At 36.7% G+C, this 57,671-nt stretch carries 46 protein-coding genes (2 of these 46 running past the window's edge); 18 read left to right on the top strand and 28 right to left on the bottom strand.

Annotated elements, in window-relative coordinates; translation table 11 throughout:
- The 9 genes from DRF59_RS12180 to DRF59_RS12140 form a co-directional block, all read right to left on the bottom strand.
- A protein-coding gene (locus DRF59_RS12180; protein ID WP_115960240.1) for a hypothetical protein crosses the window boundary here: on the bottom strand, positions 1 to 350 show its 5' portion. The gene continues 184 nt to the left of window position 1, outside the view; the window shows 350 of its 534 coding nt (coding positions 1–350); it begins with the start codon at positions 348 to 350; the stop codon falls past the left edge of the window.
- Entirely contained in the window at positions 347 to 2,998 is a 2,652-nt protein-coding gene (locus tag DRF59_RS12175; RefSeq protein ID WP_241505579.1) for a COG1470 family protein, read from the bottom strand. Before DRF59_RS12175 ends, DRF59_RS12180 begins: the two co-directional genes overlap by 4 nt.
- A 94-nt stretch (positions 2,999 to 3,092) precedes the next feature.
- Entirely contained in the window at positions 3,093 to 3,893 is an 801-nt protein-coding gene (locus DRF59_RS12170) for a WxL protein host-binding domain-containing protein (protein WP_115960234.1), read from the bottom strand.
- 97 nt (positions 3,894 to 3,990) lie between these two features.
- Complete coding sequence (locus tag DRF59_RS12165) at positions 3,991 to 4,569, bottom strand: hypothetical protein (RefSeq protein ID WP_115960231.1); 579 nt, start codon at positions 4,567 to 4,569, stop codon at positions 3,991 to 3,993.
- A gap of 188 nt (positions 4,570 to 4,757) precedes the next feature.
- Entirely contained in the window at positions 4,758 to 7,103 is a 2,346-nt protein-coding gene (locus DRF59_RS12160; RefSeq protein WP_115960228.1) for a phosphocholine-specific phospholipase C, read from the bottom strand.
- Between the two features lie 81 nt (positions 7,104 to 7,184).
- Positions 7,185 to 8,705, bottom strand: a complete 1,521-nt coding sequence (locus tag DRF59_RS12155) for a SusD/RagB family nutrient-binding outer membrane lipoprotein (RefSeq protein WP_115960225.1) — start codon at positions 8,703 to 8,705, stop codon at positions 7,185 to 7,187.
- A 19-nt stretch (positions 8,706 to 8,724) separates the two neighbouring features.
- Positions 8,725 to 11,883, bottom strand: coding sequence for a SusC/RagA family TonB-linked outer membrane protein (locus DRF59_RS12150; RefSeq protein ID WP_115960222.1), 3,159 nt, complete (start codon positions 11,881 to 11,883; stop codon positions 8,725 to 8,727).
- Between the two features lie 178 nt (positions 11,884 to 12,061).
- Positions 12,062 to 13,639, bottom strand: a complete 1,578-nt coding sequence (locus DRF59_RS12145; protein WP_241505577.1) for a BamA/TamA family outer membrane protein — start codon at positions 13,637 to 13,639, stop codon at positions 12,062 to 12,064.
- Positions 13,640 to 13,733: 94 nt separating this feature from the next.
- A complete protein-coding gene (locus tag DRF59_RS12140; protein ID WP_115960216.1) occupies positions 13,734 to 14,522 on the bottom strand; it encodes an SDR family oxidoreductase in 789 nt (262 codons plus the stop codon).
- A 383-nt stretch (positions 14,523 to 14,905) separates the two neighbouring features.
- On the opposite strand from DRF59_RS12140, the gene DRF59_RS12135 reads away from it, so the two are divergent.
- The 3 genes from DRF59_RS12135 (at position 14,906) to DRF59_RS12125 (ending at position 21,226) form a co-directional block, all read left to right on the top strand.
- Complete coding sequence (locus DRF59_RS12135; RefSeq protein WP_115960213.1) at positions 14,906 to 17,794, top strand: SusC/RagA family TonB-linked outer membrane protein; 2,889 nt, start codon at positions 14,906 to 14,908, stop codon at positions 17,792 to 17,794.
- Between the two features lie 28 nt (positions 17,795 to 17,822).
- Positions 17,823 to 19,331 carry a RagB/SusD family nutrient uptake outer membrane protein gene (locus DRF59_RS12130; RefSeq protein WP_115960210.1) on the top strand — a complete coding sequence of 503 codons (1,509 nt, stop codon included), beginning with the start codon at positions 17,823 to 17,825 and terminating at the stop codon, positions 19,329 to 19,331.
- A gap of 71 nt (positions 19,332 to 19,402) precedes the next feature.
- On the top strand, positions 19,403 to 21,226 hold the full coding sequence (locus DRF59_RS12125) for an alkaline phosphatase (protein WP_115960207.1): 1,824 nt from the start codon (positions 19,403 to 19,405) through the stop codon (positions 21,224 to 21,226).
- 111 nt (positions 21,227 to 21,337) lie between these two features.
- Here the strand turns inward: DRF59_RS12125 and DRF59_RS12120 are convergent, their stop codons facing one another.
- The 5 genes from DRF59_RS12120 to DRF59_RS12100 all read right to left on the bottom strand — a co-directional run bounded on the left by DRF59_RS12120 (position 21,338) and on the right by DRF59_RS12100 (position 26,278).
- Positions 21,338 to 22,318, bottom strand: a complete 981-nt coding sequence (locus DRF59_RS12120; RefSeq protein WP_115960204.1) for a phosphatidylinositol-specific phospholipase C — start codon at positions 22,316 to 22,318, stop codon at positions 21,338 to 21,340.
- 140 nt (positions 22,319 to 22,458) lie between these two features.
- Positions 22,459 to 23,139: a hypothetical protein gene (locus DRF59_RS12115; RefSeq protein WP_115960201.1), complete on the bottom strand. Its 681-nt coding sequence runs from the start codon at positions 23,137 to 23,139 to the stop codon at positions 22,459 to 22,461.
- 108 nt (positions 23,140 to 23,247) lie between these two features.
- The gene (locus tag DRF59_RS12110; protein WP_115960257.1) at positions 23,248 to 24,471 is read right to left on the bottom strand and encodes a 3-phosphoshikimate 1-carboxyvinyltransferase; all 1,224 of its coding nucleotides are present in this window, start codon (positions 24,469 to 24,471) and stop codon (positions 23,248 to 23,250) included.
- Between the two features lie 68 nt (positions 24,472 to 24,539).
- A complete protein-coding gene (locus DRF59_RS12105; RefSeq protein ID WP_115960198.1) occupies positions 24,540 to 24,866 on the bottom strand; it encodes a nucleotide pyrophosphohydrolase in 327 nt (108 codons plus the stop codon).
- 2 nt (positions 24,867 to 24,868) lie between these two features.
- The gene (locus DRF59_RS12100; RefSeq protein WP_115960195.1) at positions 24,869 to 26,278 is read right to left on the bottom strand and encodes a hypothetical protein; all 1,410 of its coding nucleotides are present in this window, start codon (positions 26,276 to 26,278) and stop codon (positions 24,869 to 24,871) included.
- A 183-nt stretch (positions 26,279 to 26,461) separates the two neighbouring features.
- On the opposite strand from DRF59_RS12100, the gene DRF59_RS12095 reads away from it, so the two are divergent.
- The 8 genes from DRF59_RS12095 to guaB all read left to right on the top strand — a co-directional run bounded on the left by DRF59_RS12095 (position 26,462) and on the right by guaB (position 33,563).
- Entirely contained in the window at positions 26,462 to 26,713 is a 252-nt protein-coding gene (locus DRF59_RS12095) for a type B 50S ribosomal protein L31 (RefSeq protein ID WP_002976190.1), read from the top strand.
- Between the two features lie 244 nt (positions 26,714 to 26,957).
- Positions 26,958 to 28,118: a GlmU family protein gene (locus DRF59_RS12090; protein WP_115960192.1), complete on the top strand. Its 1,161-nt coding sequence runs from the start codon at positions 26,958 to 26,960 to the stop codon at positions 28,116 to 28,118.
- A gap of 100 nt (positions 28,119 to 28,218) precedes the next feature.
- Positions 28,219 to 28,728, top strand: a complete 510-nt coding sequence (locus DRF59_RS12085; protein WP_115960189.1) for an RNA polymerase sigma factor — start codon at positions 28,219 to 28,221, stop codon at positions 28,726 to 28,728.
- Positions 28,703 to 29,371: a hypothetical protein gene (locus DRF59_RS12080; RefSeq protein WP_115960186.1), complete on the top strand. Its 669-nt coding sequence runs from the start codon at positions 28,703 to 28,705 to the stop codon at positions 29,369 to 29,371. Before DRF59_RS12085 ends, DRF59_RS12080 begins: the two co-directional genes overlap by 26 nt.
- A 43-nt stretch (positions 29,372 to 29,414) precedes the next feature.
- Positions 29,415 to 30,695 carry a DUF4252 domain-containing protein gene (locus DRF59_RS12075; protein ID WP_115960183.1) on the top strand — a complete coding sequence of 427 codons (1,281 nt, stop codon included), beginning with the start codon at positions 29,415 to 29,417 and terminating at the stop codon, positions 30,693 to 30,695.
- Between the two features lie 12 nt (positions 30,696 to 30,707).
- Positions 30,708 to 31,208 carry a DUF4252 domain-containing protein gene (locus DRF59_RS12070; protein ID WP_115960180.1) on the top strand — a complete coding sequence of 167 codons (501 nt, stop codon included), beginning with the start codon at positions 30,708 to 30,710 and terminating at the stop codon, positions 31,206 to 31,208.
- Between the two features lie 17 nt (positions 31,209 to 31,225).
- A complete protein-coding gene (locus DRF59_RS12065; protein ID WP_115960177.1) occupies positions 31,226 to 31,930 on the top strand; it encodes a hypothetical protein in 705 nt (234 codons plus the stop codon).
- A gap of 172 nt (positions 31,931 to 32,102) precedes the next feature.
- Positions 32,103 to 33,563, top strand: a complete 1,461-nt coding sequence (gene guaB / locus DRF59_RS12060; protein ID WP_115960174.1) for an IMP dehydrogenase — start codon at positions 32,103 to 32,105, stop codon at positions 33,561 to 33,563.
- Positions 33,564 to 33,625: 62 nt separating this feature from the next.
- On the opposite strand, the gene DRF59_RS12055 is transcribed toward guaB, so the two are convergent.
- From DRF59_RS12055 to ruvC, 3 genes are all read right to left on the bottom strand, one after another.
- A complete protein-coding gene (locus DRF59_RS12055; protein WP_241505575.1) occupies positions 33,626 to 33,835 on the bottom strand; it encodes a KTSC domain-containing protein in 210 nt (69 codons plus the stop codon).
- A 296-nt stretch (positions 33,836 to 34,131) separates the two neighbouring features.
- Complete coding sequence (locus DRF59_RS12050) at positions 34,132 to 35,202, bottom strand: DUF4407 domain-containing protein (protein ID WP_115960168.1); 1,071 nt, start codon at positions 35,200 to 35,202, stop codon at positions 34,132 to 34,134.
- Positions 35,203 to 35,423: 221 nt separating this feature from the next.
- Entirely contained in the window at positions 35,424 to 35,978 is a 555-nt protein-coding gene (gene ruvC / locus DRF59_RS12045) for a crossover junction endodeoxyribonuclease RuvC (RefSeq protein ID WP_115960165.1), read from the bottom strand.
- 104 nt (positions 35,979 to 36,082) lie between these two features.
- Between ruvC and DRF59_RS12040 the strand changes: the two genes are divergently transcribed.
- Together DRF59_RS12040 and DRF59_RS12035 are read left to right on the top strand one after the other, a co-directional pair.
- Positions 36,083 to 36,574 carry a hypothetical protein gene (locus DRF59_RS12040; protein WP_115960162.1) on the top strand — a complete coding sequence of 164 codons (492 nt, stop codon included), beginning with the start codon at positions 36,083 to 36,085 and terminating at the stop codon, positions 36,572 to 36,574.
- 2 nt (positions 36,575 to 36,576) lie between these two features.
- Positions 36,577 to 37,938, top strand: coding sequence for a M64 family metallopeptidase (locus DRF59_RS12035; RefSeq protein WP_115960159.1), 1,362 nt, complete (start codon positions 36,577 to 36,579; stop codon positions 37,936 to 37,938).
- A gap of 18 nt (positions 37,939 to 37,956) precedes the next feature.
- Here the strand turns inward: DRF59_RS12035 and DRF59_RS12030 are convergent, their stop codons facing one another.
- The 3 genes from DRF59_RS12030 to DRF59_RS12015 form a co-directional block, all read right to left on the bottom strand.
- On the bottom strand, positions 37,957 to 38,496 hold the full coding sequence (locus DRF59_RS12030) for a 2'-5' RNA ligase family protein (protein ID WP_115960156.1): 540 nt from the start codon (positions 38,494 to 38,496) through the stop codon (positions 37,957 to 37,959).
- 26 nt (positions 38,497 to 38,522) lie between these two features.
- Complete coding sequence (locus DRF59_RS12025; protein WP_115960153.1) at positions 38,523 to 39,632, bottom strand: serine hydrolase domain-containing protein; 1,110 nt, start codon at positions 39,630 to 39,632, stop codon at positions 38,523 to 38,525.
- Between the two features lie 202 nt (positions 39,633 to 39,834).
- A complete protein-coding gene (locus DRF59_RS12015; RefSeq protein WP_115960150.1) occupies positions 39,835 to 40,545 on the bottom strand; it encodes a Dph6-related ATP pyrophosphatase in 711 nt (236 codons plus the stop codon).
- A gap of 111 nt (positions 40,546 to 40,656) precedes the next feature.
- Between DRF59_RS12015 and DRF59_RS12010 the strand changes: the two genes are divergently transcribed.
- Complete coding sequence (locus tag DRF59_RS12010) at positions 40,657 to 43,389, top strand: M16 family metallopeptidase (RefSeq protein ID WP_115960147.1); 2,733 nt, start codon at positions 40,657 to 40,659, stop codon at positions 43,387 to 43,389.
- Between the two features lie 76 nt (positions 43,390 to 43,465).
- Here the strand turns inward: DRF59_RS12010 and DRF59_RS12005 are convergent, their stop codons facing one another.
- The gene (locus DRF59_RS12005) at positions 43,466 to 46,813 is read right to left on the bottom strand and encodes a methylmalonyl-CoA mutase family protein (RefSeq protein WP_115960144.1); all 3,348 of its coding nucleotides are present in this window, start codon (positions 46,811 to 46,813) and stop codon (positions 43,466 to 43,468) included.
- 255 nt (positions 46,814 to 47,068) lie between these two features.
- On the opposite strand from DRF59_RS12005, the gene DRF59_RS12000 reads away from it, so the two are divergent.
- Positions 47,069 to 47,401, top strand: coding sequence for a hypothetical protein (locus DRF59_RS12000; RefSeq protein ID WP_115960255.1), 333 nt, complete (start codon positions 47,069 to 47,071; stop codon positions 47,399 to 47,401).
- A gap of 30 nt (positions 47,402 to 47,431) precedes the next feature.
- On the opposite strand, the gene DRF59_RS11995 is transcribed toward DRF59_RS12000, so the two are convergent.
- The gene (locus DRF59_RS11995) at positions 47,432 to 48,538 is read right to left on the bottom strand and encodes a DUF3667 domain-containing protein (RefSeq protein WP_115960141.1); all 1,107 of its coding nucleotides are present in this window, start codon (positions 48,536 to 48,538) and stop codon (positions 47,432 to 47,434) included.
- Between the two features lie 337 nt (positions 48,539 to 48,875).
- Between DRF59_RS11995 and rplM the strand changes: the two genes are divergently transcribed.
- From rplM to rpsB, 3 genes are all read left to right on the top strand, one after another.
- Positions 48,876 to 49,331, top strand: a complete 456-nt coding sequence (gene rplM, locus DRF59_RS11990) for a 50S ribosomal protein L13 (protein WP_027375420.1) — start codon at positions 48,876 to 48,878, stop codon at positions 49,329 to 49,331.
- 5 nt (positions 49,332 to 49,336) lie between these two features.
- Positions 49,337 to 49,723, top strand: a complete 387-nt coding sequence (gene rpsI / locus DRF59_RS11985; protein WP_007843277.1) for a 30S ribosomal protein S9 — start codon at positions 49,337 to 49,339, stop codon at positions 49,721 to 49,723.
- Between the two features lie 207 nt (positions 49,724 to 49,930).
- Positions 49,931 to 50,692, top strand: coding sequence for a 30S ribosomal protein S2 (gene rpsB / locus DRF59_RS11980; RefSeq protein ID WP_115960138.1), 762 nt, complete (start codon positions 49,931 to 49,933; stop codon positions 50,690 to 50,692).
- A 154-nt stretch (positions 50,693 to 50,846) separates the two neighbouring features.
- Here the strand turns inward: rpsB and DRF59_RS11975 are convergent, their stop codons facing one another.
- From DRF59_RS11975 to DRF59_RS11950, 6 genes are all read right to left on the bottom strand, one after another.
- Entirely contained in the window at positions 50,847 to 51,284 is a 438-nt protein-coding gene (locus DRF59_RS11975; RefSeq protein WP_115960135.1) for a DUF6759 domain-containing protein, read from the bottom strand.
- Positions 51,285 to 51,289: 5 nt separating this feature from the next.
- Positions 51,290 to 51,988: a DUF6759 domain-containing protein gene (locus DRF59_RS11970; protein WP_115960132.1), complete on the bottom strand. Its 699-nt coding sequence runs from the start codon at positions 51,986 to 51,988 to the stop codon at positions 51,290 to 51,292.
- A gap of 17 nt (positions 51,989 to 52,005) precedes the next feature.
- Entirely contained in the window at positions 52,006 to 52,683 is a 678-nt protein-coding gene (gene trmB / locus DRF59_RS11965; RefSeq protein ID WP_115960129.1) for a tRNA (guanosine(46)-N7)-methyltransferase TrmB, read from the bottom strand.
- 98 nt (positions 52,684 to 52,781) lie between these two features.
- Positions 52,782 to 53,555, bottom strand: coding sequence for a DUF6759 domain-containing protein (locus DRF59_RS11960; protein WP_115960126.1), 774 nt, complete (start codon positions 53,553 to 53,555; stop codon positions 52,782 to 52,784).
- Between the two features lie 237 nt (positions 53,556 to 53,792).
- Complete coding sequence (locus DRF59_RS11955) at positions 53,793 to 54,584, bottom strand: hypothetical protein (protein ID WP_115960123.1); 792 nt, start codon at positions 54,582 to 54,584, stop codon at positions 53,793 to 53,795.
- A gap of 155 nt (positions 54,585 to 54,739) precedes the next feature.
- On the bottom strand, positions 54,740 to 57,671 hold the 3' portion of the coding sequence (locus DRF59_RS11950; protein WP_115960120.1) for a T9SS type B sorting domain-containing protein. Its footprint extends 467 nt past the window's final position; the window shows 2,932 of its 3,399 coding nt (coding positions 468–3,399); the start codon falls outside the window, past its right edge — the gene reads right to left on this strand; the stop codon is at positions 54,740 to 54,742.

The raw sequence follows: 57,671 nt of genomic DNA, 5'->3' as shown, positions 1-57,671 counted from the left end.
GTCCCTAATGTTCCTCCTCCTGAACCTGAAGCAGCAGCAGCTTGTAATCTTATATCTACTCCTGCAATAACTTGATTTATAGATGCCGTAATTCTTCTTGTAAGTCCTCCGGGGGCAATTGCCGAAGTATAATTGATCCATTTCGTTGTATTGGCAGCAGGAGCTGTTATGGAAAAGCCGGCTTCGGCAGGAGCTGTAAAATTCATCGTAATAGCTCCCGTAGGTTCTATATCCAGTAATGTGACCACCGGTAATGTAACGGCTACGGATCTGTTTCCTGTAGTCTGTGAAAATAACAGCTGAGAGATGGCACAAAGCATCAAACATTGTATAGGTAGTATTATTTTCATTTTCTGCTTCTTATTTTATTATAACCTACTTTAATGGCTTCCTGTTGGTATTTAATCTCATTTTGCTGTTTCACAATATGAATGGTCATATGATGTGTTTCGCCGGGCTTGAGCATAAACTGAAAATTATTTACAGCGATTTTATATCGTTTGTCCAGCCCGTTTCTATAAAGTTTTACGGTCCATTCTCCCGGGCGTAAATAAGTAAAATCAAAAGGTTCACCTATAAAAGCTATTTTTCTGTATGTCTGATCGGCTCCCTTAGCTTCAATAACGATGCTTTGTTTTCTTTTTTTCTCTTTTGAGGGCTGGTATAGAATAAAATTATTAAGTTCTTCGCCTTCCTTTTCGGAAAGTTCTATTGCTCCCTTAATGGCAGAAGCCTTGGTTACTCCGAAATTAAAATTATTCTCTTTATTTGTAAGCTGTAAGGATACAGGAAATGCAATACTGGTAATATCATCAATTTCAAGAGTCGAACGGTCTACTTCAAGAAAATAATTACCAGGAATAATGTTTTTAAATATAAAGTTTCCTTCCTTATCGGTTACTGATAAAGAGTTGCCAAGTACTAACCGTATTCCTTCCGTTTTCTTTATTCCAAGGTTCCTGATATTTCCATACAATGAAGTGTAGTCAGCAATTTTTCTTACAGGAATATTCGGGCGCCAGGTATACCGTAACGAGAATATAAAATCTTTATTTCCTAACTCACCACGTTGCAATGAGTATCTTCCTGATAAATCAATTTCATTTCCCGGAAACAGCTGCTGATGAAATAACACCTCAAAAAGATTTCTGTCTCTGAAATATTCTTCAGGCATATAATTGTTCTGATAAAAAATATTTAGGCTGGTCTTCTCAGAGAATTTACTGATTAGTCTTGCTCCATAATAAATTTGTTTCTGATCCTGAAGCTGATATCGCGAAGTAATGGCATAGCTTCCAAAGATATTAAATGAAGTTCTGAATTTCTCAAAGGCCAGATTTGCTGAATAGAATTTTGAATTACCACTGAACCCCGTAAGATAATTATCTGTTTTTCCAAACTGCCCTTCAAGGTTAAACTGGAATATTCCCAGCTGCTGATCAATACTTATCTTAAAATAACGTTCGGAATAATCAAACTGTTTTGGCTGAAGGCGGTCCTGATATTTCTGATATCCGTTGGTAAACATAACAGATCCGGTAGACAGATATTTGTATTGTATACCATATTGATAATAGTTCCTGTAGGGAGCTGCTAAAAATAAAGTATCTCTCTGAAAATTCCTGGCGTCATGGGTATAGTTGGCAAAAATATGTATTCTTTTGGAGAGCCTGTACTGAACATTTCCGTTAAATGTACTTGTGTTAGTAAAATATCCAGCAAAGTCAGGATCTGATTTCATATACATTAGATTTCCACTCAGTTTTTCAAAATTGGCCTGGGTCTGTATCATATATGCTGCACCTTCTGTCTTTCCGGATCGGCTGTACGCAAGTTCTCCCGTAAAGCTGATGTTCCTCGAAATCTTAAATTTTCCTGCAGCATACGGAAGATGAGCTTCAGAATCCAGCCGGATATCCTTGTATTCCAGGTCTTTTTTCTGTGGTATCTTATAAAGATATCCGGCAGTAATTTCAGATTCTTTACGAAGTTTAAAAGTTGCATATACATTGATTTCGTCTTTAATATCCCGGAAAAATCGCGGATGATTATAGAACCCTCCCAGGCTGAATTTTTTGAAATCGTAGCGGATCTCTGCTCCGCGACCATATCTGGCAAATTCAGTTAAATACGATGCTGAATAGGTTTTATCACCTAGATGAACAAAAAAATTATCTCTTTTGTAATTCACGAAATATTCTTCATATTGGGTGAATGAATTGAATTCAACAGGATTTTTGGTTACAGCATGAAATTCAATATTATTTTTATTTTCTTTATCTATGGTTCCCTTACCATATATTTCCCCTTGAAAGCCGTCCTGATATTTTCCCATATTACGCATTCCTATGAATGATAATGAAGCGGCAACAGGAAGTCTGTGGTAGATATCGTTATCCACAGGTTTCACAGCTATAATCTGGACACTCACATAGGCAGCCTGGTTTTCTTTCGGATTATCAATGGAATAAACTGAAAGATTAAGGTTTTGAAACTCATTGTGTTCAAGTTGGGAACTGGTAATTTTATATATTCCGATAAGCTTTGCCTCATCAGGAGCTAAAATGATTGAGGCATTATGATCCACAACTGCATTTTTGCTTTCCAAAATAAGGTGTTCCGTCACATTTCCATTATTTTTTAAAAGAAAAGTTGCACGGATTGTTTCACCTGCCTTTACAAACTCAGGTGAATTCATAGCTGTTAGGGAAAGCTTCCGGTTTCCGAGTACTGTAACCTGGGTGGTCTTGATAACCTGTATGCCGGTAGATATATCAGTTCCGGTTAAAGTAACAGAATAAGAACCTTGTGGAGCTTCGGTGGAAACACGTAAGGGAACAATATACAGGGTACTTTCGTACGGCTTAATCCTGAATTCTTCTTTTGCCAGTATGGATATAATAAAGGGGTTTGAAACTGAAACCGAAATATTATATACTTTATTTTCAGCAGTATTGTTTTCTAATGCAAAAGAAATAGAAGTAGATGTCCCCGGCATTAAACTATCTTTTTTGCTAATCAGCTGATTGGTTTGCTGTTGAGAAAAAGTTATAATCGGAAATAAGAGGGTGATACAATATAATATCCAGGTTTTAATCATTCTTTATTTCTAATTCCACATTAAGAGCAAAAGCATTTTCATCTTCGTCGGTGGCAATAATAACTGCTTTGTATTGGTTCGGGGGAATCTTATTGAGATCGATATGGAATGATTTCGAAGTGTTTGGTAATAAGCCCATTGCCAGACTTGAATAGATTCCGATTTTTTCGCCGGTCTTACGGTTATAAATTTCAATAGATGCTATGGGCTTACAATAAAGATTTCCATTATTGGCTATTGCAATCTTTGCTGTCTGCCTGCCTGCCTCCTTTTCTATTTTGACGCTCTCAAATTTAAGATCCGGTTTAGCGGAGTCAGTTTCGTAATCAGTAATTACCTGTATGGCATACCGGACAACAGAGGTTATATTTACTCCTGTTTTTTGATCATTGGGCTGTATATCTTCTACAGGTTCTACAATAATAACACTCCAGTAGCTTCCCGGTTCTGCAATTTTATCAGGAACAGCCACTTCATAGAATACCTCGGTTTTTTCCTTCCCTTTTAAGGTGATCAGGTTGGTACTGAGCTTAATCCAGTCTCCATTTGTTCTGTTATGGGTGTGCAGAGAAGTATAATTAATGGTGCCATCAGAATGATAACTAAAATCCTGTAAGAATAATTTTACACTCTGAGGATTACTGCTTGTATTTTCAATAGCGATTTTTCCTTTATACACTTTTCCTGTCTCCACTTTGTAGGAGTGTGTAAGTCCATTAAGTACTACGATACCGGCTTGTAGTAAGTTGAACTGCAGGATCAGTAAGATTAGGAAAAAAATACGCCTTATCATAATTATGTAAGTTTGAAATTAAATGAGAGATAATAGAAAACCAGGAAGAAACTGACAGCCAGCTTCTTCTTGTGTATGTTTTAAAATAAAGAGTCGTTTAGTTATCTGAGATTGTATAGATAACAGTTGCTACAGTAGATGCTGTTGCCTCAAGATCAGCATAAGAAGCTACTCCCCCGGGGCCGCTTCCTGCAGCAAGAGCATAAGTAAGGTTATGTCCGTTATTTGCTCCATTTCCGGTATATGCACTACCAATACCGGAAATGATGGTCTGGTCAGCTGCACTTAGTGTTAGCTGGGCTGCCGGAGTTCCTAATGTTCCTCCCCCAGAGCCGGTGGCAGCAGCAGCAGTTACATTAATATCTATTCCCGGGATAAGGGCATTTAATTTTACAGAAACATTACGGGTGGGGTCTGAAGTAGATTTAATTGAAGAATAATTCAGCCACAGTGCTGTATTGGCTGCACTTGGAATAATAGGATTTCCGGCTTCTGTAGGAGCAGTAAACCCTAAAGTTATATTCTTTGTTGCGGCAGGTTCAATATCTACCAGAGCAACTTCAGGAATAGAAATAGTAATAGTGTGATTATCGGTATTGGTGTCTTGTGCACTCAGATTTCCGGATCCGGCTACTGCAAATAATAACATTGCAGTAGATAAGCTTAATTTTTTCATGATATGAGTAATTAGTTAAGTGAATATAATAAAATTCAATGTATTATGAAATAAAAATCTGGTATTTTTTTATATTGATGAATATCACGTTCTTATATTGGAATATGATTGAAAATAAAAAAATACCCTTACCTTTATAAAAAAAATCCTGTACATTTTTTGTACAGGATTTATATGAGATCGAATCTTTAAGCCCAGTGGGGGTCAGAAATTGAAATTTTTCCGGTTTCAATTCTTCCGGCAAAATGCCATACACATTCTTCAGATGATACCTTGATATCGTACCAGCCTTTGTTTTTGCTGAGATCAAAAATTATTTTTTCTTCCGCCTTATTTATGGAGATTCTTTTTTTGTTTTTTTCATAGAGATCCTCCAGGCCAAACACAAAACTTTTCTTTTTATTGTTTTTAAAAATCAGCTCTGCCTGATTCTTTGAAGTATTATTGATAAATATTACTTCGACCTCCGGGACAGAATTACCTTTGAACTTTCTGAAGAATCCGTTGGGACCAAAGATTTCCCAATCATATATCCCTGTTGTTACCGGATGAGATAATTCCTGCCTGGAGTACAGGGCATAAGAGAAATGATAGTCACTACCATTAAATTGGGTTCTGTCATAAAGAAGCAATGGAACACCATTATCCTTTAAATTGGTCATTCTGATTTTTCCTTCTGTCAGATTAACATGAAAATGATAAGGAAGTGGATTGGAAGGTTTGACTCCCCTCTCCTGAATATTAAGAAGATTGGGGCTAAGCTCATTTTCAGAATACCATTTCAGATCAGGAACAGGCTTGTTTTTGGCTGAATTAATGGTTTTGGTAAAATCTTTCTGGTCCAGGTAGTTTATGGCAGGAGTCTGAATATTTGCCGTATTAAATGCCGAAGTAAGATCTCCGCATACAGACCTTCTCCAGTCACTGATATGATCAACATGAACATCTTTATTGTATTTTTTCATGATGAATTTTTCCAGGAATTGTAATACAGAAGTATGATCCGAAACTTCTGAATTGACAAATCCTCCCTTTGTCCAGGGGGATGCAATAATCATAGGAACCCGATATCCCAATCCTACTGTTCCCTCAATTTTTTCATGGTCTTTCAAAGATGGGTCGGACATGTATTCCTGAGATTTATCCACATATTCCACACCTTCTTTTCCGTTCATGTCAACGGGCTGACCGGGATTCACAGGAGGAGCAAATGGAAGTACATGATCAAAGTATCCGTCATTTTCGTCATAATTGATAATGAAAATTGTTTTCTTCCATGTTTCAGGATTTTTAGTTAAAATATTCAACACTTCTGAAATATACCAGGCTCCATACCAGGGAGATCCCGGATGATCAGAAAAATGCTCAGGAGCTACCAGCCAGGATACCAAAGGAAGCTTCTTTTCTTCCACATCTTTCCGGAACTGAAATAATACATCACCTTTTGGAACTACCAGCCTTTCTCCATTTTCATCAGTACCGATTTCCAGATTCCAGTAATCAGGATCATTAACATTCGTGGTAAATGCTTTTTCATGAAGATTTCTTTCTTTCCCGGAAAGTTTTGAATAATTATCAGGATGGAACTTTACCTGGTCTTCCTTCAATTCAGTAATAATGGCTTCAATCCTTGATTTCTGAGCAGGATTTTTTTCAATCTCTTTTCTCAGACGGTCAATCATATTAGGAAGATTCTCATAATATCCTTTGGAAAACTTCACGTTAAAATTAGAAAACCATTCTATCGGGTTATCGGTAAAGTTGCTTAACCAGGCTTCCTGTTCACCGGACATACCTTTAGGTAAACTGATCTCATTCTGATAAATCTTCCAAGAAACATTCTGCTCTTCTAAAATTTCAGGAAAACTTTTCCATTTTGCCTGGCGGGCTTTATCATAATCAATATGGTCATTGTAGACATTCGCTTTCACTTTGCCATTTTGCTGTTCTCTTAAAGTTCCGGACCAGAGGAATAACCTGTTGGGAGTAGTTCCTGTCAGGGAAGAACAAAAATATTGGTCAAATATGGTAAAAGCATCGGCAAGCTGATAATAAAAAGGAAGATCTTCACGATTATAATATCCCAGAGTAAGTGGAATATCTTTATAAGTTTTGTTTCCGGAAGCTTTTGCCTGAAGCCACTGATCATATTTTCCCTTATTTAATGCCTTTTGCTGATCAGACCATGAATGAGGAAGTGAGCTCATCCAGGTTGATTTTGTATTTCTAAGGTCCAGTCTGGCAGGAGAAGCATATTTTCCGGCATCATTTTTCTGAAAAAAAACAGAATGTCCATCCTGTTTAATAAAAGCTCTCTGATCTAAAAACCCCCTTACTCCTTTAAGAGTACCGAAAGCGTGATCAAATGACCGGTTTTCCTGCATCAGAATTACGATGTGCTCAGCGTCATAAAAAGTAGACTGTGCGGCCGGTTCAATAGCCAAAGCTTTTAAAATAGAAGGGTGGAGAACACTTGATGTTCCCAGCCCGGCTAATAAAAAGCTTGACTTTTCTAAAAATTCTCTTCTGTTCATATTCAATCGTAAAAGAAAGAAACCGCAGGTTAATATGATGTTCCTGCGATTTTCTTTATTGATATAAAAGTAATTAAAATCTTACTGAAGCCACCAAGGTTTTGAATTAATATTGTCATTTCCTCCGTATTGTGCATCAAGTGCTGACTTCAGATTGAAACTGTTGTAATTGTATTCAGACTGTGGGTATCTGAATCTGAATGGCGCAGGAACACCTGTTTTTAAAGGAAAATCCGGGAACCCTGTTCTCAGATAATCATAATATGAAGTCCATTGTGACTGATGGAACATGGTCATATATTTTTGAGTAATGATTTTCTTCAGCTGATCCTGTAGAGGAGCCGTATTGTCATAAGTCACTAATGGAGTTGTTAAATATTGATCCACATTAAAGCCTGCAAAATACTGATTGGGATTTTTTACATAGGTCTGATAAAAACTAAAACTGGCCCTGATGGCATTATCATAATGTACTTTTGCAGATCCTGATATCCATCCCCTTGCCGCAGCTTCAGCCAGAATAAATTCCTGCTCTGAATAGCTCAGCACTGAAGAAGGTTCATTGGTAGGGTCTTTATAAAAGCGGTCATTAATTTTGGAGATATTTTTTGCTGTAATTAATGCTGCGTTATCGGAATAGGATGAAGTAGGGTTCCCCCCGTTATAGCCCGTAAAGTCCGTAACAGGTTTTCCTGCTTCTTTTGCTCCGGTTGTCTGTGCTGCAAATGTAAATAAACGGGGGTCCTTTCTGTCTTTAAACATATTAATGAAATAGTCTGCCATATACAGACTTGATCCGTAACCGCTGTTATTGAACATGGTATACCTGCTGTCCGCTGCATCTGCAAATTTAAGCTCGCCATTATCAGTAATTGAAGTCATCAGAGCCTCGTTTCCTGCAATAGAAGCGAATTCTGTTGCAATATTATAGGTTCCTGCTGTACTTTTCCGGGATAAGGTCATCAATATTTTCAAACGGAATGCATTGATCAGTTTTTTCCACTTTAAAGGATCTCCGTTATAAATAATATCGCCTTCAATTTTATCATTGGAATTGATAAGGCTTACAGCTTCTTTTAATTCAGATAATATACCGGCCATTACCGTTTCCTGATTATCATACTTAGGCTGTGTAATGCCGGATTCTCCTTTTATGGCTTCCGTGTAAGGAATACTTCCTACCTTAAGGCTTAAATTAAAGAAATAGTAGGCCCGGTAAAATTTTCCGATTGCTATATAATTCTTATTATTGATCTTCTCAGCCTCCTGCATCATTTTTACCGTATTCAGAAGACCCTTGTTATAGACTTCGAAAGATGCATTATTCCACTTCATATACTGGTATGTATTTTCTCCATCGGTTCCGATCATCATACGGGAAGCATACATATTATCTCCATTAACCTGAAAAGCATCCTGTGAAACATAAGTCAGAAGAACTTTGGGATTAACGCTGGCCTGGTCATTTGGATTTTCATTAATCTGATCCAGGTTGGATTCACATGATGTAAAAGTGAACAGGACTGCAGCCATTATCACTTTAGCATTGATGCATTTTACAGCGTTGCTCTTTTGTAATTGTGTGATGATATTATTTTTCATTGTATTGTCGTACTTTAATTTAAAACTTAAGATTAAATCCGATCCCAAACCATCTGCTTGAAGGATCCTGAATGTCATTGCTGATGTCACCTTCTTTACCGGTTTTGATCTGGAAGTCAGGATCTGAATAAAGGTTTTTAGACTTTTTCCACATCGCAAGATTGTAAGCAGAAATATTTGCAGTAAAACTTCTGATCATCCCCTTTGGGTTCAGTAAAGAAGAGAAATCATATTCCAGTACTACCGATCTCAGTTTTATAAAGGTCCTGTCAAAAACATTGGCAAATAATTCGCTCTCGTCTTCGGTTACCCTGGCCTGGTAAGGATAATTCTGTGCCCAGTCCTGGAAACTTATTGCTTTAGTGTGAGGCGTATACTGCCCTGTCGTGGGATTGTAATTGACTCCGTCCGGTACAAAATAGTAGGTTCCCGGATTAGCGTACTCAAGATCTCTGTAAGCTGTAGAGTTCGGGTGTTTTCCTCCCCACCACATCTTTTCAACCACCTGGGATCTCATAATCCCGCCAATGCTTCCATCAATACCGATATTTAATGAGATTTTTTTGTATTTGAAGTTGTTATTAAATCCAAATGTCCAGTCCGGATTAAAATGCCCCAGGTTGCTGGGTGCATTTGCTCTTGTCGGCATTCCCGATTTTGCATCCAGAATAACCTTTCCGTCCGGAGATTTCTGCCATGTATAATCATAGTAACTGTCCATTCTTTCACCCAATTTTATATTATTGTAATTAGGCATATCATGATATATGGAGGTAAGTTTCTGCTCATAAGTACTCCAGTTGATCAATGATTTCCAGGTAAAATTGTTGCTTTTTACGGGAGTCAGCCCTAATGAAATTTCAAGTCCTTTAGTGGTATATTCGTTTCCGTTCACATATTGAGAGGTAAAGCCTGATGATTGTGCGGTTGGAAACTCCAGAATGTTATTATAATCTAAGGTTCTGAAATAAGTAACATCCAAAGTGACCCTGTTTTTGAATAATCCGGCACTTAGTCCCAGTTCATATGATTTTGTTTGTTCCGGTTTTAAGGTATTTTCAACATTCAGAATAGTTGGATAATAATAAGTAGGATTTCCATTGAAAGTAATTCCTTTATTGTTTACATAATAATTTCTGATAGAATAAGGCTTAAAGTCATAGGCTACTTTAGCCCATGAAGCAGAAAGTTTCAGAAGATTTACGGCTTCAGGCATTTTAATAAGATTGGAAAGCACTGCACTTACAGAAGCAGACGGATAAAAATAAGATCTGTTGGCTTTAGGTAAAGTGGAAGACCAGTCGTTACGTCCGGAAATGTTAATGAAAAATGCATTGAATAGCCCGATATCAATTGTTGAATAAGCACTGTAAATCAGTTTTTCTTTGAGATATGAATAATATTTTACAGCTCCGATGGAGTTATCGAGAGAATAAAGCTCAGGAACTTTCAAACCATCGGTAGAGGCATTATTGATGTCATTTTTATAATAGAATGCAGAACCTCCGGCGTTAATTGTAAAGTCAAAGTTCTCAGAAATTTTCTTCTTATAGGTGGCCAGGATATCGTAGTTGAGGTTCCAGGCTTTGGTATCATTTAAAATATACCCACCACTTCTTGGAGCGCTATAATTGAAATAGGAGTAAGGACTTAATATTTCCTGTTTATTATGGTTTTCAACAATAGATATTTTGCCTTTCACTGAAAAATCATTGGTCGCTTTATATTCCAGACCGGTTTGGGCATTGATGATATTGGTTCTGTTTTGATTTTTATAATATTCAGCACCGAACCATGGATTATTGTACCATGCATAATTCCAGTTAGCCTGTGCGGTTCCTTCTTTTCCCGGAATCCACATATGATTTTTTAAAACCTTTCCGTCTACATCTGCCCCCATCCAGATTAGGATAGTATACATGTGTCCACTTGGGTTATAATCATAGTTGGGAATATTCGGAGTAAACGTTTGGTTGAAATTAAACTTTGTATCGAAGATCAATTTTTCTCCCAAATGATTTTCGGAGGAAAAGTTTATACCATACCGTTGAAGATAAGAATTAGGAACTCTGTCATCATAATTCATAAAGTTACCGGAAAACCTGTATACATCTTTATTGTTTTTGTAGCTTATTGAGAAATTGCTATTGTTGATTATTGCAGGTTTCAGGAATGTATCAAGATTGTCATGATATTTCCAGTCAATGGGTACTCTTTCATATCGTGATTTATCATTGTACATTGTACCTGTTACGGCTCCATACCAGGGAATTACCTGGCCGGTTACCTTATCTCTTATGGGGCTGTTCCATTGGGCAATCTGTAGTCCCGGAGTGAATTTAGGCCCCCAGATCATATCTCCGTCATTCACCCCACCATCTGCACCATCCCAGAATTCATATTTGCCATGTGAGCCGTTTCCATATTCGGTCTGGGTTTTCGGAAGGTTGGTAAAGCCTCCTGTAATCATTGTATTTTGCGAAAATTCTACTGAGAATCCTTTCTTTTTAGCACCTTTAGTGGTAATCAGCACTGCACCATATCTCCCTCTGGAACCATATAATGCGGAAGCAGTAGCACCTTTTAAGACATTGATGTTTTCGATATTGTTAGGATCCAGATTTTGAAATACTTCCTTTTCAACAATAACTCCGTCAATTACAAAAACCAGATTTGAATTTCCCCTTAATGTAAAAGATGGTGCTTGTTGCATTCCTGTAGGATTGGAAACATTAAGGCCAGCTACCTGACCGGAAAATAAATTTCCTATACTGGGAGTTGTAATGGTCTCAAATTGTTTTGTTCCAACTTCCTGAGTGGCATAGCCTATTTTTTCTTTCTTTTTTGCGATCCCCAATGCTGTAATCACTACTCCTTCAATCTGTTTTTCATTGAGCTTTTTCAAAGTTACTGTATACTGCTTTTTTGAAGAAACTTCTACAGTATATAAAGAAAAGTCTGGAGCATAGAATTCCAGAATATCTTTGGGGCTGGCTGAAATGGTAAAATTTCCATTTTCATCAGTAGTGGCGGTTTTGCCTGTATTTTTATCAGTAATACTGACACCGGAAACACTTGTCCCGTTTTCGGATTTTACATTTCCGGAAATGTTAATTTCCTGAGCTGTAAAATAAAGAGGAAGCAAAGAAATTGCAAAAGTAGCTAAAGTCTTCTTCATTTTTTTGAAGACAAATATACCGTGGCATTGTTACCTGTATTTTAATATCATATTAAGAAAAATATATAATTTTAATATTTTTTAACGCAAATAATTAACAATATGATAAAATGAAAGTGAAGGATATACAATCCTTTTTTCTACACTGCAAAGAGAAGTAGAAGTAAAGATCGTATAATTAAAATCTGCTCAGAATTCCCCAGTGGATTTTAATGTCATTGAATTTAAAAGGGTTACCAAATTCGTTTCCATTGGAAAGCTGGAAACTCATCAGCCCAATAGGAATAAAGAAGTTAAACCCAAGCCCGACGCTGTAGAGTTTGGGTTTAACTCCCAGCGATTTATTATTGAGCTGTCCGTACTGTCCGAAGAGATCAAAAAATGCCTGGCTGCCAATCAAATACCGATATTCTAAGCTGCCGTAATAAAAGTAATCTGCCGCAAGAGAATTTTCATTGAATCCCCGCATAGAATTCCAGCCTCCGAAACGAAATAACTCATTGGTAGAAAATTCCATTTTGGAATCCATCATCCTTCCTTCCCCTTTAATGTTGATAAAATGGTTTCCCGAAAGATGGTAATTATGCTCACCATAGAAATAAAACTGGTTCTGGTTAGCTTTGATGTTTCCCTTTGTATAAGTTGTGGTTAAGAAATCATACCCGGCACTGATTTTTGTTTTATAAAGAAAAAGATCAATATCGGTAGGTTCAGTCATTTCATACCATATCCCGATTCCTCTTTTATTATAGTCTTTTCCCTGGGTGTATAAAGTATCAATAACACTTGAGGTTTCTAAAGTTCCACGGAACCCGATCTTATTCCGGTTGTTAAGATGGTAATAAAATGCAGGAAGGAATTTTACATTGGCAAATGTGGAGTCCTGCCTGTATATATTAACCTTTGTATTCATTCCTATATTGGATTTAAGAAGGTAAGGGATATCTACTTCCAGATCAAATGTCTGCCCTCTGTCAGGATTTCTTTGCCAATATAGGTTGATAGCCTCAAAACCATTAAACATATTCCTGAAATTAACATTCATGGTTCCGTTCAGTGTAAATTTATCCGTTTTATCGTTTCCGAAGCCTATTACTCCGTCAAAGGTGTTTGTCTTTTTCTTTTCCATAAACAGGTAGATGTTTGTGGAGTCTTTAGTGAATAATGTCTGAGGCTGCCGTTCAAGGGTTACAAAAGGATGTCCCTGAAAACTTTTATTAATGGCTAAAAGATTTTTGTCATCATAGGTTTTACCCTTGAACTCCTTTTCAAGATTTTTAATGAACCTTTTAGGAACCCTTTCATATCCTTTGACAACGAAGCCGTTAATTACTCTTTTATCATTTTTATTGATATCCAGCCCTATGACAGGAAAGCCGTTCTTCTTGCCTTTGTATTTTGATTTAATTCTGCTGAAAGAATAGCCCTCATCAATATATTTTTTATTGATACTTCTTTTGGTTGAATCTAAATTTTTAGTAAAAAAATCTTTCTGTATTTTTAATTTCTGAACAATGGAATCTGAGAGGTCAACATAAGTTTCGTTGTAATTTTTTCCTTTATCATAGAAAATTTCTGTACTGTCTCCCTTTACTTTAACTTCTTTCAGCTGAGTGAAAAAATAATTATTCTGGGATAAAGAATCCAGGAATTTTACTGCAGAAACAGAATCTTTCACTTTTTTCCTTACGTTGGTTTCTGTATCAATTAACCAGTAATGTTTCTTCTGCGCTTGAATAAAAACGCAGAACAGCACAAAGAATATTTTCAGAAATAATTTCAATTGATAATTGGCTTAACTCATTAAGGATTATGAAGTAGCTTTAGTATAATATTTCTAATAACTGAAACTAGTCCAGTTTATTATACTTTTTCATTAAATTCTCATAAACTATCTGTGGAAGAATCCATTTCAATGGTACTCCGATTTTTTGTCCGAATTTACCAAAATAGTAATGTGCTTTCCATTTATTTTTTCCTAAAAGTTTTTCAACGTATTCAGCAACCTCAAGAGGGTCGGTTCCATCATCTACGTGTGAATTCATCAAAGTGTATACTTTATTGAAAACAGTTGTGTATGGCTGTGAGACCTTTGCAATAACCCTGTTTTCAGCAATATTGGTTTTAATATCCCCGAGATGAAGAGAACACACTTCAATATTCCAGGGATATACTTCATATCTCATGGCTTCCGTTACTTTGTCCAGAGCAGATTTTGAGGCGGAATAAAATCCCCGGAAGGGCAGTCCCATTTCACTTCCGATGCTGGAAATGTTAATAATCTTACCCGATTTGTGTTCACGCATGTTCGGAAGAACAGCAGTCATCATTTGAACAGCACCTGCCAGGTTCAGGCTGAAAAGTTTTAGAATATCTTCTTTTGTGGAATCTTCTACAGCACCTACCATTCCCATTCCTGCATTATTAATCAGGAGATCAATTCTGGTTTCTGTTTTTAAAACTTCGGCAATAGCTTTCTGAACAGCTGTATTATCAGTAACATCAGCCGGAATAGATTTGAAATACTGGCTTTCCGCATATTTTCTGCTCAGACCGTATACATGGTGTCCTTTTTTACCAAAATATTCGGCTAATACAAAACCAATTCCTGAAGAGGTACCTGTAATAATGATGGTCATTTCGATCAGTATAATTTTTAATTGTTTAATATCTCAAAAAGAATGCTTAAGCATTTTCTATTTTCCAGCAAATGTAAAAAAAGAAAAATGAACTCTGTTATTTATTATTTCTGAATATATGCAGCTATAATAATATGCTGTTTGGCTAAGAGTTTTTAGTTTCCGGACAATTAAACTTAAAATAAATTTAATCTCAATAAGACCTTCCGTATCGGTTGAATAAATTAATTTATCTGTTCAGTGTTTGATATACAGTTAGTTATCTGTTCAGGGTGTAAGGGAGGTATTGATCTTAGCTAAAAATTCTTAATAAAAACATAAGAAAATCTTAATACCGCTCAGATAGGGCTATTCTAATTTTGCATCTAATTAAAAAGGATGTCATGAATGTATTTAAGATCCCTGTTTCAGTTTCTTATTTAACGGGGAAGGTATTACTTATTGGTGCAATATCGGTTTCTCCGATGTTTCTATCTCAAAAAAAAGACAGCTTAAAGGAAAAAGTCATTGACGAAGTTGTTGTTGTAGGGTATGGAACCCAGAAAAAAAGTAAGGTATCCGGAGCAGTTTCTGAAGCGTCATTGGATAAGCTGACTTCCAGATCTCTCTCGGGAGTAGGTGAGGTTCTTCAGGGGAAAGCCCCCGGAGTAACGGTAGTTAATGAAGGGGGAGATCCCAATGGTTCGCCAAAGGTAAACATCCGGGGTCTGGGTGGTATTAATGGTGAAACTCCTCTTTATGTTGTAGATGGGGTTGTTTTTAACGGAACACCATCCATTAATCCTAATGATATTCAGGATATTTCGGTTCTTAAAGACGCCTCTGCTGCAATCTATGGGGCCAGATCTTCGGGTGGTGTAATCCTGATTACCACCAAAAAAGGTAAAAAAGGAATTCTCACTGTGGATTTTGATGTGAAGTATGGAATCAATCAAGCATGGAGACTGAAAGAATCTTTAAATGCTGCTGAGTTCCAGGATGTGATGTACCAGGCTTATGCGAACGCTGGAAAGCTTGGTAGCTTACCATTGGCTTTCAATTCTGAAAAGTTTCCGGACGGTAGAATAACCCGGACAGACTGGATGAAAGAAATTTTTCGTACCGGAACAATTCAGGAGTATAATCTTAATTTAAGCGGAGGAAGTGATAAATCAAGATACTTTGTGGGAATGAATCACAGGGCACTGGAAGGGATTTTAATAAATACACAGGCAAAGCGCTATAATTTCAGAGTGAATTCTGAGCATAAGGTGAAAAACTGGCTGACGATCGGAGAAAATATGTATTACAATTATTCCGATGGAAACACGGCAGACACCAAAAGTGGCTATACGGGGGCTTTGGTAGCTGCTATGTATTATCCACCTAATGTACCGGTCTACACTCCAACAGGAGCTTTCTCCGGGCTTCCTATTGATGTGGCGGGAGGCTATGGAGATATGATCAATCCTGTTGCTTATCTCAAAAGAATTAACATCAGAAATCCTACCCATGAAATTTTAGTTAATCCCTACGCAGAGATTACATTGGCAAAAGATTTGAAATTCCGTTCAAACTTTTCGCAAACATTTAAAATAGGGAATGTGAAAAACTTTACTTCCAGGGTTCTTGAAGTAGGAAAAATATTCGATACAAATAATTTAGAATATCAGTCTAACAATTCATCCACAGCTCTGGCAGAGCAGCTCCTGTCTTATAAATTCGCTGCAGGCAGACATAATTTTGATTTCCTGGCAGGTTTTACTTTCCAGAAAACGGTTGAGGAAGGATTCATGGCAAAAGCATTTGACTTCAGGAGCGAAGCAGAGGTATTCCAATATCTTCAGAATGCAGCAGATACCAATAAAGAAGTTTCCAGCTACAGATTTAAACAAGCCCTTGTTTCTTATCTGGCAAGACTAAACTATGATTATGCAGGAAAATACATTGTCAGCTTATTGGGAAGACGCGACGGATCTTCGCTGGTTGCAAAACAGAACCGCTTTGCAAATTATTACGCGGTTTCCGGGGCATGGGTGCTTTCAAAGGAAGATTTTATGAGTGATATTTCCTGGCTATCAAACTTAAAGCTTAGAGGAAGTTATGGTATTTTAGGAAATCTTGGAGGAATTTCACCCCAAGCGGTCAACCCATTAATGACAAGAGATAATAATGTGATTTTTGGACAGGATCCATCTCAGAATATTGCGTATTATGCAACCACAAGACCTAACCCGGATCTGAAATGGGGGAAATCTGAACAGACCAATTTCGGAATGGATGCTTCCTTTTTTCACAACAGTCTTTCCCTGCAGTTTGACTATTTTGTGAAAAACTCAAAAGATCAGATCTTTAATGTGAATCTGCCAAGTACTGCGACGTATAACAATCAATATGTTAATGCAGGGTTATTTCAGGATAAGGGATATGAAATAGGAGTCAATTACAACAGTAAAAATACCGGAGATTTCAGTTATTCAATAGGGGCTACATTTAGTCAACTAAAAAACACGGTGAAGCAGTTGGCTGATGTAGATGAAATTTTTATTAATGATAATGGCGTAAGGGGAGTGTTAAAACCTACACGTGTAAAAGTAGGGGATCCATTGTATTCTTTCTACGGATATAAAACAGCAGGGATTTTTCAGTCACAGGAGGAAATTAACAACTACAGGGATGCAAATGGTAATCTTATACAGCCCAATGCGAAGCCGGGAGATATTAAGTTTCTAAAAAAAGAAGGGAATACAGGAGTGCTCAGCAATAGTGATTTTGTAAATCTGGGAAGTCCATATCCTAAGTTTTCTTATGGATTTTCTTATAATATGACCTGGAAAAACTTTGATCTCAATGTATTCTTTCAGGGGGTGTACGGGAACAAAATATTCAACGGCCTGAAATTTATCTCATTAAATCCGGGAGGGACAGGACAAAATTATAATATGGATAGAGATATCCTTAATGCATGGACACCTCAGAATACAAATACAGATATTCCAAGACTGGTTCATGGTGATCCGGGTGGAAATTATTCCAAGGTTTCAGATTTCTATGTGGAAAACGGATCTTACTTAAGGCTGAAAAACCTGACAATTGGTTATTCATTACCTAAGGAACTTTACCAGAAACTGGATGTAAATAAGATCAGGATCTACATGACTGCCAATAATCTCTTTACAATTACCAAATATACAGGCTTTGATCCTGAAGTAGGAATGAACTCTTACGGTGTGGATACCGGAAGATATCCTCAGGCGCGTTCTTTCATCTTTGGAGTAGAAGTAGGGCTATAATTTTTTCAACAAATAAAAAAAATTAAAAATGAAATTTTTCAATAGAATATTTTTAATGTCCGGAATAGCAGTAACGCTTTTATCATGTACCGGAGAACTTGATATCCAGCCGGAAGGTACTCCAACCGAAGCCAGTTTCTGGAAAACGGAGAATGATCTGATTACCGGAGCTAACGCCATGTATAAACCTTTGTCTGACAGCGAGTTTTATGGAAGAGGATTTTTCTGGTTTATCAATGCAAGTGATGATATGGTGACCGGAAGGGCAAAAAGTGAAGCGGACAATGTTAAGAATTTCAGCAGTAACTATATTGCTGCAGGAGATCTGGAAACCCAGTGGAATAAAAGATATAATGTGATAGGGGTTGCAAACAGGGTTATCCGTAATGTAGATAATATTCAGACTTCGACAGCTGTTAAGAATAAATATCTGGGTGAGGCTTTATTTATGAGCAGCAGAATGTATTTTGAACTGTCTTATAATTATGGAAATGAAAAAGCAGGGGTCCCCATCATAGACCGTACAAAAGCACCCGATCCTAATCCGATTCCCCGGGCAGCCAATGTAACCGATAACTACAAATTTATTGTCAATGATTTAAAAAAAGCTGCAGAATTGCTGCCTGCTCAGGCGGAACTTCCGGCAAAAGATTATGGGAGACCACATAAAGCAGCAGCATGGGCACTTCTTGCCAAGGTTTACTTATTTATGAAAGACTGGCAGAATGCAGCTTACTGGGCAAATGAAGTCATCACCAAAGGCAACAGAAACCTGTTAAATAATTATGCAGATGTCTTTAAAGCTGAAAATAATTATAGTTCAGAATATATCTGGTCTATTCCAAGTACTCCTAAATTTAATGCTGTAGGGAGTATTCTTCCCGGAGTAATGCTTGAAAATAAAGGCTGGGGAGAATATAACGGATGGGGATATTTTCAGCCCACTAAAGAACTTTATGATGAATATGAAGCAGGAGATCTCCGAAGAAGTGTAACCATTCTGAAATTAGGAGATAAGTTTACGTTTAACGGAACAGAAAGAACATATGCTTCTATCAATTCTCTTACCGGGTATCAGTTCAATAAATACATGGATGCTTTTAAATACCAGCTGAAAAGCGGGCACGTAAGCGCTAACGGAGATTATCCATGTACAGATCTTGCTGTTCCGATTATGCGATATGCTGAGGTTATCCTTATTAAAGCTGAAGCCTTATTGATGATGGGGCAGAATGCTGATCTTGAGATTAATATGATCAGGCAAAGGGCCGGTTTATCTCCAAAATCCGGTTGTACAATGACAGACCTGAAACATGAAAGACGTTGTGAGCTTGCAGGAGAATGGGCAGACAGACACAGAGACCTTGTAAGGTGGGGAGATGCTAAAGAAGCATATGCCAAACCTTTGCATGGAATTGCCGGTCAGGTGGTATGGGCAGCCAGAAACTTTAACCCGGCAGTGCATAATGTCTGGGCAGTTCCGCAAGCTGAAATTGTAAACAGTCATGGAGTCATTAAACAAAATGAAGGTTGGTAAAATTTTAATCTAATATATTATCTACTGTATCATCACAGAACTCTGTGATGATATGGTTTTTTCACAGTATTATGAAACTATCAAAAATTTTGACACTTCTGGCCATGGCCTTTTTCTCTGAAAACCAGGCACAGAATTATCTGAAGTATAATGTGGGAAATGCACATTCACATAATGATTATATGCAGGAAGTTCCTTTCTGGCAGGCGTATTATGCAGGTTTTGGTTCTATAGAAGCAGATGTTTTTCCGGTAAAAGGAAAATTGTGGGTGGCTCATACTGAAAAAGAGCTGTCTGCGTGCAGAACACTGGAAAACCTTTATCTGGATCCGATCTCGAAACAGATTAAACTGAATAAAGGAAATGTTTATCCGGATCTAAAGAAAAAACTTCAGTTGCTTATTGATGTTAAGCAGGATTATAAAACAGCTTTAAGTACATTAGTTACTACATTAAAAAAATATCCTGAAATTACCGGGAATCCGGGAGTCAGGATTGTCATTACGGGAGAAAGACCACAACCGGATGATTTTAAAAATTATCCTGATTACCTGTCTTTTGATGGCGATCCTGATAAAAGCTATACCGATGAGCAGTTGAAAAGAGTAGGAATGTTCAGTGCAAACCTTCCCGAGCTTGTCAAATGGAACGGAAAAGGAATTCCAAGGGATGAGGAGACAGATAAAATAAGAAAGATGGTGGAAAAATCTCATGCAAGAGAGAAACCGATACGATTTTATGGAGCACCTGACTTCCCGAATGCATGGGTAAACCTTATGGATATCGGAGTAGATTACATCAATACGGATCATATCCCTGATCTTAAAAAGTTTATGAATAATATTCCCCGAAATTTTTATAAGAATACAAAGGAATACAGTACATACACCCCCACTTATGCATCAGACGGAACTGCAAAAAAAGTTAAAAATGTAATTCTCCTGATTCCTGACGGAACTTCTTTACCACAATATTACGCTGCATTTACAGCCAATAAAGGAAAACTGAATGTGTTTAATATGAAAGCGACCGGATTATCCAATACGAACTCGTATAATGCTTATGTAACAGACTCCGCTCCGGGATCAACAGCCTTTGCAACGGGGGAGAAAACCAAAAATACCTTTGTAGGAGTAGATCATATGGGAAAAGCTCTGGCTCAGATTCCGGATATTATTGCTGAAAAAGGGCTGGTTTCAGGACTGATCTCTACAGGGGATGTCACCGATGCTACCCCGGCAGACTTTTATGCACATTCTGATAACAGAAACAGTTCGGAAACAATTCTGAAAGATTTTGCAGCTTCCAAGACTAAAATTTTGATTGGCGGCCCTACAAGTGGTTTATCTCAAAAGAATCTGCAGAATTTTAAGCAGGCCAAAATTGACGTATACCAGGACCTGGAGTCTGTTCGTACCATAAACAACCGTACCTTGGTTATTGATCCTTTAGCTTCTCAAAGGATAACAAATGGGAGAGGAAATTGGCTTTCTGAAGCATTTGACTTTACTTTAAATCATCTGAAAGATAATAACAAAGGCTTTTTTATGATGGTGGAAGCTTCACAGACAGATGGAGGAGGTCACAGCAACAATCTTGAACAACTTGTAACTGAACTTCTGGACTTTGATCATGTAGTAGGAAAAGCCATGAAATTTGCAGATGAAAATAAGGAGACACTGGTCATTGTGGTGGGAGATCATGAAACAGGAGGTTTGACCCTTCTGGACGGAAGTCTTAAAGAAGGCTGGGTATTTGGTCATTTCAGCACGAATGATCATACATCAATTCCTTCAAGCGTATTTGCATATGGCCCAAATTCAAAAGAATTTACAGGATTCTTTGAAAACACGGAGATTTTTAAAAAGATACTTGCCGCTTATGGTATCAGGTAACCTATAAATTGATTTTGATGTATTTAAAAGGCTGTCATAAAAAAGACAGCCTTTGTTATTTCTGATCTGATATTCGATGTTTTGTTAGGGTATAACAAACTTCCGAACGGTTTAGAAATTTGTGTTTACGATCAGCGCAGATATCTCAGCATTTACAAAATCAATTGGCACAGTTCCGTAAGTTCCCTGTGTATTGGTCTGGAAAAATGTTGTTAGTTTCGGGTTAATGCTGTTGGAAACAGTTGGAATACTTGGAATTCCGAATAGCAGGGGCTTGTAACCGCTTGTAAAGTTGATGAAAAGCCTGTTCCCCGTATTGGCTTTTGCTTCATTGAAAATACTGGAAATTGCAGTCCATTTATCATCATTATTAGTAACCTTGTAATAATCCTGGATTTTCATTTGTGCCTCTGCATTGTTGATTTCAAAAGTTGTGTTGTCTGCCCATGCCGTAGCGTTAATTCCTTTGGCTGTTTCAGCAGGAAACCTTCTTAACAGCCTGATCTTTCCCCTTATAGTTCCCAAAGTAGGAATATTGGTTCCAAGATCCCATTTTGACGGATTTTTCTGCACATAAGAATCAAAAGTTTTTTCAAAACTTCTGGAAGTGTTTGAGGCATTATATTCTTCCTTTACAGACATGATAATAGTTTCTGACGGATGACTTTCAAGGAAAGAATAACAGGCATTCAGTACATCATCAAAGTTCAGATTTTGATAAATAGGGCCATGATGGATGGCGAAAGAATTATCAATATGCCTGCATCGGATATCCAGGAACCGAACTCCTGCATTCAGTTGTTCACTAATGGTAAGATTTTGGGTTTTTGCTGTTCCGCTGTTTGAAGGCACTTCTATGGTTGCCCCTGAGTCATGGCTTCCGGGAATGGATATCCTTGAAATTGAAATGTTATCCTGAAGACCAGACATCCAGCTGACCATTTCAACCGGAGCTAAAGAAGTTCTGTAATTTGATTTTTGTGCAGATACAGATCCGGCTTCATGAATATCCCTTTCTGTGATACTTTCTGTGCAGGAAGAAAATAGGGCAGCAATTGCAATGCTGAGGGTAATTTTTACTAAATGTCTCATATTGTTCTTGAATATTGATATATTATAAAAATAAGAATATGTCAAGCTATGAGGAGTTAATTTAATTTTAAACTAAAATTAACTTGTGGTAAAGGCTAAGCATTGAACAGAATATAAAAATGCAATTTCTTGATCTTCGTTTAAAAAATAAAATATTCATTGGAGCCGGGGATCTTAAACCTGTTTTTTCCAATTTGAAAATCATTCATCTTAATGAGAGCATTGAATGTATGAGTAAATTCTTTATGAACATTTTCAGGGATTTTCACTTCGTCATCACATGATGAAAAGTCTTTATTAATAATTACTTTTCCGGTAGAAAAATTAATTTCCCGTAGAAAGCTGAAACTACAGGTATCTTCAAAATTATCATAAGATCCTATTAAATAAAAATCTCCTTTTTGAAACCTGAAACTGTGTCTGTAGTTTTGGGTATGCCTTGAATTGGTAAAGAAATGTTGGCTGATGATCAAGACATTACTTTTTATCTTAATTTCCGGAATATTGTCTTCCGGGTAAAAGCCTGTCCCGCTGGATAAAAGAAGAACAGCGTTTTCTTTCCAGATTTTAAGGTTGCCATTTTCATTTTTCAGGATATAAAGAACCCTTTTATAGTCTTTGTCTTTAGGGTACTCTTTATTCTCAGACACTCTTTGAGTAGTATTGAATATCATAACAATTTCATCGTTCCCATCTTTATCCAGATCTCCTTTAGATTCTGTGATCTTTGCATAGCCTTCAGGAACAGAAAAGGCTTTTAAGTCCTGGGCATTGGAAAATGTAATTGATAATGAAGAAATAAGAAAAAAGAAGGTTCTCATGCTTTATTGAAGTTATAATCCTGTATCCTCTTTTCTATCGACACTGATTCTTCTAAATAACAGATTTGAAAACAGGAACTATTTTCAAATCTGAATTTTACTTTTGAATCATTTTGTAAGTATGTCTGCGAGATCTTTCCAAAACATAGGATAAGACTTCTCAACTACATCCTCATCTTCAATATGAAGCTCGCCGATCAGACAGTATGGCGCAAAGCTCATGGCCATCCTGTGGTCCTGGTACGTTCTGATAGAAATATAATCTTCCGGTTTCCCGAAACTGATGGATTTAATAGTCAGATCCGTAATTTCGGTTTCGGTCCCCAGCTTTTTCAATTCATTATATAAAGCCAGAAGCCTGTCGGTTTCTTTAACTCTTAAAGTCCCCAGACCTGAAATTTCAAAAGGAATTTTAAGGGCTGCTGCTGTTACACAAAGAGTTTGTGCAATATCGGGGCAATCATTCATGTCCAGTACAATTTTTTCCGGGAACGAAAAATTCTGTTGAGGTTCTAAAGTAATTTTATGCTCCTCTTCATGATAGGTTGTTGTAATTCCAAAAAAGTCCTGATAAATCTTAGCGATAGTGGAATCTCCCTGGGTAGACTTTCTGTAAAAGCTTTTCAGATGGATGGTTTCTCTTCCTAAGGCACAGATCGAATAAAAGTAAGATGCCGAACTCCAGTCACTTTCTACTTCGTAATGTACCGCTTCTGAAGTGTTTTTTATTTGGTAGGGCTCTACTTTAATGATATTCCCTTCAAAATTATTTTTGATTCCAAATCTGGTCAAAATATCCAGAGTCATTTCAATATATGATCTTGATGTAACCTCTCCTACAAGGTGGATCTCCAGTCCGTTTTCCAGTTTTCCGGCAATCAGGAGTAAAGAAGTGATGAACTGACTTGAAATATTAGCAGGAACATTAACCTGAGTTTGGGTAATTTTCTTTCCGGTAATCTTTAAAGGCGGATACCCCTCATTTTCCAGATACTCAATCTCAGCCCCTAGATCCTTTAACGCACTGACCAGGTTTTTGATCGGTCTTTCTTTCATCCGCCCTGATCCGGTAAGAATGGTTGTTTTACCTTCCATAATTGAATAATAGGACGTAAGGAAACGCATAGCCGTTCCTGCATGATGGATATCCACTATCCCGGTATTCTCAGATAGTGCTTTCTTTAACAACTGAGTATCCTGAGAATTGGACAGGTTCCCGATATTAATATTTTTAAATAAACTTTCCAGAATCAATAAACGATTCGAAATACTTTTCGAACCGCTGATCTGTACTGTCTGGTTTCCTGTTAATTTTGATTTTTCTAGCTTCATTATTTCTTCATATTTAAGAGGTTGCTCATATAGCGGATTAAACATAATCCGCTATATGGAATATTCTCTTATTTTAATTTTTCATTATTCTGATGACGATCCTTATCGCGATCGGTTTTAATCTTCATCTTTTTGTCAAAAGCATCCTGGAGATTTACTCCGGTTTGATTGGCCAGGCATAATGTTACGAAAAGTACATCAGCCAGTTCTTCACCAAGATCTTTGCTTTTATCACTTTCTTTTTCACTTTGCTCACCATATCTTCTGGCAATGATTCTGGCTACTTCACCGACTTCCTCAGTCAGCATGGCCATATTGGTAAGCTCATTAAAATATCGTACGCCGATGGTTTTTATCCATTCATCGACCTGCTGTTGTAGATGGGTTATTTCCATATTTATTGATAAGCTCCAAGAGTAGGGTTGGCAGTTCTGGATACATTTACTATATCAAAAGGAACTGTTCCGGCTACTGTGACATTTCCCTTCCCTCTGGCAGGAGAAGTAGTTTTCACCCGTAAGTTCATTTTAGCCATAAAGTAATTGACAAACTGCGGATCTTCATTCTTGATGCTTTGTAAGACGTTGGCATTATTATCGAAAGGGAAGCCTGCTTCTGAGGTTTCAGAATATTTCAGCAGACAGTTTTGAATCAGGAATTCAAATTGCTGACCCGGAGTCTGCTCAAACTGAACTGAATTATCCCTGTCGGAATATACAATTGAATTTTTTATACTAAGCTGCTGCAAGGCTCCCTGTTCTGTTTGCCCCGCATCGTTTTTCCATTCATTGGTCGCAAAAATTCCTGTCCGGTCCATAGCGCTCATTGTTCTGGAATAGTTAGCGATAGTAGCATGGGTATAGCTATGGTTCCCACCTCTGAAAATTCCGATACATGATAAACCACAGTTATTCATAACCAGATTGCTGGCGTTTACTGTAGAGCCTACTGCGTAAATCCCATATTCAAAGAATGTATGGATGAAGGAATTTTTAATCGTAGCGTTGGTCTGTTTCATTTCAAGTCCCCTTGTTCCACCAAAAAGTCTGGCATGGTTCATATTAAGAGTAGAGTTTGCTTCCATTCTGATGGAATTCCAGTTTTTGGGAAGCGTATCATGATCGGCATCATTCCGGTCCCCACGAAGTATCACCTGTTGGTCCTGGGCACCGTTAATATTTAATGTTGCTCCGGAAGACACTTTCATTCCACTGTTTTTATGAAAATAGACTTTGGTTCCCTGTTCTACGTTTAGTATTATATTAGGATTGATGGTAAGGTCACCCAGAATAATTTTCGCTTTATTGTTATCCCAGGTTGTATGACTGGCAATCACATTCGGATTGGTTGGGGTCTGAATAAAAAACTCAGCATCCTGAACGACAGAGAACAAAGTTACATGCTGTTGTCCTGCAGGTCCCGTAAAAACAACCCGGTCTTCAGCTATCGCTTCAAGTCCTGAAGCTTCAGGTGCTATTTCAACGAAAATATAAAGGCTGTCTTTTTTTCGTAAAGGCACATCTTTAAAATCATATCCCGGCTTCCCGTCTACATTGATCCTGTATAATGAAGATGCCCCTTTTTCAAGATTCACTCTCGGAATCATGATGTCCTTATCCTCATTATTATACACTTTTACAACGTATGTTTCTGAGCGAACTTGATGATACACTGTATCACAAAATACTGTATCAGTGGAAAAACGCAATTCCTGGGAAGGTGCATCAAAAGTAATATCATCCTTATTACATGATACCGCAACAAGCAGCGCCCAAAAAGAAAAAGCCAGTAATAATTTGAATTTCATCGAAATTAATGTTTAAGTAGGTTTCAAATTTAACGAAAATACTTTGAATTTCTTATCATTAAAAAAATATTGAATCCGGTATTTGTATATTTGAAAAAATGTTGTACTTTTGCAACCTAAAATTAGCAGAGAAATATCCATTACTATTTCGAAAGCAAACTTTAATTTTTTAAAAATTGTATTATGAAAAACGGAATTCACCCAGAAAATTATAGACTTGTTGTTTTCAAAGATATGAGTAACGACGAGGTGTTTCTTTGCAAGTCTACTGCAGAAACAAAAGACACTATCGAGTATGAAGGACAGGAGTATCCTTTGATCAAAATGGAAATCTCTTCAACTTCTCACCCTTTCTACACTGGTAAAGTGAAATTAGTTGACACTGCAGGTAGAGTTGATAAATTTATGAACAAATACAAAAAATTCGCTAAGTAATTTTTTGAAACTAAAAATATTGAAGTCTTCCAATCTTTTGGAAGACTTTTTTTATTGAAATTGAAAAGAGGAACTTTGTATGGCAACATATTTAATTTAATATAAGTATGTTTTTGATTTCTGATCTGCAACTTCTGATTTCTCCTATGTTTTTGTATTTTTGTTCTGGATAGAATTCAGAGCTGTAAGTTATGGGATGACATGAACCGGTTCTGTTTCTAACTTTAATCTTAACTTCTAAAAAATGCAAATAGTTTTTTCAGACGCACAATATTGGGAAGATTTCCTTCCTCTTACATTTACCCGGCCTGTTGCTGCAATGCGATGCGGAATTCTTACTTTCACTGAAAGATGGCAGAAAATTCTGGAGAATACCGAAGTTTCCTATTTTACGGAAAATTATCTGCAGGATAAATTTAAAAGTCCGGAAGATAAAGAAAGCCTTTTTCTCGTTTCCAATTTTTTACCCACAGAGACGGTGATTCAACAGATCAAAGATCTTAAAAAAGGAGAGGCTCTTGTTTATGAAGATGAATTGGTGGCTGCCAGAATTAATATGGAAAATTTTTCTCTTCATCAGATTGAAAAAATGACTGATATTAAAGAAGAGCTTATTTTCTTTAAAAAACCGGCTGATCTGTTTACTTACAATCACCATGCTATTGATTTTGATTTTGAGCTTCTTACAAAAGGAAGAACTTCTCAGGAGTTGTCTTCAACGAATGGCTTTTTAGGAGATAAAAAAGATCTGTTCATTGAAGAAGGGGCACAGATTGAGTTTTCTACATTGAACACCAGAACAGGAAAAATCTATATTGGAAAAAATACAGAAGTTATGGAAGGCTGCCATCTTCGAGGCCCTATTGCCTTATGTGATGATTCCAAGTTCAATCTCGGAGCAAAGATTTATGGTGCGACTACCATTGGCCCGCATTGTAAAGTAGGAGGTGAAGTAAATAATATCATTATTTTCGGATACTCAAGCAAAGGGCATGAAGGTTTTGTCGGAAACTCAGTGATTGGGGAATGGTGTAACTTCGGAGCAGATACGAATTCTTCCAATATGAAGAATAATTATGCCCACGTAAAGTTCTGGAACTACAGGACAAAATCCTTTGAAGATACAGGGTTACAGTTTGCAGGCCTCATTATGGGGGATCATTCCAAGACGGCAATCAATACTCAGCTGAATACCGGAACAGTGGTAGGAGTAGCCTCTAACATATTCAAGCCGGGCTTTCCGCCAAATCTTGTTGAAAACTTTTCCTGGGGCGGACTGAAAGATGATGAAAGGTTCAGACTTGATAAAGTCTATGAAGTTGCAGAAAGAGCAATGGCAAGAAGGAAAGTGGTTTTAGCGGATGAAGATAAGGCAATTCTGAAACATATTTTTGAAACCTATTAATATAATTATAAAAAAACTTCAAAATTTTTTTGAAGTTTTTTTATTTTCGATGTAATGGAATGACAATGACTGTTGTCTTACCTATAAGAAACAAAAACTCATGACCCAAGAAACTTTCAGGAATACGGTGTTTATTCTCAAAGACGAGATGTATCGTTTTGCGAAAAGATTCGTCATGAGCAGTGATGAAGCGGAAGATGTAGTGCAGGACCTGATGATGAAGTTCTGGCAAAAACGGGATGAACTTGAACAGTTTGGTAACTTTAAATCCTATGCGTTGAAGTCAGTCAGGAATGAATGCCTGAACCGGCTGAAGCACCACGATGTAAAAATCGGTTTTGCAGATATGCAGCTTCATCGTTCGGAACTTTACAGCATGGAGGTGGATAATCTTAAAGAACATATTATAGGATTTATTAATCAGCTTCCTGAAAAACAAAAAATGGTCATCCATTTGAAAGATGTAGAAGAATATGAAGTTTCCGAGATATCTGAAATGCTGGAAATGGAGGAAAATGCAGTAAGGGTAAACCTGATGCGGGCCAGACAAAAAGTTAAAGAACAAATTTCACAACTGATGAGCTATGAACAAAGATCAATTACAAGATAAGTACAACGAGATCTTCCGGGATATGAAGGAAGAACGTATGGAATGGAACTTTGAAGATTTTCTTCAGCAGACGGAAGATAAAGAAGAGGGAAAAAATGCTGTTCCTGTTATTCCTCTGGAAAAAAACAAACCTTCTTTTCCTAAATGGTTCTGGATGGCAGCCGGAATTCTGTTGCTTTTCAGCATAGGCCTGATATTCAATACCTATCAGAAGCCGGGAGTAGAAGGTACAGGAAAACTGGTAAAGGATGAAGTCCTGAGACAAAAGTCTGATTTTATAAAGGAAAATAATGACCATCAGGAACAGATAGTGGTTAACCACACCGATTCTATTTCCGGAGCTAAAAAGGATTCAATATTCCAGGAGAATTCAGTGGCGGAAAAAGATGTACTTGATGAGATCCTGCCTAAAAGAGGGAGGCTTAAAAAAGAGAGAAAACCAAGGTATGTGGATAACTCTTCTTTTAAAAACAGCACATCAAAAGATTCTACAGGATATGAGAATTCTTATGTTATCGTAAACGGTAAAAGAATTGATAATGTAGAGGAAGCCATTAATGTAACTAAGTATTCATTTCAGATATTTGCAAATAACGTTAGTGAAAAATTAGTGCAGCCTACTGTGGTAGATGATGATTATTAGCCGCCAGACGTGTATTTATCATTAATTTAAAAAAAATTGACTCATGAAAAAACTATTCATAATATTCGCACTTGCTTTTTCCCATTTCTTCAATGTGTATGGGCAAAAGGAAAAATTCGACCAGCTTTTTGAAAAATATCAGGAAGTAGAGGGAGTAACCTCCATTAAAATTGCCAAACCAATGTTTGGAATGCTTAGCAGTCTGAATATTGATGATTCACAGCTGGATCAGATCAAACCTTTACTGTCAAAAATTAACGGATTAAAAATTCTGATTACGGAAAATCCGGAAAAGATCAATACTGTTGAAGGACGCAGGGTTCAGAGTAATCTGTCACAATTGAGTAAGGATGTGGCTTCCTATGTTAAAAACCTTAATTATAGTGAAATTATGTCTGTGAATAATTCCGGAGCCAAGGTGAAGTTTCTTTCATCAGAAGCTAAGAACGGAATGCTGGATGATCTGCTGTTAAGTATTGACGGAGGAAGTGGAGAAAGTATCTTTGTGATGCTGGATGGGAAACTTTCTATGGATGATGTTAATAAAATCATTAACTCCAGCGATACTAAAAAGAATCCTATTACCAATACCAGAAATAATATTACCTCAGAAAATAATTCATCATATCTGAACGGAGAAGCAAGGAACGTTGGTGATTTCTCGGGAATTCACGTAAGTACCGGTGTAAATGTTGTTTTCAAGCAGGAAAATCCTACCAATGTAAAGGTAATTGCTGATGCGGATAAACTGCAGTATATTATTACCAAAGTAGAGAATGGAACACTGAAGGTATATGTTGATAATAAAGGGACAAAAAACCTTAAGTTCAAAAATATCAGTGTCAATGTATCTTCTCCTAAGATGGATAATATTAAAACTTCCTCAGGTGCTAATTTTACGGTAGTGAATACCATTCAGGAAAATAATATGACTATTGATGCTTCTTCCGGCTCTAATATACATGGTGATTTTAAAATTTCAAATACAGCGGATATTAATGCTTCATCAGGATCGAATCTCAGGATAGGTGTCAATACAAGAGATATCACTGTTAAAAGTTCAAGTGGTTCCAGTATGACTTTGGGCGGAAAAGCTGTTTCTGGTACAATCGACATTAGCAGCGGTGCGGTTTGCAATGCAGAAGATTTGAAGCTGAATTCTCTGGAAACAGAGGCTACTTCCGGAGGAAATCTTAGTGTCAGTGTGTCAGATAGGCTAAAGGTAAGGGCTTCTTCAGGAGGTCTGGTACGATACAAGGGAAGACCTGAAATAGATTCCAATATCAGTAAAACATCAGGAGGGACTTTAAAACCAATTGACTAAAGCATAATCATCATGAAAACTCTTAAAAACATTTTCCTTTTATTCCTGACGATAGGGATGCTTCAATCCTGTATCGTCTCGGAGAGACCTAATATGGATTTCTTTTCAGATTCCGGATATGATTTCCATGGTGCCAGATTTATGAGTGTCAATGTACCGATGATGGTGGCAAAACCGTATATCAGGAAAGCCTTAAAAGAAGACGGAGAAAGCGAAGAAGTGATTAATCTGATCAGGAAAATTTCCAAAGTAAAAGTACTTACAGTAGAAAACGGAAGTGAGGAAATGCTGAAAGATTATGCGCAATATTTAAGAGATCATCAATATGAAGACTGGGCTTCTGTAAAACATGATGGAGACCATGTGAATATACGGGTAAAACAAAACGGAGATGCAATTAAAAATCTTTTGATTACCTTAAACTCCGGTAAAGAACTGGTGTTTGTAGATGTGAAAGGAAATTTTACAACGGATGATATTTCCAAAGTAATCAACTCTGTTTCGGATAAGTAATTAACACAATATTTCATATGGAAAAATTGATAAAAGAGGTTCGTATCCTTAAAATCTATGCTGTTTCACTTACCGTATTGTGTGGTATGTTCTTTTTTCTGGCTTTTAAAAATCAGTCTTCCAAAGAACGGTTCAAGGAAATTGATGTAGAGCGCATCAACATTGTTGAAAAAGACGGAACCTTAAAGATGGTTATCAGCAATAAGGAGCGACAGCATCCCGGAATGATTAATCACAAGGAAATGATGCCAAGGGAAAGAGAAGCGGGACTTATTTTCTTTAATTCATTGGGGGATGAATGTGGTGGTCTTATATATGATGCGAATGAAAAAGAATCAGGAATGGTATATTCTGTAGATCAGAGAAATACAGATCAGATTATGCAGTTGCAATATTTTGAGGGATCTGGTAAAGATAAAAAAAGAGTCTATGGTTTAAAGCTTTGGGACCGGCCGGATGATTTTCCATTGGAAGAAATTATCAGATTTGAAGATTCATTAAAAAAATTGAATGATCCTGTTGCCAGTAAAAAAGCCTATGCAAAACTCAGAGAAGAAGGTAAGCTGACAAACGAGCGTTTCTTTGCAGGCAAAACTGCTGACGGCGATGTCGGAGTTTTTATCCGTGATACCAAGGGTAGAGTAAGATTAAAATTATATGTTGACAAAAACAATCAGACCCATATTGAGAACTTGGATGAAAACGGTAATCCGGCTAAATAGAAAAAATTATATCAAGTAGTTTCTACATACTAATTATTTTGTACTTAAAACCATCTTTAATAAATGAGATGGTTTTTTTGATTTACATTATGGATTATTAAATTTTATTTAAACTATTAAAAATGATTTTCATATCTCATCAAAATAGCCTAATTTTGCAAAGAAAGTAAAGATGTCTATTCATAACAAAATTGTAGAGACAGCCATCACTTTCGATGACGTGCTTCTAGTCCCTTCTTATTCAGAAGTTTTACCTAATCAGGTTTCATTAAAATCAAGACTTACCGACAAAATCACGCTGAATGTTCCGATAGTTTCTGCTGCGATGGACACAGTTACTGAAGCTGACCTGGCAATTGCTTTGGCAAGAGTAGGAGGTTTAGGCTTTATTCATAAAAACATGCCGATTGCTGAGCAGGCAGCTCAGGTAAACAGGGTAAAGCGTTCTGAAAACGGAATGATCTCTGATCCTGTTACTCTTTCAAAAGATCATACTTTAGGACAGGCTAAAGAAATGATGGCGAAATTTAAAATTTCAGGGCTTCCGGTTGTAGATGCTGATAATGTTTTAATCGGAATCATAACAAACAGAGATGTTAAATATCAGGAAAATCTTGATATGAAGGTAGAAGAGATCATGACAAAAGAAAACCTGATCACTTCGGATAAAGATACCAACCTTGAAAAAGCAAAAGAAATTCTTCTTAAAAACAGAGTAGAAAAATTGCCTATCGTAGATAAGGATAATAAACTTGTTGGGTTGATTACAATCAAAGATATTGATAACCAGCTGGAATATCCTAATGCGAATAAAGATGGAAACGGCCGTCTTATTGTAGGTGCAGGTGTAGGGGTAGGAGAAGATACCCTTGACAGAATAGAAGCTCTGGTACAGGCGGGAGTAGATATTGTAGCAATTGATTCCGCACATGGCCACTCTAAAGGAGTGCTGGATAAAATTTCAGAAATCAGAAAAGCATATCCGGATCTGGATATCGTGGGAGGAAATATTGTTACCGCTGAAGCTGCCAAAGATCTGATTGCTGCAGGAGCCAATGTCCTTAAAGTAGGAGTTGGACCAGGATCTATCTGTACAACCAGAGTGGTTGCCGGAGTTGGTGTTCCTCAGTTATCCGCTATATATAATGTATATGAATATGCCCAGTCACAGAATGTAACGGTAATTGCTGATGGTGGGATTAAGCTTTCAGGAGATATCGTGAAAGCTATTGCAAGCGGAGCAGGAGCTGTAATGCTTGGTTCACTTTTAGCAGGAACAGATGAAGCACCAGGGGAAGAGATTATCTTCCAGGGAAGAAAATTTAAATCCTATCAGGGGATGGGAAGTCTTTCTGCAATGAAGAGAGGAGGAAAAGAAAGATATTTCCAGAGTGAGGCAAAGAAATTCGTTCCGGAAGGCATTGAAGGTAGAGTGCCCCACAAAGGCAAACTGGAAGATGTAATATTCCAGTTAACAGGAGGTCTGAGAGCAGGTATGGGATATTGTGGAGCTAAAGATATTGAGGCTTTACAGCAGGATTCTAAACTGGTTATGATCACCGGAAGCGGATTGAAAGAATCTCACCCGCACGATGTGATTATTACACAGGAAGCTCCGAACTATTCTTTGTAAAAGTTAATATTGTTCAAATAAAAAAGCCTTTAAAAGATTTACTTTTGAAGGCTTTTTTACTTTCAGCTAATTCTAAGATACTTGAATTTTGGTTTGATGACCTTATTTAAAAAAGTGCCTTTAGATCTGGCTTTTCCAAACTTTTCAACAACATCCGGAGAAACCTTAAAATAATCATAAACAGCTCCCGACTGATATATAATTCTTAATACTTCAGTTTCAGGAAAATAAATATAATGATTGACAACACTTGAAGGCATATTAGAACCCATGCAAAAAATGTTCCCTTAAAAGGTATAGAAATATAGCTTTACTTTCTTAAAGGTGAAGGATACGGTGATAACCGGTAATATGAAGAGTCCCTTTTCTTTTATGCTTACCTTTAACTGATGTTTAGCTGCAATATCATAGTTCTTTAGGCAGCATGCTCCCTTTTTTACTCAGGATCTCAGGCATCAGATAACAGACTGAATATGTTTCATCGGGTCATCATAATCTTAGTAAACTCTTTTTAAGAAAGGCTTACAATCCGGTTTTCTTCTTTATCAATAATCATTCGAGAAAAATACTAATTTTTTAAATTATCTTTGAAATCATCGATCCGGAAATCAGTAAGTGCATTTCCTTTTTCAATTTTTTCTCTGGAATACAACCTGAAATCGTTTTCTGTCTTTTCTAAAAGATAATCATACGGGCCAACATGGGAAATTAGTTTTACAAGAACAGGTGAAATCTCAAGGCAGATAAATAATCCCATGATAAATGCTGCAGCCAGCCCGATAATTGCTGAATTTTTGCCTAGTTCATCAAGAGCCTGTAATCTTGCTGCAAACCCATTGAACTTATCTTCAAGAGTCTCTGTGGATTTTCTTTCGGTTTCGAGATTTGTATATACTTTGGAAATCTCTTTATCTAAATATTCCAGCCTGGGTGCTGCCTGTTTTTGGTAATTTTCGAGATCCAGCCTGCGTTGTTCTTTTAATTCCTGTTTACGCTTTGCGTTAGGGCCGAACCCTTCTTTACCACTCGTAAGGCCGGACTGTTTCCCTAAAATTTCTTTTTCAAGCTCCACAGAAGCTGAATCATAAGCTTTTTGATACTGTGCGATCTTTTCTGAAATTTGTTTTTTTTCTGTCTCAAAAGGTCCGCTTTGCTGAAGAATCCTTCCGTTCATTTCTCCCTGAAGCTGCTTTTTATTTCTCTGAATGATTGTATTTAACTGTTTGTTTACTTCTTTTTCAAAAATTTTAAGTTCCAGGGGCTTTGAAATAATAATCCCTAAAAATGTTGCAAGGATCAAACGGGGAATTGCCATAAGGATCTGATTTCCCCATGTCCCTGTTTTTTTTATGGATGAAACAATATAACGGTCAAGATTGAAGATCATTAATCCCCAGAGGATGCCGAAGCCTACTGCAGCCCAGATGTTATCAAATACAGTATACATAGCATACCCTGCGGAAAGGGTTGCGAATACAGCTGTGAAAAGTACGATGCCACCAATGCCTGAAAATTTATTCCATTCGCTTGGTGTTTTTCTCAGGATATGAATATTCCCGCCGGAACATATCATAAGAAACTTTTGGAACCAGTTTATTTTATGATTCGCTTGATTTATAGTTTGTTGGTTTGCTTTCATGACTGAAAATTTATACAAATGTAGTACTAAAAATCATACCAATGCAAAAGATAGTATTATGTTTTACCAAGTAAAGGTGAATTTTATGATTCTGATTGCCTTTTATTTAATACTTTAAAAAAAATAATTTAAAGGAAAAAGTTTATTTTATACAATTTATTATCTTAAAGTTGTAGTCAGAGATGCAAGGTTTAAGTAAATAACTTTAAAAGAAGATATAACTATTTCAAACGATCAGGATTCTGTTTCAAGAAGCTTTCCCACCCGGAATATGACTTAGTATCCGCTATAGTTCCCGAATTAAAATGATGGCATACTGCAACAGCAAGCCCATCGGAGGCATCTAAATATTTTGTGGGAAATTCTTTCAACTTTAAAAGATTCTGGAGCATTCCTGCTACCTGTTCTTTACTGGCATTTCCATTTCCGGTAATAGCCATTTTGATCTTTTTGGGAGAATATTCCGTAATAGGAATATTTCTGTAAAGACTGGCTGCCATAGCAACACCCTGTGCACGGCCTAATTTAAGCATACTTTGAACATTCTTCCCATAGAAAGGAGCTTCCAGGGCTACCTCATCAGGGTGGAACTCATCAATTAAAGCTAGTGTTTTATCAAATATATATTTAAGCTTTGTTTCGTGATTAGGGTATTTTTTTAAAATCAGTTCATGGATAGAGATCATTTCCATTTTACCCTTTTTAACGGAAATAAGTCCAAACCCCATGATCGCTGTTCCCGGGTCAATACCTAAAATTATTTTCTCTGAAATCATTGGAGCAAAGATAGAACTTTCTTCAGTCTTTTGCAGATAAAAAAAGAATTCAAATTACAGTGATTTGTATTGAAATCTTTATTAACTTTAATAAAAAATGATCCATGAAAAATTTAATCAACTTATTCATTGTTCCCTTCTTTCTGTTTTATAGTGTGCAGAAAGAGAAAGGATTAGCTCTGTTCGGACATGCTGCATCGGTAGACATTCTGAAAAAAAGAGACAGAATCATGTACCTGTTTTTCAAAGTAGAAAAGAATAGTTCCGGAAATGAAAAAATCAATCTTCAGCAAAGTACAGTTTCGGAAGGAAAACTTAAGCAGTCTCCTGTTTTTGACAGAAGCGATGTTCAGCAGGGAGATTTTATTATTACCATTGAAGCAGCAGATGGAAAAGAGATGGCAAAACAGCTATTAAAAGATCCTTTGAATCCTGAGATGGAAGTATATGAAAAAGAAGGAATATCCAGACATAAAGCATCTCTGAAGGCGGCGGAATTTAGTGTGCGGTTTTCTTATTCTGAAAATATCCGGGCTGTAAAAATTGAAAAAGCTACAGAAGCCGGTGTAATACTATTATTCACCCAAAAACTATAATCATGAAAAAGATCATATTATCTATTCTTATCGGAAGCAATTGCTTCGGACAGGTATTTGAAAAAGTTTCGCTTTTGCAGAGTGGGAGTAATGATAAACGAATTATTATTGCCGTTTTGGGAGACGGATTTACTTCAGCACAACAAAGTTCATTTGTTTCATCAGCACAGACGACTGTAAATTATCTTTTTACCAAAAGCCCCTATAAAGAATATAAGAATTATTTTAATGCGTATGCTGTTAAAGTAATTTCTGCAGAATCGGGAGTAAAGCATCCGGGAACAGCTACAGATGTTGCGGAGCCTGTAATTCCGGTTACCAATCCTAACAATTATCTGGGATCTACCTTTGATGTGAACGTCCACAGGTGTATCTACAGTAACAGTACAAATAAAGTAGGGCAGGTTCTGGCAGCAAATGTTCCGGATTATGATATCACTTATGTTCTGGGAAATTCACCTGAATATGGTGGATGTGGAGGAGCTTATGCTTTCGCTTCAACCAACAGCTCAGCCAATGAAATTGTTGTTCATGAACTTGGGCATTCGTTTGGTAAATTAGCTGATGAATATTGGTTTTCAGGATCTCTTGAATCTCCCAATAAAACAAAAACCTCAAATCCTTCTACTGTAAAATGGAAAAACTGGGTAGGGCTTAATGGAATAGGAGTTTATCCGCACGCCGAAAGTCCCACGTGGTTCAGACCTCATCAGAGTTGTGAGATGAGGTATCTCAATCAACAATTCTGTTCTGTTTGTAAAGAAGCGATTATTGAGAGAATCCATTCACTGGTATCTCCTGTGGATTCTTATACTCCTGCAAATAACGCAGCACTCAGCGCTAATGGCAATATTACTTTCACGGTTAATGAAATATTACCCATTCCTAATACCCTGGTCAATACCTGGAAGCTAAATGGTACAACACTCAGCGCAACAAGTAATACATTAACCATAACACCATCTCAGCTGAATAGTGGAAGTAATACTTTACTCTTTTCTGTAACGGATAATAATCCACTTTTAAAAGTAGACAATCACAGTACCCTTCATTTTACAAATATTGTATGGACTTTAAGCAAATCAACACTCAGGGTTTCCAGTGTAAAAGCTGAGGAAAGAAAGTTCAGTATCTATCCCAATCCAACCGATGGAGAATTTTATATCCGGGGGAAGCAGGATTTTTCAAAAGATGTTAAAATTGAAATGTATGACACTTCAGGAAGGTTAATTTCTGTACGAACTGTATTAAAAGATCCGTCAACCCTGTTTGTGAGCAGTAAAAATATACCCGCAGGCTCATATCTGCTCAATGTGAAAGAAAGTGGTCAGCTGATTATTTCTCAAAAAATAATAAAGGAATAAAAGTCCAGGAGCCGGCTGCTAAAGCCGGCTTTCTTTATCTATTAAAGTTTTTTCAGCGATTGGTTCCCATTTTCCATTATGACGAAGAAGTAAGATTTTATTAACTATAAATTTAGTTTTATAATGCTTCTCTTTGTATTTTTCCCAGGCCTTAAGATAATTATTCCATGTAAGATCCCTATGCCCTATAGTCATATGAGGATTGAATGAGTATGGCATAAAATTAAATTGTTGTCTCACTCTCAGATAAAGATTTTTAAGATCAGGATTAGGTTCCGGACGGATAAAGAGTACAGGATTTTTAGGATTGGGAAAGCTCCCGAATCCATTCAACTCCACTTCAAAAGGAGAGATTTGAGTATCAATTTTCTGAAAAGCAGTAAGGATATCATTTTCCAGTTCCACTTCTCTGGAGAAAGGGGGAAAGAGCGTGATATGGGCATCATTTTTTAATGCCTTGGAATTATCATAATGTTCTGCAAGATCTTTTTTGAAAACCTTAACTTCTTGAATGGTCTCCCCGGGAGGATAGACAGCTATGAAATATAATTTTTTCATACTATTAATCAGAAGAATAAATATACTTAATTTTTCTTCATGAGCCGTATGAGTGTATTCTCAAGGTTGTCTGTAATCTTTTTTACTTCTTTGTGAGTTTTGAAAGTTGCACTTTTTCCTTTTTCTTCATCCGCAATATTAGAAAGGATAATTACAGAAGTTCTGGTTTCAGGATAATAGATATTCAGAGAAGGAGAGCCTTTTACATATCCGCTGTGAAAATAGGCGTTTGGCTTTCCGATATTCAACATGATCCCGTAAGCATATCCCATTTTCCCAAAAATGGCATGGTGCCTTTCAGCACTTTGTGCCATAAACAGCTTAAGGGTTTCAGGTTTTAATATTTTTCCTCCATAAAGAGCATTGTTCCAGTGATGAAGATCTTCTATAGTAGATAATATCCCACCCGCAGGAATACCTATATCTTTACTTCCCAGTCTTTTTGGCATGTCCGGTACTTCATGTACCTCATTTTCATTGCCCAGATATGCGCTGGCAAAATTAGTCCCCTTAAAAATATCTCCTGTCGAAGAGTGAATCATTCCGGCTTTCTTAAAGAGCTCCATAACATTATCATCATAGGATTTTCCGGAGACTTTTTCTACAATCTTCCCAAGGGTGTTGAATCCATCGTTGGAATAGAAAAAATCAGAGCCGCTTTTAAACATCAGCTTTCCACCCAGCATGTTTAAACCTGATGTATGGTTTAATAACTGATGAATTGTTATGTTTTCATATTCTTTGATCTGGAATTCTTTGAGATACTTTGAAGCTTTATCTGTGACGTTAAGTTTTCCCTGCTCCATTTGCAGTAAGATCATAGCGGCAGTGAATTGCTTGCTCACAGATCCTATGGCAAATATGGTATTACTGTCAATTTTAGTTTTTCTTTTGAAATCAGAATATCCGTTTTCTCTTCTGTAAAGAGGTAAAGAATCTTTGAAAACGGCAATACTTCCGTTGAAATGATATTCTTTTAAAGTGGAATCAATCTGTTGTTCTAAAAGTGTTTTCTGAAAAGCAGTAATGGTAGAATCAATAATTTCTTTTTTATTAACAGGACGAACTTTCGGAGCTTCAGTTGTACAGGAAAATAAAAAACAGAAAAAAGACAGGAATACTAAATTTTTTATCACAGGTGTTGTATTTTTAAATGATGAATATACTCTTAAAGATACTAAAATATCTAAAAAAGCATTAAGGGATGCAAATTATGTGCTAAGACAGCTATGGACCAATTTAATTATAAATGATTTTTTAATGAAAGGATTAAACATGGATATTAAATGTATCATCAATTATGAAGTATAGAATATCTGAAGTTTACTGAAGAAAGACCTATCTTAATAACAGATCACAGAACCAGAAAACATATTCTTCATCTTGCTCTTCAGAAGTTGTTTTTGGTTTAGGGTAAGTTTTTTTGACCGTTTCCCCTATTTCAAACTGAACCGGCTTTTTGAAAATTGGCCCGTCAAAAGTAAAGGTGTGAAACTCTCCGTTTTCTCCGCATGGGTCTACGTTTTCAGGGAGGTCATCAATAAATTTCTGATCAATAATTCGCCCTGCAAAACTTTTATCAAGGTAAGATCCGTTAACACAGGTTACAATAGTTTTAAAACCAAGGTCTAAAAATTCATGGATGAGTTCCGAAGTATTGTGTTTCCAGAGTGGAAAAACGGCTTTCATACCGATCGCATTTAATTGATCTTCACGGTATTTTCGCAGGTCTTCCAGAAAAATATCCCCAAAAATAGAGTAGGTGACTCCTTTAGCCTGAATTCCGGTCATTGTTTTAGTCATGATTTGCCGATATTCTTCCATTGAAGGTTCCTTTGGAAGCTCCATTTTAATTAATGGAATCCCTAGATTTTCAGTTTGTTTTTCTAACAGTGAAACATGAACCCCATGCATGGAAATCCTTTGAAATTCTTTATTAATACTGGTGAGTAAAGCTGAAATGTCATACTTTTCCTCCCGTAATATTTTGTAAAGGGCAAATGCAGAATCTTTTCCACTGCTCCAGTTAAATAACGCTTTTGACTTCATATAAATATTATTCTGCTTGAATAAATCTGTTAAATTTTATTTAAAAACTTCCTGAAAAGGTGACTTAATCATTTAAAACTTTTAAATTTAGAAAAAATAAATAATAACCATATGAAACATTTGTTATTGGGCACAGCCGTCTTTTTTCTCATGGGAGCAGTTAATCCTGTTCTGGCACAGAAAGCAGAATCTCCTAAATTTATAAGCAATACAGAAGGGGTGAAAGAATATTCGTTAAGTAACGGGATGAAAATATTATTGATCCCTGACCCTTCTCAAAGTAATATGGTCGTAAATATTGTCTATAATGTAGGTTCAAAAGATGAAGGATATGGAGAAAAAGGAATGGCCCATCTATTGGAACATATGCTGTTTAAGAGTACCAAAAACCTGGGTGATATCAAAAAACAGCTTTCCGATAAAGGAGGAAGAGCCAATGGAACTACCTGGTATGACAGAACCAACTATTATGAAGTTTTTCCTTCCAGTGATGAGAATTTACAATGGTCTTTGCAGATGGAAGCAGACAGGATGGTTAATGCTACTATCCTGCAAAGTGATCTGGATAAAGAATTTTCTGTCGTTAGGAATGAATTTGAAATAGGAGAAAATAATCCGACAAGAGTAATGATCCAGAACGTATTTTCTAATGGATACACATGGCATAACTACGGAAACAGCACAATCGGAAGTAAGGAAGATATTGAGCGTGTTAAGGCTCCGACGTTAAGGAAATTCTATGAAAAATATTACCAGCCGGATAATGCGACTTTAATAGTAGCAGGAAAATTTGATGAGAAAAATGCTTTAAAATATATTTCTGATTATTTTTCAGTTTTACCTAAACCCAATCGTGAACTGGGAGGGACTTATACAGTGGAACCTGCTCAGAACGGGGAAAAATATTTTGAGATAAAAAGAAATAATGACCAGCAGATTATTGCGGCCGGCTATCACACTTCGGCCTATGCAGATAAGGATTATGCTGCTTTGGCTGCTCTTTATGAGATATTAACTGCAGACCCTTCCGGATATTTATATAAGAGCCTTGTAGAAACACAAAAGGTTTCCGGTATCTGGACATTCAGTCCGGTAGTTCGGGATCCGGGAATGGTATATTTCAATTTTGATGTACCAAAAGACCGGAACCTGGAAGAAATAACCCGTATAGTTAAAGCAGAGCTAGATAAAGTAGCGGGAATAAAATATACTGCTGAAGATCTTAAAAGAGCAAAGGCCAAGTTGATAAAAGATATTGATGATGGGAAGAATAATACCATCAATTATGCAATAGGACTGACTGAGATTATCGGTGCAGGAAATTATAAACTGGGATTCCTGTATCGGGATAATGTGGAAAACCTAAAACCGGAAGATATTAACAGAGTTGCTCAAAAGTATTTCAAAAATAACAACCGTACATTGGGCATTTTTAAACCTTCTCCTAATGAAGAAAGAGTTTTTCCGGCGGAATTCAGGGATAATCAGATTGCAGAACTGACAAAAGATTATAAAGGAAAAGCTCTTGAGAAAGAACCGGCTCCGTTTGAAGCCTCTATTGCTAACCTGAAAAAAAATCTTACCGAAGGAAAACTTTCCAATGGAATGAAGTATGGAGTGATTAATAAGGAATTAAAAGGAGAAAAAGTTCAGGGAACTTTCAGACTTCGGTTTGGAAACGAAAAAGATCTGAAGGGTAAAAATGCCGTGGCGAAAATGACTGCTTCGTTACTGAAGTCCGGTACAAAAAATAGAACGAAAGAACAGATACAGGATGAGCTGGATCAAATGAGATCTTCTATTGATACCTATGCATACGGCCAGAATTTAATGATCTCTGTCAATACCTATAAACAGCATTATCCAAAAGTGATGGCTATTTTACAGGATATATTAACCAATGCTTCATTCCCTGAAAATGAAATCACCAAAACTGTAGTGGAAACCAATACATGGCTGGAAGGACAGCTTAAAGATCCTAATGCCATTGCCAATAATGAACTGCAGAGACTGGCCACACCATATCCTGAGACAAGCATTTTCTATGTGCCTTCCTTGCAGGAGCAGATTGATAATAACAATAAAGTGACGAAGGCCCAAATTGTAGATTTCTACCAGAATATTATGGGAGCTTCAGATGGTGCCGGAACCCTGATTGGAAATATTGATTCAAAAACAGCTGCCACTGAACTGGAAAAGACTTTTGGAAAGTTTACATCCAAATCAAAGTTTACAGAGGTGAAGCCTACTTTCTTTGAGACAAAAAAACAGGATAAAAATATTATTACTCCGGATAAGGAAAATGCAGTAGCACTTGGAACCTCCAGTTTTAAAATGAAACAGGATCATCCGGATTACCCGGCATTGGTTATGGCTAACGAAATTCTGGGAAGTGGCGGATTTCTTTCAGCAAGATTGCCAATGAGGCTTAGAGAGAAGGAAGGGATATCTTATGGAGTAGGTTCGTATCTGAATGTTCCGGTTTCCAATGAGGTGGCTTCATGGAATTATTATGCTTTTTTAAATCCTACCAAAAGAGCCGCAGTGGAAGCTGCCATTAAAGACGAACTAGGAAAAGCTTTAGCATCCGGTTTTACCCAGGAAGAGCTGGATTCGAATAAAAAAAGCTATGCAAATGGAAGAAAGACCAGTTTGGGAACAGATAATACCCTAATTAATTTAGTAAATACGAAGCTTATTTTTGATATCCCGCTTGAAAGTTTTGATGAACAGAATACTAAAATTCAGAACTTGAAGTTATCTGAAGTAAATGCTGCATTGAAAAAATATATTTCTGAAAATAGTGTAATCTCTGTTTTTGCGGGAGATTTTAATAAGAAATAAGTACATATTATTATTAAACCCCCTCAAAGAATTTTCTTTGAGGGGGTTTTTTAATTTCAACGTAGATCACAGTAGATTACATATTTCTTCTGTATTTACCACCTACTTCAAATAAAGCATTTGTGATCTGTCCCAATGAACAATATTTAACTGCATCAATCATTACCTCAAATAAGTTTTGCTGATTGATAGCTGCATGTTGTAATTTTTTAAGAGCTTCTTCAGATTTCCCCTCGTTTGCTTTCTGGAAGTTGTGAAGAGCTTCTATCTGTGCCTGCTTTTCTTCTTCGGTAGAACGTATTACCTCTCCCGGAAGTACAGTTGGGGAGCCATCTTTTCCAAGGAAGGTATTTACCCCGATGATCGGATATTCACCAGTATGTTTTAACCATTCGTAATGCATAGATTCTTCCTGGATTTTAGAACGTTGATACATGGTCTCCATAGCACCCAGCACACCTCCTCTTTCAGTAATGCGGTCAAATTCCGCATAAACAGCTTCTTCTACCAGATCGGTCAATTCTTCAATAATAAATGACCCCTGAAGCGGATTTTCATTTTTAGCTAATCCCAATTCTTTATTAATGATCAGCTGAATAGCCATTGCTCTCCTTACAGACTGCTCAGTAGGGGTTGTAATAGCTTCATCATATGCATTGGTGTGTAATGAATTACAGTTATCATAAATGGCATAAAGTGCCTGGAGCGTAGTCCTGATATCATTAAAATCAATTTCCTGTGCATGCAGAGAGCGCCCTGAAGTCTGAATGTGATATTTCAGCATCTGGCTTCTTTCATCCGCACCATATTTCAGTTTCATTGCTTTTGCCCAGATTCTTCTCGCTACACGGCCGATCACTGCGTATTCAGGGTCAATACCATTTGAGAAGAAGAAGGATAGGTTGGGAGCAAAGTCATTGATATCCATTCCACGGCTTAGATAGTATTCTACATACGTAAATCCGTTAGCAAGTGTAAATGCAAGCTGTGATATTGGGTTTGCGCCTGCTTCAGCGATATGATATCCTGAAATAGAAACAGAGTAGAAGTTTCTTACTTTTTCTTTGATAAAATACTCCTGAACATCACCCATAAGTCTAAGGGCAAATTCTGTAGAGAAAATACAGGTGTTCTGTGCCTGATCTTCTTTTAAAATATCAGCCTGAACGGTACCCCGAACGGTTGCAATTGTTTTAGCCTTGATTTCAGCATAAACGTCTGCAGGAACAATTTCATCCCCTGTAAGTCCTAAAAGCTTTAATCCTAAACCATTATTTGAAGGAGGAAGTTCTCCATTGTATTTTGGCCTTTCCAGTCCCTTATCGTCAAACTTTTCTTTAAGTTTTGCCTCTACCTTCGCTTCCAGACCGTTTTCACTGATATATTTTTCAACATTCTGATCAATGGCTGCATTCATAAAAAATGCCAATAGCATCGGTGCAGGACCGTTTATCGTCATTGAAACTGATGTCAGTGCATTTACAAGGTCAAATCCTGAATATAATTTTTTAGCATCATCTAATGTTGCAATAGAAACTCCGGCATTCCCGATCTTACCGTAAATATCTGGTGGTAAAGCAGGATCCTGTCCATATAAAGTTACCGAATCAAATGCTGTAGATAAACGTTTTGCAGGCATTTCAGCGGAAACATAATGAAATCTTCTGTTGGTTCTTTCAGGTCCGCCTTCTCCTGCAAACATCCTTGTCGGATCTTCGCCAGTTCTTTTGAACGGATAAATTCCGGCAGTATAAGGAAAGCTTCCCGGAAGGTTCTCCTGGCCTTTCCATCTGATCAGATCACCCCAATCAGTGTATTTTGGTAATGCAATCTTTGGGATTCTTAAATGAGATAAAGATTCTGTTGAGGTTTCAACTTTAATTTCTTTTCCTCTTACAAAATAGGAGTAAAAATCTGCATGGAAAGCTTTTTTTGTATCATCCCAGGTTCTCAGGAAATCAATGTTTTCCTGTTGAAGCTCTTTTTCTGCCTTTTGATATTCTGCTTCTAAAATTTCATTGGAAATAATATTTTTTACCCCTTCAATATGATACATTTTTCTTGCAAGTTCAGCCTGCTTCTCAATATTGGCATCATATTGTTTATTATTTTCAACAATTTCAGAAAGATAACGGACTCTCTTAGGTGGAATAATGGTTACTTCATCCGTAACTTCCTGCTCAACAAAAGTATTTAAATTTAATTCAGCAAATTTTTCATTTACTTTTGAAACGAGTCTGTTATAAAGTTCAGTGGTGCCATGATCATTAAACTGAGAAGCTTTTGTGGCATATACAGGCATTTCTTCCAATGGGCTTTCCCATAGAAGATGATTTCTCTGGAACTGTTTTCTTACTGCCTGAAGAGCATCCAATGCACCACGTTTGTCAGACTTATTTAACGCAACCAAATCAGCATAATCCAACATATCAATTTTTTCAAGCTGTGTAGAAGCTCCATACTCAGGAGTCATTACATACATGGATACATCTGCAAAATCAGAAACTTCTGAACCGGATTGACCGATACCTGAGGTTTCTAAAATAATAATATCCGGATGTGCCAGCTTTAATACATTCAAGGCTGAATGTATAAACGGAGAAACAGAAACATTGTTTTCCCGGGTTGCCATTGAACGCATATAAACCCTTGGATCATTGATGGCATTCATACGGATTCTGTCTCCTAATAATGCTCCTCCCGTTTTCTTTTTGGAAGGATCAATTGAAATAATGGCGATTTTTTTGTCTGTATTGGAACGTAAGAAACGTCTTACCAGTTCGTCAGTTAAAGAAGACTTTCCGGCACCACCCGTACCCGTAATCCCGATAATCGGAATGTTTAAATCTTTTGATCTTTCATCAATAGCTTTTACCAGTTCAGGTTTTTCTTCCGAAAAATTTTCAACAGCCGAGATAATTTGCGCTATACTTGTAGGATTCTCAAAGCTGATTGAATCAAGATCTTTTGCCGTCACATCTTTTCCGGTTGCAAAATCTGATCGTTGTACGAGATCATCAATCATTCCCTGAAGTCCCAGTTCGCGACCATCATCCGGAGAGTATATTCTGTCAATGCCATAAGCCATAAGGTCTTTTATTTCTTCAGGAAGGATCACACCTCCGCCACCTCCAAAAATTTTAATCTGAGGAGAGTTCTTTTCTCTTAAAAGGTCATAGATGTATTTGAAATATTCATTATGACCGCCCTGATAGGACGTTAATGCAATAGCGTTGGCATCTTCCTGGATTGCTGTATTTACAACTTCTTCTGCGGATTTATCATGTCCAAGGTGGATTACTTCACATCCGGTTCCCTGAATGACACGACGCATAATATTGATAGCAGCATCATGTCCGTCAAATAGCGAGGCCGCTGTTACGATTCTTACCTTATTGGTTGGAGTATATTTTTGGGTTTCCATAAAAATTCTAGAAAGTTTCTGAGTTTCCAAATATAATAATAAAAAAAGAACCTTGTGTTTGAGTTTATGTTATTGATTTATAGCTTTTTATTTAAGTTTATTTAATTCTGCTCTTCCAATTTTGGCCTGAGAAAATTAATAGTTTTCAAGTTCGGTAATTACAGAATTAAATGAATTCAGCTGATTTCATTTTCAATGGGAGTATTTCAGATTCTCAAATTAAAATTTCTACTTTTGCACAATATTTTAAAAGACATGCAAAAAGCTTTGATATATTTCGGTTTGGGGACAGTAGTAAGCTTCCTGATCAATTACTTCTTTTTAAGTTCACAAAATGTTGGGCTGGATATCTATTACGCGATTGCTTTTGGATCTGCCTGGGCTATAGCATATTATCTGGATACCCCTGATTTTACTTTACCTCAAAAGCTTGGTTTGTCATTTGTTGCTATGGGAATCCTGGTGCTGACAGGGACTTTGATTTTCAGCCTTGAGCTGGCGATTCCTTCAATTCTAAAATTCTCTACAGTTTTTGTAGCATATTATTTAATCGCAAGTTTTAGGGGAAGCAAATCGTTAAGAAAATAAAAAGGACCCGGCAACCGTACAGCCTCGTTTCTAGTGAATCATCAGAAAACTTACCAGAGCGAGCCCGGTAACCAATATCATAAATGCAAAGAAATTAAGTGTAAATAATATTCCTCCGATTATAATGCTTACCAGTCCATGTGTATGATAAACACGGCGGTGTGCAATAAAAAAATATCCGATAATATAAATCAGGAGACCGGAAAGTATCAGATATAAAATGGTATTGATAAACCAGATATCTGTTAAGCTGGCTAATTTTACAATCAGAAATACAAATAAAATATTCAGTAAAAGGAAAGAAAAATAGTGGAGTGTGAAAACTCCGTGATCAAAATACCACCATTTTTTCTTACTGTGAAAAATCCATAAAAAGAATGCAAAAAGTGGAAGGTAAATGAAAAGAGCTTTGGGTAAATTGTGGAAAGAAGTTTCTGCCAGGCTTTTAACAATTTCAGCTTTGGTAACTCCTTTTTCTTTAAGCTCAAAAAATTTATGGGCTAACGGTTTTTGAATAAAGTCAAAAACAGACGGGTTTTTGGCCGCTGCTGAATCGTAGGATTTTCTGGTTTTATATCCGGAATAATAAACATTCTCATCAATCTTTTCATTCATTTCAAAGGTTTCTTCCAAATCATTTATTTTAGAAGAATCAGGCAGGGCACTAAGGCTTTTAATAGCTGCTGAGTCCGCTGCTGATAATGTTGGTTTAGTTTTTATGCTGTCCAGTATTTTCTTTGAATCCAGAGATTTCATCTTTTCAAAGATACTTGCCTTGTTAGGGGCCTTGTCATCGTTTTGATTATTGAAGTTAATATTCATTAACGGGAAAAGTGCAAAAACAAAGAAAGTAATGAAACTGACGAAAATGTACAGTTTTACAGGAGGAACGAATTTTTGTCTTTTACCTTCAAGATAAGTATTGGTTAAAGTTCCGGGTTTAAACATCAGATTTTTAAGCGTTCCCCAAAACTGTCCGTCATAATGCGTGAAGTCTTCTATAAAATGGGTAAAGAGGAAATAGAAAGGATGCCGGCTTTCAATGTTTTCCTGCCCACAATGGGGACAGAATCTTTCTTCAACTTGATGCCCGCAGTTCAGGCAGGTTTTATCTTCTCTGATCTTTCCGTGGCTCATGAATAAAAGTTTGTGAAGCAAATATAATTATTTCAATGAATAAAATAATGTTTAAAATTATTTTTACGGAAATTTTTAAATCGGGAGTAAAAAAGAGTTGAGGGACCAAACTCCTCCCTTACCATTTGTGGTTTTAGAATCTTCTAAGCGTTTTTTTTCATCGCATCAATTTACAAGATTTATGCCAAACATAAAGTATTGCTAAAAGCTAGAAAATAGAGAGAGCAGAAATAATATTCTATAGATTAAGTAAAATATGTTTTTCGGTTACAAAAATAATTTGTACCTTTGCACACCCTTTTAGGGGTAAATTATGTTTAATCTTTAACTAAAACGTGTGAATACATTAAGTTACAAAACTGTTTCAGCGAACAAAGCTACTGCTAATAAAGAATGGGTTGTGGTAGACGCTGAAGGACAGCCGTTAGGTAGATTAGCTTCTACGGTTGCAAAGATTTTGAGAGGTAAGCACAAAACGAACTTTACACCTCACGTAGATTGTGGTGATAACGTAATCGTTTTGAATGCTGGGAAAATTACACTTTCCGGAAACAAGTGGGCTGATAAGACTTATATCTGGCATACAGGATATCCTGGAGGACAGAAGTCTATGACTGCGGCTGAACTTCAAAAGAAAGATTCTTTAAAGGTATTGGAAAAGTCTGTAAAAGGGATGTTACCTAAAAACAGATTAGGAGCTGCTATCCTTAAGAACCTTTATTTATATGAAGGAACTGAGCACAAACATGAAGCTCAACAGCCTAAAACAATTAATGTTAACGAATTTAAATAATTAATATGTCTATAGTTCACAAAATCGGAAGAAGAAAAACTTCTGTAGCTAGAGTTTATGTAAAACCAGGTTCTGGAAATATTACAGTAAACGGAAAAGATGCTAAAGAGTATTTCTCTACAGACGTAATGGTTTATAAATTAAACCAACCGTTTATCCTTTCTGAGACTGTTGGTCAGTATGATGTTACCGTAAACGTATTCGGTGGTGGAAATACAGGTCAGGCAGAAGCTATCAGATTAGGTATTTCAAGAGCTTTATGCGAAATCAACGCTGAGTTCAGATTAGCATTAAAGCCTGCTGGTTTACTTACAAGAGACGCAAGAATGGTGGAAAGAAAGAAGCCAGGTCAGAAAAAAGCAAGAAAGAGATTCCAATTCTCAAAACGTTAAGATTTCTCGTTGGCAGATGGCTTATGGCTATTGGCTACAGAAATGTATTAAATTTTTTTTAAACTTAATCTCGGCGAAAAGCCAATTGCCAAAAGCAAAAAGCAAACCGCCAATTGCCCGTTACGTTTAGCATCCAAACGCTTCTCCCATCTAAAGAAGTTGTTGATTGTTTAAAAGACGGAAAGTAAACTAACAAAAACAGAAAACATGGCAAAAGCAAATGTAAAAGACCTTTTAGAGGCTGGCGTACACTTCGGTCACATGACTAGAAAGTGGAATCCAAATATGGCTCCATACATTTTTATGGAGAAAAACGGTATTCACATTGTAGACTTACATAAAACAGCAGTTAAACTGGATGAGGCTTGCAGCGCTTTAGAAAAATTAACTTCTGCAGGTAAAAAAGTTCTATTTGTAGCGACTAAGAAACAAGCTAAAGAAGTTGTTGCTAAGCACGCTCAGGAACTTAATATGCCTTATATTACAGAAAGATGGCCAGGTGGTATGTTAACGAATTTCGTTACTATCAGAAAGGCTGTAAAGAAGATGAATGCTATCGACAAAATGAAAAAAGACGGTACATTCGAAACTTTATCTAAAAAAGAAAGATTACAGGTTGACAGACAAAGAGCTAACCTAGAGAAGAACTTAGGTTCTATTGCTGACATGGTTAGACTTCCTTCTGCAGTATTTGTAGTTGATATCTTAAGAGAACATATCGCGGTAACTGAAGCTAAGAAATTAGGTATTCCAGTTTTCGGTATCGTTGATACAAACTCTGACCCTAGAAAAGTAGACTTCGTTATCCCAGGAAACGATGATGCTTCTAAATCTATCGATATGATCCTTAGCGTAGTATCTGAATCTATCAAAGAAGGTCAGTCTCAAAGAAAAGCTGATAAAGAAAAATCTAAAGAAGAAGGAGAAAAAGTATCTGCTGATACAGATGCTGATTTCGATGCAGAATAATTAAAGATTTTCTTTACTATAGAAAAGACGTTGGATTTTATCCGACGTCTTTTTGTTTATGTATATTTAGACAGAGTAGAGTGCCTTTAATATTCCGGTAATCCTCGACCCGAATTCAGAAATAATAAAACCTACAGATTTCTGCAGGTTTATTTTAATTGGAAAGTTTTATAGAATAAGAACTTGTTATAAATTTTGTGGACTGATAAGAAGAATTACAAACCATCCCGGATAACCTGTAGTTTTGGTTCTTTGGAAGCATTGTATATCCTATTTTTCCTGCGCCTATGGGAATTTTTTTAAAAAAATTACTACCGCTTACAGTAAGTACCATATTACATGGAGATTTGTTTTCTACAGAAATTGAAGTTCTTGGATTAGCAGGATCATCATTATTCAGGAGATCATTAAGTACTTCAGCTGTTTCTGGCTTATAAGTTTTCATCAGCTCATTGTATTCTCTTTCTGTATTGGCTCTGTTTCCGGATGAATTATTGGTGGGAAAAGGATTTCTTACGGGGTAGCCACCATAGTTGACATTACAACTGTTTAACAGGACATATGCACTGATAAAAACGAATAGCTTTTTCATACAGTTTATTTTTTTGTTTTTCTTTTTAAGCTTTTTTTGCGGACTGTCTTTTCGGATTCCTGTTTTGTGCTTTTATCTGTTTCCGTCAGAGATGGTACAGGATTACTGATCGTTACAAATATACTTTTTTTAATGTCTTTCTGAGAGATATATTTCAGATCACAAATATTGCTGGTAAGAATGTATGAGCCTTTATTGAGAATAATAAAATTTTCTCCACGTGCCGGAACAGCCAGATTGTAGTAATCCTTTCCTTCAATTCTCAGAACAATATTACAATCCGAATTATTTTTAAATAAAAGAATAGCTTCTTTTCGGGTAATATCTTCGCTAAGCATAGCATTTAGGAGTTTTACTGTTTTTTCTTTATGTTCTTCTGAGCTTTCCGCAATTAATCGTTTGAATTCATCCGCTTCATCTGAACCTGGATTTCTCATAACACTTTTAGGGATATCCGAAATAACAGGCCTTGCCTCCATAGGTTTTGCGGTTCGTGCACCTTTTGTCCATTCTGCATTTTTCAACGCAATAAGTTTAGGTTTTAACACGCTTTTCTTCGGATCGTCAGGATGTGCTGTCTTTAAGTATTCTTCAATTTCCCTGATATTTGTGCTTTTCAGAATATCTTTGCTTTTTTTTTGAGCATAAACAGAGGTTGGGAACAGGGAAATGAAAAATATAAATCGTAAAAAATTTTTTTTCATTGATGTATATTATTTCATCAGCTTATCCGGAATTTTATATAAGTTATGGTTTTTCCTTTTGCTGAAAAGAGTTCTTCATAGTAGGTCTTAATATCTCTTAAATGCTCCGTCTTAGGATCATATTCAGGTGCACCATAGATGTCATGGTGAGCCGTGATAATTTCATAGCCAGCCCCTTGCAGGTAACCGAGTGTGTAACCGTGTAAAAATTCAGAATCTGTTTTTAAATGAATAATTCCTCCCGGCTTCAGGAATTTTTTATATCGGTTTAAAAAGTCAGGATGTGTTAACCTGTGCTTGGTACGTTTATATTTTATCTGTGGATCAGGAAATGTAATCCAGATTTCATCTACTTCGTTTTCAGCAAAAAAATGATCAACAAGCTCAATTTGTGTTCTTAAAAAAGCTACATTATGCATATTATTTTCTACTGCTTCTTTTGCACCGAACCAGAATCTCGCTCCTTTGATGTCTATCCCGATAAAGTTTTTTTCAGGAAAAGTTTTTGCAAGCCCTACAGAATATTCACCCTTTCCACACCCTAACTCCAGAACAATGGGATGATCGTTTTTAAAAAAATCCTTTCTCCAGTTACCTTTCAGTTCAAAGTTGTTTAAAGCATCTTCTCTTGTAGGTTGAATAACATTTGGTAATATTTTATTTTCTGCAAATCTTGCTAATTTATTCTTGCCCATTGAATCATTTATAAATGACTGCAAAAATAGTAAAATTTACATAGAAATTATGCCTTTTAAGGCTAAAAGGCATGTTAATGAAAGACTTAATGAATTGATTACTGGGATGACACACTCCCTAAGGCAACCATTATAGGTTTTTGTACAGTTTTCTGTGAAGCATATTGTGCGCCACATACAAGACTGGTAAACAAATACTGTCCTTTATCTATTACTATTGAACTTTCACCCCTGGCGGGTACAGCTAAACGATATTTTAGAGTACCTACTCCTTCCATTCTTACAATAATATTACAGTCTGATTTATTTTGAATAAGGACAATACATTCCTTGGCATTGGGATCATTGTCAAATAATGAATTTAATATTTTGACTGTTCTGTTCTGATGTTCAACCGGAGATACAGACATCAGCATATTAAACTCTTCAGCTTCGGTATCAGGAACAGCTGTATTAGCAGTTGTATTAACTACAAAAGTATTTTGGGCAGTACTTGGAGTATAAACAGTGGTAGACTTTTTCGCAGCAAGTTCAGCCTTATATTTAGCAATCTGTTTCTGTTTAATGATTGCATTCATCTCATCAAAACTAATCTTCGTTGAAGGTCTTCTCCGTAGCAAGGCAAGCATTTCCTGCATGTCTTTTACTTTCTGATCTTCCGGATGGGCATTTTTAATATATTCTACCATCATTTCCATTACCCGGGGCTTTAATACGGATCTTCTTGGATCATCAGGATGAGCGTCTCTTAAAAAAGCATTGATTTCATAAATATTTTTGCTTTTTAAAATATTACTGTAATCTTTCCCTTTTTTTTGAGCAGATACAGTGAAGAATAAAACAGAGCTAAGAAGTAAAAATATTTTTTTCATTAATAATATTAAGTTAAAAAAATGAGTACTTTCTTAATTTGTGTTTGGTGGTAATTAGTATTTGTAGAATAACGGAATATTATTGTTTTTATTTTTAATCCGTAATCATGACCTAAAATTACATTTATTTTTGAATATTCAGAAATATATTGTCAAAAATGAATTTGTCATATCGGAAAATAATTGTCTTTTCTATAAAATACCCTGAAAATAAATTAACAGGGTATTTAAGAAATATTATTTGCTGATTACCTCCTGAAGGTGGGAATTTCTCAGACGTCTCTGGTATATGGGAAGATATTTTTCAATCGGAATTTTTATGGCTTCAAAATTTCCGGCCAATACATAAGGCTGAATATTTTCAGATGTATATACGAACTGAAGGAAGTTATCAATTAAGTTTTCAGGAATTTTGAACCTAAGGAAATAATCCTTACCTAAATAATTTTTAATCTGACTAACAGAATTATTCATTGTCTCATAAGCCAGATAACGTTGTTTTTTCTTTCGTTCTCCGGAAAGCATGTCGTAAATACTTTCAAGGCTCAGGGTAAGCCCGCCATCTCTCAGGCCGGCAACAGGAAGTTCCGGCGGATTACCATCTCCTTTCGGCTCAGGAAGTCCGATCACTTTTTTCAGAGCCAGGCTCTTATCCTCTTTTCTGATAGAATTAACATCATACCGGAGGTTGCCGGTAGGTTTAAATCTGCTGAGAACAATTTCCTGGATCTCATAATAAGCAATTTTCAGCTCTACCAGATTTTGCTGTGCCATTAATTGAGGAGTAAGTTTGATATCTTTTCTTTCTGTGACTATAGAGGTAAAGCGAATCACATCACCGGGACTGGCAGGAACAGTGAAGTGACCATTGTAATCAGTAAGAACCGTCTTTTGGGTATTAAGATTCGTTACATAAACCTGATTAAGATACAAGATTGAATTGTCTCGCAGAAATACCTCTCCGGAATATATTTGTGCATTGATTTTTGCCAAAAAAACCAATAACAATAGAGTAAATAGTTTCTTCATATAATTAGGCAAAATTACATAGAAATACGGCAATTTGCTTCAAATAAGATGAAGAATACAGGTTAAAGTTATATTAAACTTTAGTATTAAATTGTTAATGAGTGTTATAAACCTGTTTTTAAAATTTATTTTAGTTAAAAAATGATATTGTAGCTCTATCTGTGTTTTACCAGAAGCCAGCTGGAATATTTTATTTTGAGTGCAGACCCGTACTCTGTCCAGCTGATAAAATACCAGTATGTAGCTGTTGGAACATATCTGCCTCCAATTCTTCCGTCCCAGGTATATCTGTTTTCTGGAGTTCCCCTGAAGACTTCTGCTCCGTATCTGTCAAAAATTCTGAATTCAAGATTATCATTGGCCATCAAAGCAGAGTAGTTTATCCCCTCATTATACCCATCACCATTTGGAGTAATGGTATTGATAAGGTTAATGATAGCAAATGATTTTTTTACCTCTCCGCATAATTTGGAATCCCTTACAAAAACATGATGTGCACCTCTCGGTACATTCTGAAAAATATTTGAGCTCTGCCATATAACGCCATCCAGGGAATATTCATAAGGAGGAGTTCCCCCGCTTACACCTACTTTTACAGTAGTTCCATCAATTTCAATTGAGGTAATAACAGGTAATGGTAACTCTGTAACATTTACATGTTGTCTGTAAACACAGCCATTAAAAGTCAGATCTACCCAATAGCTTCCCACCGGGACATTGGTAATGGAATGTGTCGTTGCACCGGTACTCCACAGATATTTATCAAATCCAGGGCCTGCATCTAATGTAGTGGTCATTTTAGGACAGATCGCCTGGTCTTTTAACAAATCAGATTTTTTAGGAATTTTAATGAGAATTTTAAGGGACGCAACCTCCGGGCATATTCCGTTTTTTTCAAACCGGATGTAAAAAGTTTGAGAATTGTTGATGTTGGCTGCTGCTGAAATGGGATTGACATTATTTTGTGCATCAGCCATGCTGTTATGAAAAGTGAAGGTAACATTCGGATCAATAGTGAACAGAGGTATGAATTGTGTCAGATTTACTGGCTTTATTCCATCTAAATCATCATCACAAATATCCTGAGTTGCAGATGTTGTTAATAACTGTATCCTTGCGCTGATACTAAAGTGTAATGGTTTAATTACCGAAGCACAGCCATCTGGAGAATCTACTCTGATGTAAATAGTAACGGGAGCAGTATAGCTCCAGTTATTTGGAAGAGTATTGGTATTTCCGGCATTGGCATCGTTAAGATCAGCATAATATCTTACATTAGTAAAATAGACAGGGTTATTAAGGACGATACCTGTTATATTGGAAAGGATAATATTTACGATTCCATCCAGGTTATCATCACAGAAATTTCCGTTATAGTTATCCAGGACAATTGCTTTGTTAAAAAGATGAAGGGTTATTTTGGCAATACTCTTACATCCGAGATCACTCTTTACGACGGCATATACAATAGTACCATTAGGAGCCGTGTATGATGTGGAGTTTGTAATCAGCGCTGCGGGATTTTCAGTTTGTGCATCTACCAGGGTCGGATAGTAAGTAATGTCGACAGGAGAACTGGTCGTTACACTTGCTGTGGTGAGGTTGAATACTCCCTGGCCGTTGATGTCGCATACGCTTAAGGTTGCATCTGTGACAGGTATAGCAAGGATATCAATAGTTACAGTTACTGTTTCACAGTCAGGAAAATCCGGGTCATTTCCACAAAATGTATAGGTGAAAGTATCAGTCCCGGATGTTCCCGGAGTATTGACTGTATAAGTAATGACTCCGGTAGCCGGATTTATAACGGCCGTTCCTAAAATGGGTGCTGTTGTAATAGCAACTGTTGCCGGAACAGGGGTTTGTGATGAGTTGGTAAAAGTTGGAGTTATTGTTTTTGATATACATACGTCATAGGCCACAGTACTGATCTTTGTACAGTTAAGGACTTTATATTGCTCTGTGACCAACGGTGCACAACGACCCATGGTAACAGAACAAGTATAATATCCGGATTGGGTTGGTGTGATAGATGCACTTGTAGCTCCTGATACAGGAGTTCCGTTTCTATACCATTGGTAAGTATCATAAATAACAGGGTCTACTGTAAGGACAATTCCCGGAATACAATCTCCTCCCGACTTTATAATTACAGGCTGAGTAGGGAAGCCGGCAAAAAAGCCTCCATATCCTATCGCATCACTTCCGGCATTGATTCCTGCTGTTATGGCTTTATCTGAAACCACGGTTATTGTCCCGGTTACATTGGGAATTCCATAAGTTACCCAGTTGGTAGTCCCTGTCATATCATATGGGCCGGTATTTGCCGGAGGTGTTCCACCATTTACGGTAACGGTAGCTCCTCTTTCTGTAATAAGATTCAGTTTCGTGGGGATGTTAAGTATACCTGAAGGATTCCCGTTTGAATAGACAAAATTCTCATTAATAAAACCTAGCTCATTAATCTGTTTTGGCAAATAGCAGTTAAGTGCAGGTATAAAATTGAATCCACCGGTGGCGACCTGATTTAGGGTATTTGAACTTCCTGCGAGTATCTGATATATATATGCATTCTTAGAAGTCTTGATATATAAATTATAATGACCATTTCCCTGAAGGACATATTTTGTATCTGGAATTACAAAATATTTTCCGGCATTGATGGTTGCAACGGGTACTGTTTCATTATTTACATATATCTGGGTATTGTTCTCAGTGGCAATAACTATTGCTCCTTCCATATGGGATCCAATGTTTCCGTTTCCTTTTACAAGAGCAAACTCATTCCCAAGCCTGTCGACGGGCACAGCCTGATCCATTAAGATATCTGAACTTGTCGGATAATCCCCTGCATACTGCCCGTTGAAATTTCCATTGGTAATATTGACGGGCTTGTTTGAGCTGATTTTTGCCCCGATAAACCCATCAGAATTATCTGTAATATTCCCAATACCGTCAATAATATATGATTGCCCTTTGTTGAGTGTAAAAGTCATTGTTGGATTGGTCGCTCCGGTAGTTCCATTTGAAAATTGAACAAGAGGGCTGTATCCCGATATCGTAACGGTGGTATTGTCTTCTGTAGCA

Source organism: Chryseobacterium flavum (genome assembly GCF_003385595.1).
Lineage (GTDB): Bacteria > Bacteroidota > Bacteroidia > Flavobacteriales > Weeksellaceae > Chryseobacterium > Chryseobacterium flavum.
This window is presented reverse-complemented; position numbering and strand designations above follow the sequence as displayed.

What these genes read in the sequence shown, in the direction of transcription:
- DRF59_RS12150 (WP_115960222.1), bottom strand. Translation starts at nt 11,883, where the DNA reads ATGAAGAAGACTTTAGCTACTTTTGCAATTTCTTTGCTTCCTCTTTAT.
- DRF59_RS12170 (WP_115960234.1), bottom strand. Translation starts at nt 3,893, where the DNA reads ATGATAAGGCGTATTTTTTTCCTAATCTTACTGATCCTGCAGTTCAAC.
- DRF59_RS12160 (WP_115960228.1), bottom strand. Translation starts at nt 7,103, where the DNA reads ATGAACAGAAGAGAATTTTTAGAAAAGTCAAGCTTTTTATTAGCCGGG.
- DRF59_RS12115 (WP_115960201.1), bottom strand. Translation starts at nt 23,139, where the DNA reads ATGAGAACCTTCTTTTTTCTTATTTCTTCATTATCAATTACATTTTCC.
- DRF59_RS12035 (WP_115960159.1), top strand. Translation starts at nt 36,577, where the DNA reads ATGAAAAAGATCATATTATCTATTCTTATCGGAAGCAATTGCTTCGGA.
- ruvC (WP_115960165.1), bottom strand. Translation starts at nt 35,978, where the DNA reads ATGATTTCAGAGAAAATAATTTTAGGTATTGACCCGGGAACAGCGATC.
- trmB (WP_115960129.1), bottom strand. Translation starts at nt 52,683, where the DNA reads ATGGGCAAGAATAAATTAGCAAGATTTGCAGAAAATAAAATATTACCA.
- DRF59_RS12125 (WP_115960207.1), top strand. Translation starts at nt 19,403, where the DNA reads ATGAAACTATCAAAAATTTTGACACTTCTGGCCATGGCCTTTTTCTCT.
- DRF59_RS12010 (WP_115960147.1), top strand. Translation starts at nt 40,657, where the DNA reads ATGAAACATTTGTTATTGGGCACAGCCGTCTTTTTTCTCATGGGAGCA.
- DRF59_RS11995 (WP_115960141.1), bottom strand. Translation starts at nt 48,538, where the DNA reads ATGAGCCACGGAAAGATCAGAGAAGATAAAACCTGCCTGAACTGCGGG.
- rpsB (WP_115960138.1), top strand. Translation starts at nt 49,931, where the DNA reads ATGGCAAAAGCAAATGTAAAAGACCTTTTAGAGGCTGGCGTACACTTC.
- DRF59_RS12130 (WP_115960210.1), top strand. Translation starts at nt 17,823, where the DNA reads ATGAAATTTTTCAATAGAATATTTTTAATGTCCGGAATAGCAGTAACG.
- DRF59_RS12055 (WP_241505575.1), bottom strand. Translation starts at nt 33,835, where the DNA reads ATGGGTTCTAATATGCCTTCAAGTGTTGTCAATCATTATATTTATTTT.
- DRF59_RS12050 (WP_115960168.1), bottom strand. Translation starts at nt 35,202, where the DNA reads ATGAAAGCAAACCAACAAACTATAAATCAAGCGAATCATAAAATAAAC.
- DRF59_RS11970 (WP_115960132.1), bottom strand. Translation starts at nt 51,988, where the DNA reads ATGAAAAAAAATTTTTTACGATTTATATTTTTCATTTCCCTGTTCCCA.
- DRF59_RS12000 (WP_115960255.1), top strand. Translation starts at nt 47,069, where the DNA reads ATGCAAAAAGCTTTGATATATTTCGGTTTGGGGACAGTAGTAAGCTTC.
- DRF59_RS12070 (WP_115960180.1), top strand. Translation starts at nt 30,708, where the DNA reads ATGAAAACTCTTAAAAACATTTTCCTTTTATTCCTGACGATAGGGATG.
- guaB (WP_115960174.1), top strand. Translation starts at nt 32,103, where the DNA reads ATGTCTATTCATAACAAAATTGTAGAGACAGCCATCACTTTCGATGAC.
- DRF59_RS12120 (WP_115960204.1), bottom strand. Translation starts at nt 22,318, where the DNA reads ATGAGACATTTAGTAAAAATTACCCTCAGCATTGCAATTGCTGCCCTA.
- DRF59_RS12085 (WP_115960189.1), top strand. Translation starts at nt 28,219, where the DNA reads ATGACCCAAGAAACTTTCAGGAATACGGTGTTTATTCTCAAAGACGAG.
- DRF59_RS12040 (WP_115960162.1), top strand. Translation starts at nt 36,083, where the DNA reads ATGAAAAATTTAATCAACTTATTCATTGTTCCCTTCTTTCTGTTTTAT.
- DRF59_RS12090 (WP_115960192.1), top strand. Translation starts at nt 26,958, where the DNA reads ATGCAAATAGTTTTTTCAGACGCACAATATTGGGAAGATTTCCTTCCT.
- DRF59_RS12030 (WP_115960156.1), bottom strand. Translation starts at nt 38,496, where the DNA reads ATGAAAAAATTATATTTCATAGCTGTCTATCCTCCCGGGGAGACCATT.
- DRF59_RS12095 (WP_002976190.1), top strand. Translation starts at nt 26,462, where the DNA reads ATGAAAAACGGAATTCACCCAGAAAATTATAGACTTGTTGTTTTCAAA.
- DRF59_RS12135 (WP_115960213.1), top strand. Translation starts at nt 14,906, where the DNA reads ATGAATGTATTTAAGATCCCTGTTTCAGTTTCTTATTTAACGGGGAAG.
- DRF59_RS12140 (WP_115960216.1), bottom strand. Translation starts at nt 14,522, where the DNA reads ATGACCATCATTATTACAGGTACCTCTTCAGGAATTGGTTTTGTATTA.
- DRF59_RS12015 (WP_115960150.1), bottom strand. Translation starts at nt 40,545, where the DNA reads ATGAAGTCAAAAGCGTTATTTAACTGGAGCAGTGGAAAAGATTCTGCA.
- DRF59_RS12065 (WP_115960177.1), top strand. Translation starts at nt 31,226, where the DNA reads ATGGAAAAATTGATAAAAGAGGTTCGTATCCTTAAAATCTATGCTGTT.
- DRF59_RS12110 (WP_115960257.1), bottom strand. Translation starts at nt 24,471, where the DNA reads ATGAAGCTAGAAAAATCAAAATTAACAGGAAACCAGACAGTACAGATC.
- DRF59_RS11960 (WP_115960126.1), bottom strand. Translation starts at nt 53,555, where the DNA reads ATGAAAAAAATATTTTTACTTCTTAGCTCTGTTTTATTCTTCACTGTA.
- DRF59_RS12105 (WP_115960198.1), bottom strand. Translation starts at nt 24,866, where the DNA reads ATGGAAATAACCCATCTACAACAGCAGGTCGATGAATGGATAAAAACC.
- DRF59_RS11975 (WP_115960135.1), bottom strand. Translation starts at nt 51,284, where the DNA reads ATGAAAAAGCTATTCGTTTTTATCAGTGCATATGTCCTGTTAAACAGT.
- DRF59_RS12175 (WP_241505579.1), bottom strand. Translation starts at nt 2,998, where the DNA reads ATGCCGGGGACATCTACTTCTATTTCTTTTGCATTAGAAAACAATACT.
- DRF59_RS11955 (WP_115960123.1), bottom strand. Translation starts at nt 54,584, where the DNA reads ATGAAGAAACTATTTACTCTATTGTTATTGGTTTTTTTGGCAAAAATC.
- DRF59_RS12165 (WP_115960231.1), bottom strand. Translation starts at nt 4,569, where the DNA reads ATGAAAAAATTAAGCTTATCTACTGCAATGTTATTATTTGCAGTAGCC.
- rpsI (WP_007843277.1), top strand. Translation starts at nt 49,337, where the DNA reads ATGTCTATAGTTCACAAAATCGGAAGAAGAAAAACTTCTGTAGCTAGA.
- DRF59_RS12080 (WP_115960186.1), top strand. Translation starts at nt 28,703, where the DNA reads ATGAACAAAGATCAATTACAAGATAAGTACAACGAGATCTTCCGGGAT.
- DRF59_RS12155 (WP_115960225.1), bottom strand. Translation starts at nt 8,705, where the DNA reads ATGAAAAATAATATCATCACACAATTACAAAAGAGCAACGCTGTAAAA.
- DRF59_RS12075 (WP_115960183.1), top strand. Translation starts at nt 29,415, where the DNA reads ATGAAAAAACTATTCATAATATTCGCACTTGCTTTTTCCCATTTCTTC.
- DRF59_RS12100 (WP_115960195.1), bottom strand. Translation starts at nt 26,278, where the DNA reads ATGAAATTCAAATTATTACTGGCTTTTTCTTTTTGGGCGCTGCTTGTT.
- DRF59_RS12005 (WP_115960144.1), bottom strand. Translation starts at nt 46,813, where the DNA reads ATGGAAACCCAAAAATATACTCCAACCAATAAGGTAAGAATCGTAACA.